The organism is Pseudomonas sp. RIT-PI-a (assembly GCF_001187875.1).
GTDB classification, from domain to species: Bacteria; Pseudomonadota; Gammaproteobacteria; order Pseudomonadales; family Pseudomonadaceae; genus Aquipseudomonas; species Aquipseudomonas coleopterorum.
On sequence record NZ_LGIR01000026.1, the window covers coordinates 1 to 45,987 of the forward strand.

28 protein-coding genes and 1 pseudogene are annotated in these 45,987 nt (G+C 62.9%); 15 read left to right on the forward strand and 14 right to left on the reverse strand.

Going from position 1 to position 45,987, the window contains the following annotated elements; translation table 11 throughout:
• From AC788_RS21770 to AC788_RS15290, 3 genes are all read left to right on the forward strand, one after another.
• A partial coding sequence (locus AC788_RS21770) for a hypothetical protein (RefSeq protein WP_161804303.1) occupies positions 1–1,846 on the forward strand: 1,846 nt, incomplete at its 5' end.
• Between the two features lie 378 nt (positions 1,847–2,224).
• Positions 2,225–3,415, forward strand: coding sequence for an ADP-ribosyltransferase (locus AC788_RS15285; RefSeq protein ID WP_049861440.1), 1,191 nt, complete (start codon positions 2,225–2,227; stop codon positions 3,413–3,415).
• An 8-nt stretch (positions 3,416–3,423) separates the two neighbouring features.
• Positions 3,424–3,789 carry a DUF6508 domain-containing protein gene (locus tag AC788_RS15290; RefSeq protein WP_049861441.1) on the forward strand — a complete coding sequence of 122 codons (366 nt, stop codon included), beginning with the start codon at positions 3,424–3,426 and terminating at the stop codon, positions 3,787–3,789.
• A 251-nt stretch (positions 3,790–4,040) separates the two neighbouring features.
• On the opposite strand, the gene AC788_RS15295 is transcribed toward AC788_RS15290, so the two are convergent.
• From AC788_RS15295 to glnE, 10 genes are all read right to left on the reverse strand, one after another.
• Positions 4,041–7,097, reverse strand: coding sequence for a dermonecrotic toxin domain-containing protein (locus AC788_RS15295; protein ID WP_049861442.1), 3,057 nt, complete (start codon positions 7,095–7,097; stop codon positions 4,041–4,043).
• A gap of 84 nt (positions 7,098–7,181) precedes the next feature.
• Positions 7,182–8,159, reverse strand: a complete 978-nt coding sequence (locus tag AC788_RS15300) for a PAAR domain-containing protein (protein ID WP_049861443.1) — start codon at positions 8,157–8,159, stop codon at positions 7,182–7,184.
• 152 nt (positions 8,160–8,311) lie between these two features.
• The gene (locus tag AC788_RS15305; protein ID WP_049861444.1) at positions 8,312–9,742 is read right to left on the reverse strand and encodes a lipopolysaccharide kinase InaA family protein; all 1,431 of its coding nucleotides are present in this window, start codon (positions 9,740–9,742) and stop codon (positions 8,312–8,314) included.
• Positions 9,743–9,902: 160 nt separating this feature from the next.
• Entirely contained in the window at positions 9,903–10,655 is a 753-nt protein-coding gene (locus AC788_RS15310) for a lipopolysaccharide kinase InaA family protein (RefSeq protein ID WP_049861445.1), read from the reverse strand.
• Positions 10,652–11,386, reverse strand: a complete 735-nt coding sequence (locus AC788_RS15315) for a lipopolysaccharide kinase InaA family protein (RefSeq protein WP_049861446.1) — start codon at positions 11,384–11,386, stop codon at positions 10,652–10,654. Before AC788_RS15315 ends, AC788_RS15310 begins: the two co-directional genes overlap by 4 nt.
• Positions 11,386–12,192: a lipopolysaccharide core heptose(I) kinase RfaP gene (rfaP, locus tag AC788_RS15320; RefSeq protein ID WP_049861447.1), complete on the reverse strand. Its 807-nt coding sequence runs from the start codon at positions 12,190–12,192 to the stop codon at positions 11,386–11,388. Before rfaP ends, AC788_RS15315 begins: the two co-directional genes overlap by 1 nt.
• Positions 12,189–13,310, reverse strand: a complete 1,122-nt coding sequence (locus AC788_RS15325) for a glycosyltransferase family 4 protein (RefSeq protein WP_049861448.1) — start codon at positions 13,308–13,310, stop codon at positions 12,189–12,191. The genes rfaP and AC788_RS15325 overlap by 4 nt, the downstream gene beginning before the upstream one ends.
• On the reverse strand, positions 13,310–14,374 hold the full coding sequence (gene waaC / locus AC788_RS15330; RefSeq protein ID WP_049861449.1) for a lipopolysaccharide heptosyltransferase I: 1,065 nt from the start codon (positions 14,372–14,374) through the stop codon (positions 13,310–13,312). Before waaC ends, AC788_RS15325 begins: the two co-directional genes overlap by 1 nt.
• Position 14,375: 1 nt before the next feature.
• Positions 14,376–15,425: a lipopolysaccharide heptosyltransferase II gene (gene waaF, locus AC788_RS15335; RefSeq protein WP_049861450.1), complete on the reverse strand. Its 1,050-nt coding sequence runs from the start codon at positions 15,423–15,425 to the stop codon at positions 14,376–14,378.
• A 224-nt stretch (positions 15,426–15,649) separates the two neighbouring features.
• Complete coding sequence (glnE, locus tag AC788_RS15340; protein WP_049861451.1) at positions 15,650–18,679, reverse strand: bifunctional [glutamate--ammonia ligase]-adenylyl-L-tyrosine phosphorylase/[glutamate--ammonia-ligase] adenylyltransferase; 3,030 nt, start codon at positions 18,677–18,679, stop codon at positions 15,650–15,652.
• A gap of 382 nt (positions 18,680–19,061) precedes the next feature.
• Between glnE and aceE the strand changes: the two genes are divergently transcribed.
• From aceE to msrA, 4 genes and pseudogenes are all read left to right on the forward strand, one after another.
• Positions 19,062–21,707 (forward strand): pyruvate dehydrogenase (acetyl-transferring), homodimeric type, encoded by a 2,646-nt coding sequence (gene aceE / locus AC788_RS15345; RefSeq protein ID WP_049861452.1) that lies wholly within the window; start codon positions 19,062–19,064, stop codon positions 21,705–21,707.
• A gap of 11 nt (positions 21,708–21,718) precedes the next feature.
• Positions 21,719–23,675, forward strand: a pseudogene (gene aceF / locus AC788_RS15350) (dihydrolipoyllysine-residue acetyltransferase).
• 294 nt (positions 23,676–23,969) lie between these two features.
• A complete protein-coding gene (locus tag AC788_RS15355) occupies positions 23,970–26,660 on the forward strand; it encodes a putative bifunctional diguanylate cyclase/phosphodiesterase (protein ID WP_049861453.1) in 2,691 nt (896 codons plus the stop codon).
• 68 nt (positions 26,661–26,728) lie between these two features.
• Positions 26,729–27,376 (forward strand): peptide-methionine (S)-S-oxide reductase MsrA, encoded by a 648-nt coding sequence (gene msrA / locus AC788_RS15360; RefSeq protein WP_049861454.1) that lies wholly within the window; start codon positions 26,729–26,731, stop codon positions 27,374–27,376.
• A gap of 3 nt (positions 27,377–27,379) precedes the next feature.
• Here msrA and AC788_RS15365 read toward each other — a convergent pair whose 3' ends face one another.
• Together AC788_RS15365 and putP are read right to left on the reverse strand one after the other, a co-directional pair.
• Positions 27,380–28,219: a 23S rRNA (adenine(2030)-N(6))-methyltransferase RlmJ gene (locus tag AC788_RS15365; protein WP_049861455.1), complete on the reverse strand. Its 840-nt coding sequence runs from the start codon at positions 28,217–28,219 to the stop codon at positions 27,380–27,382.
• A 236-nt stretch (positions 28,220–28,455) separates the two neighbouring features.
• Complete coding sequence (gene putP / locus AC788_RS15370) at positions 28,456–29,943, reverse strand: sodium/proline symporter PutP (RefSeq protein ID WP_049861456.1); 1,488 nt, start codon at positions 29,941–29,943, stop codon at positions 28,456–28,458.
• Between the two features lie 394 nt (positions 29,944–30,337).
• On the opposite strand from putP, the gene putA reads away from it, so the two are divergent.
• From putA to AC788_RS15400, 6 genes are all read left to right on the forward strand, one after another.
• The gene (gene putA / locus AC788_RS15375) at positions 30,338–34,291 is read left to right on the forward strand and encodes a trifunctional transcriptional regulator/proline dehydrogenase/L-glutamate gamma-semialdehyde dehydrogenase (RefSeq protein ID WP_049861457.1); all 3,954 of its coding nucleotides are present in this window, start codon (positions 30,338–30,340) and stop codon (positions 34,289–34,291) included.
• Positions 34,292–34,499: 208 nt separating this feature from the next.
• Entirely contained in the window at positions 34,500–36,242 is a 1,743-nt protein-coding gene (locus tag AC788_RS15380) for a potassium/proton antiporter (RefSeq protein WP_049861458.1), read from the forward strand.
• A gap of 38 nt (positions 36,243–36,280) precedes the next feature.
• On the forward strand, positions 36,281–39,661 hold the full coding sequence (gene mscK, locus AC788_RS15385; RefSeq protein WP_049861459.1) for a mechanosensitive channel MscK: 3,381 nt from the start codon (positions 36,281–36,283) through the stop codon (positions 39,659–39,661).
• Between the two features lie 26 nt (positions 39,662–39,687).
• On the forward strand, positions 39,688–41,133 hold the full coding sequence (selO, locus tag AC788_RS15390; protein ID WP_049861460.1) for a protein adenylyltransferase SelO: 1,446 nt from the start codon (positions 39,688–39,690) through the stop codon (positions 41,131–41,133).
• A gap of 169 nt (positions 41,134–41,302) precedes the next feature.
• Positions 41,303–41,566 (forward strand): type II toxin-antitoxin system HicA family toxin, encoded by a 264-nt coding sequence (locus AC788_RS15395; protein WP_049861461.1) that lies wholly within the window; start codon positions 41,303–41,305, stop codon positions 41,564–41,566.
• Positions 41,563–41,907 carry a type II toxin-antitoxin system HicB family antitoxin gene (locus AC788_RS15400; protein WP_049861462.1) on the forward strand — a complete coding sequence of 115 codons (345 nt, stop codon included), beginning with the start codon at positions 41,563–41,565 and terminating at the stop codon, positions 41,905–41,907. Before AC788_RS15395 ends, AC788_RS15400 begins: the two co-directional genes overlap by 4 nt.
• Here AC788_RS15400 and AC788_RS15405 read toward each other — a convergent pair whose 3' ends face one another.
• Complete coding sequence (locus tag AC788_RS15405; protein WP_049861463.1) at positions 41,908–42,630, reverse strand: aspartate/glutamate racemase family protein; 723 nt, start codon at positions 42,628–42,630, stop codon at positions 41,908–41,910.
• Between the two features lie 156 nt (positions 42,631–42,786).
• Here AC788_RS15405 and trxC point away from each other — a divergent pair, with 156 nt between their 5' ends.
• Positions 42,787–43,230 (forward strand): thioredoxin TrxC, encoded by a 444-nt coding sequence (gene trxC / locus AC788_RS15410; RefSeq protein ID WP_049861464.1) that lies wholly within the window; start codon positions 42,787–42,789, stop codon positions 43,228–43,230.
• Positions 43,231–43,701: 471 nt separating this feature from the next.
• On the opposite strand, the gene AC788_RS15415 is transcribed toward trxC, so the two are convergent.
• Positions 43,702–44,472 carry a ParA family protein gene (locus tag AC788_RS15415; protein ID WP_049861465.1) on the reverse strand — a complete coding sequence of 257 codons (771 nt, stop codon included), beginning with the start codon at positions 44,470–44,472 and terminating at the stop codon, positions 43,702–43,704.
• 187 nt (positions 44,473–44,659) lie between these two features.
• Between AC788_RS15415 and AC788_RS15420 the strand changes: the two genes are divergently transcribed.
• A partial coding sequence (locus AC788_RS15420; protein WP_082223688.1) for an MFS transporter occupies positions 44,660–45,987 on the forward strand: 1,328 nt, incomplete at its 3' end.

Consider the following 45,987-nt stretch of genomic DNA (forward strand, 5'->3'; position numbering starts at 1 on the left):
GACCGTGGTGGGCGTGCCGAACAACCTGCCCAAGCCGACCACCGAGCCGGTGTTTCAAGGCGGCGAGATCGACCCCGGCGCGGTCGGCCCGACCTTCAAGGTGGTGGTGGAACCCAACCCCGTCCTCGTACCCGGCGACAGGTTGACCATTTACTGGGAGGGCCGACCTGGTGCCAGTACGTCCATTACCAACCAGCCATTTCCAAGCTCGGGCAACCTGGAAGTCACGTTGGCCAGTGATCCTTACATCGCTGGCAATAGCAATGGCTACGTGGAGGTTTGGTACGAGGCCACCCGCAACAGCCAGCCGGTGGGCAGCTCGCAGCGGTTGCAGCTGCATGTCGGGGCGGCGGCGGAACGGCCTTGGCCGTTACCGAAAATAGTGGATGGGACCAACAGCGAGGTCAGTACCTGGCAACCGATCAAGCCCGGCACATCGTATGAAACCAACACCGCCACGGTGGTGGTGCGTGATGCCCGGATTCTGGAAAACGACACCGTTGCCGTGCTCTGGTTCTGGCCCGATGGTCAGAACGAGGCGTTGCCGTGGGTGCTAGCTACCGTGGGCGAGGGGCGAGTGTCGGTGCCTTCGACGGTGCTGGCACTCGGCCTTGGCCAGACGGTGCAGGTAGGGTATGTGATCTTCCGAGGCGCTGATCTGACGGTAGTAGGCACTTCGCAAATGCTGAGCCTGCGTCTGGAGAACTTCCGCCCCGGCACTTTGAAGCCACCACGAATCGAGCAGGCAGCAGGCAACCTGCTGGATCTTAATACCTTCACTGGTGATGGAATCGTAGCTGTGGACCCATGGCCCTTGATCGCCGCAGATCAGATGTTCTGGTTGCGGATCAATGGCCTACAAGATGATGGAAGCGAGTACGACGAGCGGTTGGTTGGGCCCTATACGGTGCAGCCTAGCGAGGTTGCTGTCGGGATACAACGAAGTGTCCCAGAAGCGATGTTATTGAGAACGGAGAATGGCGTTGAGCTTGTAGTGCGAATGAGCGTAGCCATGAATGGTAGCCAAATTGAGGAAGAAGCAATCATGTTTCCACATGCGAAGGTAGTGCTCAAACAACTTGAGCTAGGTTTGACTGCGCCCACCGTTGAACACCAAGCGGATGGGCGTTTGGATCCTGATCTGATTCCAGCTTCAGGGGTCAAGATCACCGCCGCTTATTCAGGAATGAAAACAGGCCAATGGGTAAGCGCGGTATGGGCTGCTGTAGGGGCTGCTCCGCTCATTCTTGGCCCCAGGGAAATTACACAGGTCGGCAGCGTGGATTTCACAGTTCCCAAACAGACAGCGCTAGAGAGTCTAGGCCTTTCCGTTGGAGCAGCTATTGTTGTTTCGCGTGTGAATAGTGGCTTGAAAGAGACATCGCCAATATTGCCATTCTTGGTCGGTTCAGGGGAGCCTTCGACACCGCCAGGTACGGGGGACTTTGAGAACGTAGAACTCGGCCCCGCCCCTTCACCTTTGGAGCTGCGTGACTTCATTATCACGCGCGATAATGGGGTAACGGGCATGATTAAAGGTGCCCCCTCCGGGGGAGGCTCTTCCATTCAAGGTAGATGCTATGCCGTTACAAACTCTGGCTCGGGTGCAGTGACATGTCTACTGAGATCACCAACCCGAAAAGGCTTTAGCTTTAGTTTCTTGAATTCAGTCGGCAATCAAATTACCGTTGAAGTTCTATATGAGTTGTCCACTGTCGATAAGTCCAACCTTGGCGGCACGATTACCGTTAGAGGCGACACGAACCTAGGTGCAGTACATGGGTTTAGGCTGAGGCCTATGAATGGCTACGAAGCCTATATTGACAATCTGAAGCTGCATGACTGACAGTTACTATACCATGTTGCTCCGATTGTTTAGGAAGTCCAAAGTAGATTCCTGTTTTTGGGCGGAAGAGCCATCGGCGATTTCAAAAAGGTAGGAATCTGTCGATCAGCTAATATTTTCGCCGCGAAGTAGTATTTTCTATCAAGAGCATTGCACCATTGATCTGCAGGCGAATGATTGCCGTTGATGCAGCTGTCCATTATGCCAAGTTGCTGTCAAGCGCTTAGACCAAGTCGTACGGACCTTGGCTAAAAATATACAGGATTAAACCCTGAATATTTTTAGCCCTCCACCGGTTACTTTGCTTTTACCCAAGTGGGCAGGAGTGGTTCGAGCGAAAATTTTTAGGCCTTTACATTTAGGAATTAGGCTCTAACCATGGAATTTCTAGACCACACCCCCGTCGACCACTTCGGCACCGACGCACGCCAAGTCACTCTCAACCGTGGCGACTTGCTGAGTTTGTATAACACCCCGGTGGACTACCTCATGGTGTCCAGTCGGCCGCGTGATTACGATCCGGCGCAAGGCGGCTGGATCGAGCAGTTGTACGGTGCGGGTATTGCGGTGGCCGATCTGGAGCGGTCGCCGGCGGTGGACTTTCGTCCGCACCTGCCCTGCTGGATTTCTACCGTTGCGCCGGCTGCGGCAGGCTGGCCATTCAAGCGGCTGCTGGTGTTCGAGCCTGAGGATGCTGCCAAAACGGCGGGGCGTGATGTCTGGATGGCGTTTCAGGCGCTGCGCCTGTTCACCGGCGGCGACGGTTGTGCACGGGTTGCCGCCACGGTGCTAAATACCGCTCCGGGGGAGGCCGACCATGACGTGATGCTGCGCATGATGTTCTTCGCCAGCGTCAGCCTGGCGGCCCGTGGGCCATGGCCGGACATTGCGCTGTGTGTGGACGCGGAGCATCAGGGCAGTGCCCAGGCCCTGTTCGCGCAACTCAAGGGTCAGTATCAATCGCCACCGACCCAGGGCATCGGCAACCCGGCGTCGCCTGTTCTGCCTAGCGGTCAGGCGTCGTTACCGCAGGATGACCCGCTGCGCTGGACGCCTGCCGAGGTCGGGCTGACTCAGCGTCAGTACGCGCTGGTACAGGCCTACACGGGCAATTTGTATTGGTACGTGAACAGAGCGCTGCGGGCTGGGTCGGTGACTGACCCGTTGTTCGTGCAGTATCACGCCAGTATCGAAGGATTGAGCACGGCGCTGGGGCAGTTGCGTAATGCTGCGGGGGTCCCGGTCAAACGCTATTTGAATATCTTCGAGGGTATCGAAGATATCTACGCCACGACCCTGACGGTGGTGGAAGCCGCGTATTCCAGCACGACCAAGAACATTGGTTCACCTATCGTTGGCGACTATAACCTCCTGCTCAAACACTGGTTGGGCAAGGACGTGAGCGGTATATCGGTCGTGCCCAACGAGCAGGAAGTGTTGTTTGACTTCGGCATGCACCATCTCATCAGTGCCATCGACGAGACGGTGGAGGATGGCCGTATTCGGCTGTATCTGACCACTGATGAAGTATTGCCCAACACCGCCCATACGCTCTTCAACCATTTGTGAGGCACGCCATGTTCGCACTTCCTCCACCCTCACCGACCAGCGTGGATAAACTTCTGCAGGCATGGCCGGACACCCTTGCGCTGAGTGTCCTGGATTCGGACAGCAAGGCTGTTTTCTACGCCATTGGCGGGTTTCTCGATGTGATTTACCGTTCGGGGTTCTTCGCACCCTTTGATTGGCAATACGTGTTTAGTGACGCCGAGCTGGATGATGTGTCGAAATTGGAGCACGCAGGTCCGGGGGAGCTTCGTGCGCTGCTGGTGGCTAATGTGCGCAAGGATAGGTTTTGCGCTGGGCATCTGTTGCAATTGTTGCGTGATGGATATTTAGAGAAGGCGTTCGGGCGCCTCTTGGAACTGCGCAAGTCGATGTGATTGGCCTGGCGTGGGGAATGGTGTGGGGCCTCTGACGCGGCTCGCGCCGCTGCTACAGGGATTGGGGTTCGGCTCGGAAGTTGGGGTGGATCGGATGTAGCGGCGCGCCGCGTCAGGGGGCGTGGTTCGGGGCGGAAGTTGGGGTGGATTGAGTGTGGTACCCGCAGCCGGGTGTAGCAGCGGTGCGAGCCGCGTCAGCGAGGGCTCGAGGGGCTGACGCGACTGGCGTCGTTGCTACGGGGGCTGCGCCGTCAACGGGTGGTTTTCCAGGAATGCAGGTTGCCGACATCCACTTCCACCTTGCTGGCAAACGGGAAGTAATGCTCCACGCAGGCGGTCAGCTGGCGCTCGTAAGCCTGCGAGCTGATGCCCAATGATTGTTTGAGGTCGGCGCGCAGCAGCAGGTCGTAGTAGTCCGGGCGGGTTTCGCGCAGGACGTCGTCGAGCAGTTGCGGGCCGGTCATTTCGAAGGTGTCTTTGATGTACCGCCAGAAGGCCATGGTTTCGCGGGTACTGGCGCCCTTGTTCCGAACAGGCCGGGGTTCGGCGTAGAAATCGGGGTTGGCCTTGAACCGCGCCTGCATGGCGCGGGTGACGGCCTTGAGCACCGGGTTGTTGGCGTGGCTGGCAAACACGTGGCTGTTGTAGCCACTGTAGGGCACGTCGGCCAGCACCACGGCGTCGTCGAGCAGTACATCCTCGGGGCCGGCGTGCAGTTGCAGGTCGGCATGGACGGTGGTGAACCTGTTGTCCACGTCCATGTACAGCCCACCGTGGGCATCGATCAACGGGTAGCGCAGCACGTCGCTGGCAGCGGCATAGTTCCTGGCCTGGCCGTTGCGGCAGGCGCGGTACTGAGGGCCGCTGTCGCCCGCCAGCAGGGTCTGGAGGAAGTCCTGATCGGCCAGAGGCGTGATCGCCACGTCAGGCTTGTCGGCAAAGATGCCCTTGAGCTGCGTCAGCAGTGTTTCGCTTTCCAGGTCCACATGCAGGACCGTGCGCCAGCCTTGCATCGCTGCGGCGTTGCCCACCACATTGTCCAACAGGGCCTGGCTGGGCAGCTCGTGGCCTACCCAGATGTAATGCACCACCCGCGGGATCGCCGACGCGCCGGCAGGCGGTATGGGCAGAGGTGGCAGAACGATGCTCTTGGTGACGCGGGCCGCCGGTGCATCCTTCGCAGCGGCCTGCCATTGCAGGCGGTCGCCGCTGCACCATTCGCCTTCGGCGCTCAGCCACAGGTAGTCGGTGTTGCCCAGGTGGTTGAGGCGCCAGGTCTGTTCGTCGGCGTCGTACAGGGCCAGCAACGAGCCTCGGCTGGGGATGCGGACCATGTAGCGATCGAGGATTTTCTCCACGCCGTCCAGTGGTACGGTCACGCGAATCTGCGTGGCCAACGGCGGTACGTGGACGTCCCTGGCGAGGTCGGTGCGCAGTACATCCCAGGCGGTCACCTGCTGGGTCTCGACCATCGACGCTGCGGCGATGCGTTCACCTGGATGCCAAACACCTTTGGCGTCCAGGGTCAGCGGGATACATTCCTCACCGGCATAGGGGTTGAGCGGATCGACCACCGCCCATTGCTTGAGCGCGACCCTGTAGCGCACGCGATACAGCACATTCTGTACCTGGGCATAGATCTGGTTGCCCTGACGCACGTAGAGCCCGGCCATGGGGCCGCGGGTCTGGACCTGCAGGTCGCGGCCGCGGACCACGGCCGGGCGCCATTCGAGCAAGCGATTGGCGACGGACCCATGGCTGGGCGAAGGCGAGTCGCTGGAGGTGGAGGTGGAGGTGCTGGAACGGTCCTCGTCGCTGCCCAGATAGAGCGGATCGAAATCGTCGCCACTGCTGCTGCCACCGCTGGACGTATCACCGGTGTCCTCGACCACGCCGCCCCAGACGCTTTCGCCATCGGTTTCCAGTTCCAGTTGCATGCCCGCTTCTTCATACTCGCCGATGGCCGAAAGGTCGCCCAGCAAGGGCAGCGTGAGAAACACGTTCAAGGCTTGCAGCACCGCACCGCGAATGGCCTCGGAACGCTCCCGTTCGTTCACCGCGTTGATGGCCTTGTCGGCGTACAGCCCCACCGCGCCCAGGCCGGCAGCGATGGACAAGGCTGCAATCGGCCAGCCCATCATGCTGAAAATGCTGTACAGCTTGAACGAGGCTTCCAGATAACCCAGCCACATGCCTTTGCTGAGCCGATTGTTGGAAATCAGCAGGTAACTGGCATCGTTCTCCATGTCGGTTTTCAGGCAATCGGTCAGGAAGGTGAAGGCATAGCCGTCCAGTGTTTTTTCCCGTGCGTTGAGCCGGGTCTTGCGCTGGTTCCAAGGCGTGTTGGCGATGTCGCGCAGATGGCCTTGCAGGGTATTCCATTGGCCGTGCTTGTCGTGTTCCGGCCGCACGAATTGCTCGCCGAAACGCTTACGGCCTTCTTCGGTCGTCAGGTAGCTTTGCACCCACTCGTACATCTGCTCGGCGTCGGCAAAGGCGACGAAGGCTGGGTCCTGCATGGCGCAGTAGATGATCTCGCGGCCCGACGCGGTACGAAAGCGCAACATGGTGTGGCTGACGATGCCTTCGATATCGAAACTGTGCACCGTCGTGCTGGATGACATCGCCACATCGCCCATGAGCTTTTCCGGCCGGAAAGGCGTGCTGGAATCGTTCACCACGGCGGCATACACCTCGATGAAATCCTCGATGCGCAACAGGCCTTTCTGGCAGTTGAGGGTGGCGTTGCACAGCATGCTGAGCTTGGACACCATGCAGTACAAAGCATAGTTGTTGATCCAGAAGCCACGCACCTTGGAGGCGTAGTAGGCGGCGAAGTCGATGCGCCAGAAATACGCGTGCACCTGGCGCGGGTCCAGGCGGATTTCGTTGTGTTCGTTAAAGGCGTGAGCCGACTGATCGACACGGTAGAAACCGCCCATCTGCGCCAGCAGGTCGCTGTTGCGTTGCTGGTCCAGGTCGAAGCGGCGCATCACCAGTTCGACCAGCGTCATCGATTGCTTGGGTGCGCCGTAGTGCTCCCAGCCGGTGTAAGTGCGCGAGCTGGAGTTGGCCGAGTCGAACCAGTGCCAATGCACCTGGTGAGGGTCCAGATCGAACAGCCCTGCCCTGACCAGCACCTGCCGGGCGATCTGCAGCGCGGCACGCTCGATGTCAGGGTACTGCTGCATCAAGTCAGTGATCCTGCTTTCCCAGAAGAGAATGTTGGAGACGATGGGATCAGGCAGAACGGTATTGTTGTCGGTAACGGTCGCTGGGGTGGTGGAGGTGGATTCCGGTTCGCTCATGGTCTTGCCTCACGGGTTCGGGAGGCCTAGCTTAAGCAGCCGCGCAAGCAGGTCTGCCTACATGGTTGGCACCCGCAGCGGGGACTAGGCTGAAGCATGAGCAGATGCGCCGGACTGTCGCAGACGTGAGCCGCAGCGATGCTCGCGCCTGCCGGCACCCCAACCGTGCTGGTCGGCGGCGAGAATCACGCTGAGCAGCGCCTTGCCCGTCACGACGCCTTCGGGATAGCGCTTGTAGAGCTCCACGCCGATATTGATCGCCAGGCGATCGGCGGGAGTGCGCCAGTGGCGCAAGGTGCGGCGCTGCTCCAGGGGGGTGTGCTCATCGATACCGTCGACCAGCTCGCCGGGACGAAGCCCCACTGCCATGCCCAGGTAGCCGTAGTGGATACCTGCCCAAAGACCGACGTGATAGAGGTAGCGGCCTTGCTTGTGCCAGGTGGAGCCTTGCAACTGCGCAACCTTGGCACGGTAATTCCACTCGCGGTTGTCGTCCATCTGCTCGACCCACAGGGCCACGGCTTCGTCCCTGCAAGCCTTGGCCACTACCTGAGGGTCGCGCGCCCACAAGCGTGCGTGCCAGGGCAGCGCCTTGTAGGTGCGCGTGTCCTGGGTGGCATCGTAGCGATTGAGCTGGCCGATCTTGGCGATGGTCGGGTGGCGGACGTTGCCGTTGATTTCGCTCGCCAGGTAGGTGGTGATCGACAGCAGCTGGTCTGGATGGCCACAGTTCAACGCCGTATCCGGCCGTGGCAAGACCGCCGGCCGGGCTTTGACCTTGCGTACGGACTCGTACTGGGCGCTGAACGACGACGGGATCAGCAGCGCATTGCACTGGCAACTGCTGGTGCTGTCGAGACTGCCGGCGACGCGCCGACCGTTACTCTTGAGTTGGTCGACGCCGCCGACGATGTGAAATTCGCCCGTGCTCTTGCCGCACGACACGCGGTCGCCTTCACGCGAGCGCGGGACACCGAGCAAGGTGACGCTGCGTTCACCACCGAGGACCGTGCCGCCGCACGAGGTCTTGTCCCCCAAACGGATGAAGTACCCTACTGTCATGTCTGAATCCCCTGCTCTGCCCATGGCCCGCGAGGGACCGCAAAACGACAAGAGTTTCCGGGAGTAATGGACGGACGTATGTAGGACCCATCCGACGCTGATGCGGGATGAATCCTAATTTCGTGGAACGGACGGCACCGCAGCGCTATGTCCTAGGGCAAACGTTGATCCAGCAGGGTGCGCACGGCACTGCCTTCGGGCCAGTTGCGCAGCAACCTTTCGCGGTCGCGTTGGTGGGCAGGGGCGAAGCTGCTGTCACTGCCGTGTTGCTGCACGGCGTCCAGGTCGATCAGGGCCCAGCGGCCGTTGTGCCAGAACAGGTTGTGACCCTTGAGGTCGCCATGGCTGATGCGCTCGCGGCTCAGGTCGGCGAACAGTTGGTCCAGGGCCAGCAGTTGGGCTTCGGGCAGGTCGCCTGTGTCGACATGGGGAGCGAAGGCTTCGATCAGGTCCGGGCCACTCAGGTGCTCGGTCACCAGGTAGGCCTCGCGGCGTAGCCACAGCACACGTTTTTCCAGCACGCCCAGGGGCTTGGGTGTGGCGATGCCGAGGAACAGCAGGCGGTTGCCCTCGACCCAGGAGTGCCAGGCACGGCTTGGGCGCCAGAAGCGCTTGCCCCAGTGCAGCAGGTTCTTGATGTTGTAGCGCTTGATCAGCAGGTCGCGGCCCTGGCTGTGAACACAGCCGACCGTGGCAGCGCCGCCAGTTTTGTAGATGTGGCCTTGTTCGAGCAGGGCGTCGGCACGCTCCAGCACGGGCAGCATGGCGGTTTCTTCTTCGCGGCGCACGGCACGCAGGCTGGAGGCGTTGTCCTGGACACTGAACAGGCTGCAGTCGCGACCGACTTTGCCCAGATAGTCCTTGAGGCGCCAGGCGCGGACCTTGTCGATCTGCTTCTGCAGCGCTTCCATGGGCAGGCCGTGCTCGCCATTGGCCAGCAGGTAGTACACCAGCAGCTCTTCGGTGAAGGGTTCCAGGTGCTTGGGTAACTGAGCGAAGAACACACCGAGGTTTTCCAGCACCTTTTGCCGCGACAGGGGCTTGCCGGGCTCTTCGACCTGGATACCGGCGCCGTCGATCAGGTACACCTGACCGTTGTGGCGCAGCAGGTTGTCCAGGTGCAGGTCTTGTTGCCACAGGCCTTTGCCATGCATCTGGCCGATGACGCCGAGGGCTTCGCTGAGCACGGCGCTTTGTCCGTCGGCCAGGGGTGGCAGGGTTTCCACGCGGGCCCATTCGTCGGCCAGGCTGTGGGCGTTTTCCAGGTACTCGAACAGCAGCCAGCCGCCCTCGCCTTCCTGCAGGCCGTCGGCGAGCAGTTGCGGGGTGCTCAGGCCCTGTTCGGCGAGCAGGCGCACGCCGGCCAGTTCGCGCTGGAAATGCCGGGCGGCCTTGCTGCCGACCAGGAGTTTGGCCAGCACGGTGCGGCCCCGCCAGACACCGGCACCCACGTAGCGCTGGCCGGGCAGAACGCGCAGCAGGGTCAGCAGTTGCAGCTCGGCAGGACCGGCGGCGTCGGCCAAGGTGATGCTCAATGGCAGGGCTGGGGTGCGGCCGGCTTGGGTCAGTTCAGACAGGCGCATCGGCGGGCCTCTTGTTGGATGTGGCGGGAGCTGCTGGATGGGTGGGGGGCAGGGCTGGCCTCTTCGCGGGCAGAGCCCGCTCCCACAAAGAGCACATGCCGTGCATTCTTCTGTGGGAGCGGGCTCTGCCCGCGAAGAGGCCAGTTGCAGCAACACACATCTACCGCCCTTCCTTGTGACTGCGACGGCGGCTCAAGCGTTGAAGCCAGGCGTCGACCAGAGGGCTGGCTTCAGGCTGGGCCAGATACGCGGCGAGCAACACACGAATATCCGCCGCCTGCCAGCGCGGCGCGCGGCGCAGCAGCGGTTCCAGGTCCTTGGCGCGGTCGCGCTGGCCGAACAGCAATGGCCGGGTTTTTTCCAGGTCGATCAACTGCGCCTGGTACCCGCTCGCCGTGGCGCGCAGGAAAATGTGCTTGGGGTAGAAACAGCCATGTACCTGTCCTGCCGAATGCAGGATGCGCCCCAGCTCGCCGACTGCCACCAGCACCGCGCGGCGCGTATCGGGGGCCAGGGTCGGCCATTGCTGCAATACCGCGTCAAGGTCGGACCAGCCGTCCAGTGCGCGGGTCATGAGCATGGCGCGGGTGTCGCCCTGCACCTGCCGTTGACCGTAGAACACCGCCTGCAACGCCGGAATTCCCTGCTTGCGATAGCGGCTGATGTTGCGAAACTCGCGGGCAAAGGTCGGCTCGCCAAACGGTCGGGCCAGGGTCCGGGTCAGGTAGTTGCTCTGGCGCTTGAGGTAGAAGCCGCGGCCTTCCAGATCCAGGCGGTACACGCTGCTCCAGCCGCCACGACCGGTGTTGGGTTCATCCACGGCGTCCAGTTGCAGGTTCCACAATGCGTCGAACGCGGCCAGCCCGTGGCGCTCGAGCAAGGCGCGCTCCTCGCTGGCGATGAAGTCGCTCATTCGCGGCCCTCGAAGAATTTGTCGATCTTGCGCACGCGCAGCTTGTCCGACGCATTGAGCCTTTCGCGGCGGCGGTACTGCAGGTAGAAGCGCAAACGCTGGGTGTTGGACAGCTCGCGCTTGCCCAGTTTGTCCAGGCAGGCGAGGTCCTTGATGATGCGATAGCGCAGCATGAAGCTGCGCCAGAACGCACCATTGGGACAGTCGATGAAGTAAAGCACGTCCTTGTCGTCGACCAGCAGGTTGCGCCACTTCAGATCGTTGTGAGTGAAGTGGTTGTCGTGCAGGGTCCGGGTATGTTGCGCCAGCTGGCGGCTGATGTGATCGACCCAGGCACGGTTGCGCAGGCGTGGATCACCGCTTTGCGCCAGGTGATGCAGATCCTGGGTGTTGGGCAGTTCGCGAGTGATCAGCGCGCCGCGGTCATAGCTGGCGCCATTGCGCTCCAAGCCCCAGGCCACCACCTCGGCGGTCGGGATGCCCCACTTGGCGAAGCGCTTGAGGTTCTGCCATTCGGCCTTCACCCGCGGCTTGCCCAGGTGCGCGCGCAGGCCTTTGCCTGCGCCCACGTAGCGCTTAACGTAATAGGTCACCCCGCCGCGCTGGACGCGAATGACCTCGGACAACGGGTCGCGGGTCAGACGCTCGCCGGTCAGGGCGAACACCGCTTCCAGGCTGCCGAAGTCGGTCTGCAGGTGTTCGTAGCCTGCCTCCAGATTCCAGCCGGCCATCAGAGCGCGTCCCCGTAGCGTTGCTTGCGGTCGTACAACTTGTTTGCCTTGCCGTCGAGCCAGCCGAGCAGCTGCGCTTCGTCCTTGAGCACGCGGCGTAGCGGCTGCTGGAAATAGTCACGCAGAAAACGCAGCTTGTCGCGGCGCGTCAGGCCGATGTCCAGCGCCGAGAAATACAGCGCGGCCAGGTCCTTGTTGCGCCAGCGGCGGGTGATGCGCGGCCGCACCTGTGCGCGGTGCAGATCGATCACCGACAGCTTGAAATCCGTGGCCGTGACCGGCTTGTCGGTGTGCAGCAGAAAGTGGCAGATGTAGCAGTCGCGGTGATTCACCCCGGCGCGGTGCATCATGCCGACCAGGCGTGCCACCTCGGCGATCAGGGCGCGCTTGAGCGCAGGCTCGGGTGGCTGCTTGACCCAGTTCAGGCTCAGCACTTCCAGGTCGATGGTCGGCGCCAGCTCCTGGGTGATGATGAACGAATGCTGATCGGCGGGGTTACTGCCGCGCTCGCCGTAGGCCACCGCCGTCATGCTCGGCACGCCAGCTTGACGCAGGCGCTGAATCGCTTTCCATTCCTGGCCGGCGCCGAGCACCGGGAGCTTGGCGGTGAGCAGGTTCTTGGCGATCTCCGCCCAGCCGATGCCGCGGTGGATCTTGACGAAATAGCCCTTGCCATCGACTTCGGTGCGCAGCGTACGACGCGCTTCGAGCTCGCGGAACACTTCGCCTTGCAGCGCTTCGACGGCCACGAACGGATCGCATCCGGCCCACAGCGTCTTGAACGGCTCCTCGAGCACCAGTTTCATGGTCGCGCCTCCAGAATAACGTCGGCGGCGTGCTCGGGCATGCTGTAGATGTCGGCGCTGTCGGCGAATGCCAGGCCATTAGCCGACCAGGCGGCTCGCGCGTCATCGTCTTCGAGCATGCGCTGCAGGTAGCGATTGAGCTCTTCCTGCTCGAAGGGTTCGCTGAGCACCAGCCCGGCGTCGGCCTCGGCAATGTAATGGGCATAGCCACACACCGCCGACACCAGCACCGGCAGGCCAGCCACGGCGGCTTCGAGCAGTACGGTGCCGGTGTTCTCGTTGTAGGCCGGGTGGATCAGCACGTCGGCGCCGAGCAGGAAACGCGGGATGTCGCTGCGGCCCTTGAGGAACTGCACCCGGTCGCCCAGGCCGAGCGCTGCGCTCTGCACCTGGAACAGCTTGGGGTCGTCCTGGCCGATGACCATCAGCCGCACGCGCTTGCGCAACGCCGCCGGCAAGGCCGCCATGGCCTTGAGGCTACGATCCACGCCCTTGGTCTTGAACCCCGAGCCGATCTGCACCAGCAACAGCTCGTCGTCTTCGAGCATGAATTCACCGCGGAACTCGGCGCGGATCAAGGCCGCATCCGGCGGCGCACGGCGGTCCTGGGCAATGCCCGGCGGCAGCAGGTGGAAGCGCGCCAGCGGGGTGTCGTAATGCCTGATGAACAGCGGTTGCTGGACTTCGGAAATCATCAGGATTTCGGTCCTGGCGTCGCGCCCGAACACTGCGCGTTCGTAGTCGGCGAAATGCTTGTAGCGACCCCAGTAGCGGTACAGCGAATGGCGCAGGTTCTGCGCCTTGTCTTCATAGCAGCCATCGGCGGCGTAATAGACATCCAGGCCGGGCATCTTGTTGAAACCGATCAGGCGGTCGACCGGACGCTTGGCCAGGTCGGCCTGCATCCAGCTCAGCAGTTTCTCGTTGCGCCGATGGTTGAAGAACGCCTTGACCGGCGCGACCTGCACCTCGAAGCCTTCGGGCACCTCGCCCTCCCAGATCAGCGTGTAGACGCGGATGCTGTGGCCACGGCGCTGGCATTCCAGGGCAATGCGCATGAAGTCGCGCTGCAGGCCACCGAAGGGAAAATATTTGTAAAGCACGAATGCCAGTTGCATCAACGAAGATCCTCGGCCAGTAACACGGCGCTCAATCGGCTTGCCACGCGCTCGGGATTGAGCCGGGTGAAACACAGCGGCCACTCGCGTTTGAGATCGAACCGACGCTGGTCATCCGGCGTCGGCTGGTAGGTACATTTTTTCTGCATGCAGGGTGCGCACGACGGGTAATCGCTGGCCAGGTGGACCTGGCTGCGGCCGTAGGCGCCGGTCAGGCCGACGTTGGTCGGCCCGAACAGGGAGATGGTCGGCACGTCCAGGGCGGCGGCCAGATGACCAAGGCCGGTGTCGACCGCCACGCAGGCACGGGCCTCGGCCAGGGTCTGCGCCATCCCGGCCAGATTCAACCTGGGCAGCACGACGCAGTTCTTCAGGCCGGCGGCAATGCGTTGCGCGCGCGCCTGTTCGGCTTCGTTGCCCCACGGCAAGCGCACCTGGATGTGAGCATGGCCAAGGCGTTCGGCCAGCTCGCGCCAGTAGATTTCCGGCCAGTGCTTGGTGTCCCAGGTGGTGCCGTGCAGGAACACCACGAACGCCGGGCCTGGGATCAGATCACGCCATTGCAGACGGTTGAGGCCATAATCGCCAGTGCCTTCGGGCAGGTCGTAGCCCAACGCCAGGGCGAACAGCTGGCGCACGCGTTCGACCGCATGCTGGCCGCGCGCGACCGCCAGACGCCGATGATAGAACCGACTGGCCAGGCCTTCGCGCGCCGAGCCCTTGTCGAGGCCGGCCACCGGGGCCTTGACCAGGCGTGTGAGCCAGGCGCTCTTGAGCAACCCCTGGGCATCGATCACCAGGTCGTAGCGGTTGGCGCGCAGGCGCTGACGCAGTTGCTTGAACTCGCCACTCTTGTAGGCCTGCCAGAGGTTCTTGCGCCAGCGACGGATGGCCACCGGAATGACCGTGTCCACGGCCGGATGCCATTTCGGAATCTCGGCGAAGCCCTCCTCCACCACCCAGTCGAAACGGATGCCCGGCACGGCTCGGGCCGCATCGGTCAGGGCCGGAAGGGTATGAATGACGTCGCCCATGGACGAGGTCTTGATCAGCAGTACCCGCAATTCATTCCGCCTTGACTGTCAGTTCGACCGTGGCCGGCCCTTCCACCTGCTGCAACGCATCGGCAACCCGCTGGGGTTCCAGCAGGCGCAGGCAATTGTAGTGGCCGAAGCGGCAGGTGCGGTCGAAACACGGGCTGCAGTCCAGGCCCAGGCGTACCACTTCGACCTTTTCCGCCAAGGGTGGCGTGAAGCCGGGCGAGGTCGAGCCGTACACCGCCACCAGCGGTCGGTTGAGCGCGGCGGCCACGTGCATCAGGCCCGAATCGTTGGAAACCACGGCGTCGGCGCAGGACATCAGGTCGATGGCTTCGGCCAGGGCGGTCTCGCCGGACAGGTTATAGGCTTCCTCGCGCAGGCCCGGAATCAGCCGCTCGCGAATGGCCTCGCCTACCGGGAAATCCTTCTTGGAACCGAACAGCCAGACCTGCCAGCCTTCGCGGATCTTGATCTCGGCCACTTCGGCGTAGTGTTCGGAAGGCCAGCGCTTGGCCTCGCCGAACTCGGCGCCGGGGCACAGGGCCAGTACCGGACGGTCCAGGGCCAGGCCGAACTTGGCCAGCGCGGCGTCGCGGCTGGCCGGGTCGATGCGCAGCTCGGGACGTGGATACGGCTGCGGCAGCAGAGCGCCGGGCTCGAAGGCCAGGGCCATGAAGCGTTCGATCATCAACGGGTAGCGTTGCTTGTCCAGCGTGCGCACGTCGTTGAGCAGGCCATAGCGAAACTCGCCACGCCAGCCGGTGCGTTTGGGGATGCCGGCGAAGAACGGCACCAGCGCCGATTTCAGCGAGTTGGGCAGCAGGATGGCCTGGTCGTACTGACCCTTGAGGCTTTTGCCGATGCGTCGGCGCGTGGCCAGTTCGAGCGCGCCGTGGCCGAGCGGAAAGCTCAAGGCCGCGCGCACTTGCGGCATGCGCTCCAGGATCGGGCGGCTCCATTCGGGTGCCAGCACGTCGATCAGGCAATCGGGGTGCCGTTGCTTGAGGCTCTGGAACAGGGTCTGTGCCATTACCATGTCACCGACCCAGCTAGGCCCAATGATCAGAATTCTCATAGTTTTCCAGAACAGTCAGTCGGGTGGTGCTGGTTTGCAGGTTCCAGTGGGGTGTCAGTGAGGGCCCTTTCGCGGGCAGAGCCCGCTCCCACAGTGACCCCATGTGGGAGTACCGTAGGAGCGGTCATTGGCCGCGAATCAGGCGCCGCGTGGTGCCGGAAGAACCGCGTGGCCTTTTCGCGGCCGCTGACCGCTCCTACAGGGGCACCATGGGAGTGCTGCTATCAGCTCAACCCCAGCTCACCCCAGATCCGCATCACCTCACGCCGTTCATCGGTGAACTGGTCGCCCGGGATCACCCCGGCCTGCTTCTGCAGGGCCTGGCGATGGGCGGCCGAGCGGTAGGCCTTATAGGCTTCGCGCAGCAATCCGGCATCGGCGGCGGGCAACAATCCGGCCTCTTCCAGGCCTTCGAGAATGCGAATGTTGTCGGTATAACGCAGCAGGTCCGGGTGTTTGCCCGACCACGCCAGAGCCGCGTATTGCACCATAAATTCGATATCGACGATACCACCGGCGTCCTGCTTGACGTCAAAGCGCTGGCCAGCTTCGAAGGCATTGGCGCCTCGCCCTGCCGCGGTCTGACGCGTGCCGAGGTTATCGCGCATCTTCGCACGCATGTCGCTGACCTCGGCACGCAAGGTGTCCAGGTCGCGTGGCTTGGCCAGCACGGCGCCGCGCACCTGCTCGAACGCTGCACCGGTCTGGCGACAGCCCACCAGCACCCGGGCGCGCACCAGGGCCTGGTGCTCCCAGGTCCAGGCCTCGGTCTGCTGATAGCGCGAGAACGCCGCCACCGAACTGACCAGCAGCCCCGCCGCGCCAGAGGGGCGCAGGCGCATGTCGACCTCGTACAACTGGCCGGAGTTGGTCTGCGCGGTCAGCAGGTGGATGATGCGCTGTCCCAGGCGGGTGAAGAACTGGGCGCTGTCGATCGGTTTGGCGCCATCGGTTTCCAGGCTCGGGTCGCCGTCGTGGATGAACACCAGGTCCAGGTCCGAGCCGTGCCCCAGCTCGATACCACCGACCTTGCCATAGCCGACGATGACGAACGCCGGATCGCAGTCGCTGCCATCGGGCCGTTTGGGTACTCCGTGGCGGGCCACGGTCTGACGCCAGGCCAGCGCCAGCACCTGCTCCAGAATCGCCTCGGCCAGCCAGGTCAGGTAATCGCTGACCTTCATCAACGGCAACCCACCGGCAATTTCCGAGGCCGCCACGCGCAGGTTGTGCGCCAGCTTGAAATGACGCAGCGCTTCCATCTGCTGTTCCAGGTCGTCCTCGGGGATGCGCGTGAGCCGTTCACGCAGCTCGGCCGCCAGCTCCGGTGCCAATGGCGGGTTGAACAGGCGCGCCTCGTTGAGCAATTCGTCGAGCAGCAAGGGGAAGCGGGCGATCTGCTCGGCGATCCATGGGCTGGCGGCGCACAGAGTCAGCAGGCGACGCAGCGCATCGGGGTTTTCCGTGAGCAGCACCAGGTACGCCGAACGCCGTGCCACGGCTTCCACCAGCGGCAAGACCCGCTCCAGGATCAGGTCCGGGTCGGCGTGTTCCACCGCCTGGGCCAGCAGCCGCGGGATGAAGGCATCCAGACGTTCGCGGCTCAGGCGCTGCATGGCGCGCAGTTGCGGGCTGGCGCGCAGGTCTTCGAGGCGCTTGAGGGCCTGGCGCGCGTCGCTGAAACCAGCTTCCTGCAGTTGTCGGCAGGCCGAATCGGCGTCGTGGGTTTCTTCCCACAACGGCAGCCATTCGCCGCCGATGACCAGAGCATCGCTGGCCTCGGCGTCTTCATCCGGGTCAGCGATCACCTGCGCGAAATGCCAGGCGGTGCGGCTGCGCCAGTGCATCAGGCGCTCATGGAAGGCTGACCAGTCGGCAAAGCCCATCATGAAGGCAACGCGCGCACGGTCCAGCTCGTCATCGGGCAGCATCTGTGTCTGCCGATCGGCGATGGCCTGGATGGCGTGCTCGGTGTAACGCAGGAATTCATAGCCCTCGCGCAACTCATCGACCACCGCAGCCGGCAGGTAGCCCTGCCCCTCCAGGGTCGCCAGCACCTTGAGCAAGGGTCGCTGCTGCAGGCTCAGGTCACGCCCGCCGTGGATCAGTTGGAACGCCTGGGCGATGAACTCGATTTCGCGGATGCCACCGGAGCCCAGCTTGATGTTGTCGGCCATGCCCTTGCGCCGTACTTCCTGCTGGATCAACTGCTTCATGGTGCGCAACGCGTCAATGGCCGAGAAGTCCAGATACCGGCGGTAGACGAACGGTCGTAAAAGGTCGAGCAACTGCGCACCGGCCTGCTGGTCACCGGCCACCACGCGCGCCTTGATCATGGCGTAGCGTTCCCAGTCGCGCCCCTGGTCCTGGTAATACTGTTCCAGCGCGTTGAAGCTGAGCACCAGAGCGCCGGACGAGCCATAGGGGCGCAGGCGCATGTCGACGCGGAAGACGAAACCGTCGACGGTGATCGGGTCCAGGGCCTTGATCAGGCGCTGGCCGAGCCGGATGAAGAACTCCTGATTGTCGAGCGGACGCTTGACCCCTTGGGTTTCGCCGCCTTCGGGGTAACCGAAGATCAGGTCGATGTCGGACGACAGGTTCAGCTCCACCGCGCCCAGCTTGCCCATGCCCAGCACGACCATGTGCTGTTGCTCGCCGCTGCGCCGGCCCATGGGCGTACCGAACTGCTGGCAGTGGCGCGGGTACAGCCATTGGTAGGCCTGGTCGATGCAGGCGTCGGCCATGTCCGACAGGTCGCGGCAGGTCTGTACCAGGTCGGCCAGGCGGTTGAGGTCGCGCCAGATGATGCGCACCTGTTGCCGCGCACGCTGGCGGCGCAGGGTGCGCGCCAGTTCGTCTTCACTGTTTGCCTGGGCCAGGGCCTGGGCGATCTGTTCGCGCAGTTCACCAGGCTTGAAGGGCCGGTCCAGATCGCCGCTGGCGATGAGGTCGAGCAGCATGGCGGGGTTCTGGATGGCTTGCTGCAGGACGAAGTCGCTGGCTGTGGTGACGCGGTCCCATTGTTGCCAGCGGTCGGTGGGCCAGTCCAAAGGTGTGGTGACGGGGAGGGCCTCTTCGCGGGCAGAGCCCGCTCCCACATGAATCCCAGTAGTGCCATGGAGAGTGTGGGAGCGGGCTCTGCCCGCGAAGAGACCCTCAGCCGCCACCACAGCCGCCTGGAACGACTCGCGATTGCGCGACACCAAAGGCATGAGAACGGCCGGAATTTCGACCAGCAAAGGCAGGTTCATGGTCTATCCTTGTGCAGCGTGAAGAGCCCAGTAAAGGTCTGTATAGACAGGTTCATCTGTCCCTGAACTGTCGAACAAAGGTGATAAATAGCTAAATCCCGACTGAACTTGGCAGAATTATCTCCAGCACAGCCTGCAGTCGAATACATTCGATCACAGGTTGCGATGCAAGCCACAACCGGACAGGGGGCCAAAAGCCTGTATCCTGTGTTTCCCCCGCTGCCCTCCACCCGCAAGGGCATGAAAAGGGCAGGGATTTGTAGTAAAACTACAGCGCGCCGGAAAAGCTGCCGGTAATCCAAGAATTCAATATCGTCTGCCCACAAGGCCAGTCGCAAACTCAGGCTTCGATTCTGGAAGCCTTTCCGCCCTGGAGCAAGCCATGCAAGACCTCGATCCCGTCGAAACCCAGGAATGGCTGGATGCCCTGGAGTCGGTCCTCGACAAAGAAGGCGAAGACCGCGCTCACTACCTGATGACCCGCATGGGTGAGTTGGCCACCCGCAGTGGCTCACAACTTCCTTACGCCATCACCACGCCGTACCGCAACACCATCCCCGTCACCCACGAAGCACGCATGCCTGGCGACCTGTTCATGGAACGCCGCATTCGCTCGTTGGTGCGTTGGAACGCACTGGCGATGGTGGTCCGGACCAACCTGCGCGACCCGGATCTGGGCGGCCACATCTCCAGCTTCGCCTCCAGCGCGACCCTGTACGACATCGGCTTCAACTACTTCTTCCAGGCGCCGACCGACGAACACGGCGGCGACCTCATCTACTTCCAGGGCCACGCCTCGCCTGGTGTCTACGCACGCGCCTTCATGGAAGGCCGCATCAGCGAAGACCAGATGAACAACTTCCGCCAGGAAGTGGACGGCAAAGGCCTGTCCTCGTACCCGCACCCTTGGCTGATGCCTGATTTCTGGCAGTTCCCGACCGTTTCCATGGGTCTGGGTCCGATCCAGGCGATCTACCAGGCACGCTTCATGAAGTACATGGAAGCGCGCGGCTACATCCCGGCCGGCAAGCAGAAGATCTGGTGCTTCATGGGCGACGGCGAGTGCGACGAGCCCGAATCCCTGGGCGCGATCTCCCTGGCAGGCCGCGAGAAGCTGGACAACCTGATATTCGTCATCAACTGCAACCTGCAGCGCCTCGACGGCCCGGTTCGCGGCAACGGCAAGATCATCCAGGAACTCGAAGGCGTGTTCCGCGGCGGTGGCTGGAACGTCAACAAAGTGGTGTGGGGCCGTTTCTGGGACCCATTGCTGGCCAAGGACGTCGACGGCATCCTGCAGCGTCGCATGGACGAAGTCATCGACGGCGAGTACCAGAACTACAAGGCCAAGGACGGCGCGTTCGTCCGTGAGCACTTCTTCAATACCCCGGAACTCAAGGCCATGGTCGCCGACCTGTCCGACGACGAGATCTGGAAGCTCAACCGTGGTGGCCACGACCCGTACAAGGTCTATGCGGCCTACCATCAGGCGGTGAACCACAAGGAACAGCCGACCGTCATCCTGGCCAAGACCATCAAGGGCTACGGCACCGGTGCAGGCGAAGCCAAGAATACCGCGCACAACACCAAGAAGGTCGACGTCGACAGCCTGCGCAAATTCCGCGACCGCTTCGACATCCCGGTCAAGGACCAGGACCTGGAAAGCCTGCCGTTCTACAAGCCTGAAGAAGGCAGCGCCGAAGCGCGCTACCTGAGCGAGCGCCGTGCTGCCCTAGGCGGTTTCGTGCCGCAGCGCCGGGCCAAGAGCTTCAGCGTTCCGACCCCGCCACTGGAAACCCTCAAGGCGATCCTGGACGGTTCGGGCGACCGTGAAATCTCCACCACCATGGCCTTCGTGCGGATCCTGTCGCAGCTGGTCAAGGACAAGGAAATCGGTCAGCGCATCGTCCCGATCATCCCGGACGAAGCACGTACCTTCGGTATGGAAGGCATGTTCCGCCAGCTGGGCATCTACTCTTCCGTCGGCCAGCTGTACGATCCCGTCGACAAAGACCAGGTGATGTTCTACCGCGAGGACAAGAAGGGCCAGATCCTCGAGGAAGGCATCAACGAAGCCGGCGCCATGTCGTCGTTCATCGCTGCTGGTACCTCGTACAGCAACCACAACCAGCCGATGCTGCCGTTCTACATCTTCTACTCGATGTTCGGTTTCCAGCGTATCGGCGACCTGGCCTGGGCCGCCGGCGACAGCCGTACCCGTGGCTTCCTGATCGGCGGCACCGCCGGCCGGACCACCTTGAACGGCGAAGGCCTGCAGCACGAAGACGGCCACAGCCATCTGCTTGCCGCGACCATCCCGAACTGCCGCACCTATGACCCTACCTACGGCTACGAGCTGGCGGTGATCATTCAGGACGGCATGAAGAAGATGACCGAAGAGCAACAGGACATCTTCTACTACATCACCGTGATGAACGAAGCCTACACCCAGCCTGCCATTCCGGCCGGCGCCGAGGAAGGCATCATCAAGGGCATGTACCTGCTCGAGGAAGACACCAAGGAAGCGGCGCACCACGTCCAGTTGCTGGGTTCGGGCACCATCCTGCGTGAAGTCCGCGAAGCGGCGAAGATCCTGCGCGAAGAGTTCAACGTCGCAGCCGACGTATGGAGCGTCACCAGCTTCAACGAACTGCGCCGCGACGGCCTGGCCGTGGAACGCTCGAACCGCCTGCACCCTGGGCAGAAGCCGCAGACCACCTACGTCGAAGAATGCCTGAGCGGCCGTAAAGGTCCGGTCATCGCGTCGACCGACTACATGAAACTGTTCGCCGAGCAGATTCGTCAGTGGGTTCCTTCCAAGGAATTCAAAGTCCTGGGTACCGATGGCTTCGGTCGCAGCGACAGCCGCAAGAAGCTGCGTCACTTCTTCGAAGTGGACCGCAACTTCGTCGTGCTGGCTGCCCTGGAAGCCTTGGCAGATCGCGGCGATATCGAAGCCAAGGTGGTGGCCGAGGCCATCGTCAAGTTCGGTATCGACCCTGACAAACGCAACCCACTGAACTGCTGAGGAGATTTTTTGTGAGCGAACTCATTCGCGTACCTGACATCGGCAGCGGTGAAGGTGAAGTCATTGAATTGCTGGTCAAGGTCGGCGACCGCATCGAGGCCGAGCAGAGCCTGCTGACCCTCGAGTCGGACAAGGCCAGCATGGAAGTGCCGGCGCCCAAGGCGGGCGTCGTGAAAAGTATCAAGGTCAAGCTGGGCGACCGCCTGAAAGAAGGCGACGAACTGCTGGAGCTGGACGTCGAGGGTGCTGAAGAAGCGCCCCAGGCTTCCGAGCCTGCCGCCGAGCCAAAGATCGAAGAAAAAGCCGAAGCCAAACCGGCCGAGGCGCCCGCTTCGGCCCCGGCTGCCGCTTCGAGCCAGAATATCCACGTGCCGGACATCGGTTCGTCGGGCAAGGCGCAGATCATCGAGATTTCGGTGAAGGTGGGTGACACCGTCACCGCCGATCAGTCCTTGATCACTCTGGAATCGGACAAGGCGAGCATGGAGATCCCTTCGCCTGCCGCAGGCGTGGTGGAGAGCATCAGCGTCAACCTGAACGACGAAGTCGGCACCGGTGACCTGATCCTCAAGCTGACTGTCGAAGGCGCAGCCCCCGCTGCTGCCCCGGCCGCCGCTGCTCCCGCGCCTGCCGCGGCGGCGCCTGCACCGGCTGAAAAGCCGGCCGCAGCGTCTGCCGGCGACAGCGTGCAGGACATCCATGTGCCGGACATCGGTTCGGCTGGCAAAGCCAAGATCATCGAAGTACTGGTCAAGGCCGGCGACACGGTCGAGGCCGATCAATCGCTGATCACTCTGGAATCGGACAAGGCGAGCATGGAGATTCCTTCTCCGGCTGCCGGCGTGGTCGAAAGCATCAGCGTCAAGCTGGAAGACGAAGTCGGCACCGGCGATCTGATCCTCAAGCTGAAAGTGGCTGGCGCTGCCCCCGCGGCGCCTGCCCGGCGGCCGCCCCTGCCCCCGCGCCCGCCGAACCGACCCCCGCGCCCCCCCCGCCCCTGCTGCGGCCGCGGAAAAGCCTGCTGCCGCCCCGGCCAAGCCCGCCGGCGCCAAGGTTCAGGCCGGCCCGGCCGTTCGCCAGTTGGCGCGCGAGTTCGGCGTCGAATTGAGCGCGGTGAGCCCGACAGGCCCACACGGCCGCATCCTCAAGGAAGACGTGCAGGTCTACGTCAAGGCGATGATGCAGAAGGCCAAGGAAGCACCGGCCGCTGCGGCCGGCGCTACCGGTGGTGCGGGCATTCCGCCGATTCCAGTCGTCGACTTCAGCCGCTTCGGTGAAACCGAAGAAGTGCCGATGACCCGCCTGATGCAGGCCGGTGCCACCAACCTGCACCGCAGCTGGCTGAACGTGCCGCACGTGACCCAGTTCGACCAGGCCGATATCACCGAGCTGGAAGCGTTCCGCGTGGCGCAGAAAGCCGTGGCGGAAAAGGCCGGCGTCAAGCTGACCGTGCTGCCGTTGCTGCTCAAGGCCTGCGCGCACCTGCTCAAGGAACTGCCGGACTTCAATGCTTCGCTGGCCCCTAGCGGCAAGGCGATCATCCGCAAGAAGTACGTCAACGTCGGCTTCGCGGTCGATACGCCGGATGGCCTGCTGGTACCGGTGATCAAGAACGTCGACCAGAAGAGCCTGCTGCAACTGGCAGCTGAAGCCGCGGCCCTGGCTGAAAAAGCCCGGACCAAGAAGCTCTCGGCCGACGACATGCAAGGCGCCTGCTTCACCATTTCCAGCCTCGGGCACATTGGCGGCACCGGCTTCACGCCGATCGTCAACGCGCCGGAAGTGGCGATCCTGGGTGTTTCCAAGGCCACCATCCAGCCTGTTTGGGATGGCAAGGCGTTCCAGCCCAAGCTGATGCTGCCGCTGTCGCTGTCCTACGATCACCGCGTGATCAACGGCGCCGCCGCTGCCCGCTTCACCAAGCGTCTGGGCGAGCTGCTGACCGACATCCGTACCATGCTGCTGTAAGGCTGGCCGGATAAGAAAAACCCACCTCGCGGTGGGTTTTTTTTGCCCCGAATTTGACCCCGAAGTTCATTATTCGCACGCAACCCATACGGTAGATGCCTTCATCACCCGGTATTTTCGGATCCAATTCCAGAATTTTGTGCGCCTGCCGACAACATGGAAGCACCGAGCCACTGTATCGCTTGTAAGCCCGAGCGCCATGATGCAACCTTGCCCCACGCGCGAGCCTGTAGGGACCCCAGCCTGTAGGGATTGTTGTCTCTGCGCGACCAGTACTCTTGAAGCGAGTGTTCAATGAAAAGCCAGCCCGATGCCGCCAACCGCATGGTGGCCGAGGTAGTGACGCAGCTGCCGGTGCCCTCGCGCCTGGGCATGCTGCGTTTCGAGCGGCTGAACGAGGCCAGTTGGGCCCTGCTTTTCCTGGATCCGAACTGCGAACGCGTCTTTGGCCTGCCGGCGGCGGAGCTGTGCTCGCTGACCGGCTCGCCGTATGCGTGCCTGATGGAGCCGGCGGCCCGTCATCGTCTGCACGATGCCATTCAGGCGCAATTGGTCGACAGCACCCATTACGTCGTGCGCTATACCCTGCACAGCAACCAAGGCAGCTTGCACCTGATGGAGTTGGGCGAGGCGTTTCGCCAACGCAATCGACAGCTGTTGCGCGGCTACCTGGTGGTCGTCGACGACGCCGTCGATAGCGTGCTCGACAGCGCTGTGGAGCCGACCGGCGTGAGCAGTCCACTGCAAATGGCGCTTGAACTGAACCAGCTGGCGCAACGCGAACAACTGCAGCACCTGGAGCGCGCCAGCGCCCAGCAGGCCTTGATCCTGAGCCTGGCCCAGCAGCGCTACGGCACTCACAAGCCTTTGCTCGAAGCTGCGGAGCTGATCACGCGCAACGCCTGTGACATCTATGCCGTGGATTGCGCCAGCCTGTGGAATTTGCAGGGTCAGCAATTGCTGCCCATCACTGCTTATTATCGCGAGCGCCAGGCCCATGGCTGCCCGCAGGCGGTAGACCTGAGCGACTACCCGGACTATCTGACGGCGCTGCACACCAGTCGCGCTATCGACGCCAGCGATGTAGCCACCGATCGGCGCACGTGCCAGCTGGCGCCGTTGCTGGCGCTGCGCGACGTTCGCTCCGTGCTCGATGCCAGTATCCGCATCGACGGCCAAGTGGTCGGTGTCCTGTGCCTGGAGCAGAGTGGCGGCGGACGTGCCTGGCGCGCCGACGAGATTGCCTTTGCCGGCGAGCTCGCCGACCACTTCGCCCAGGTGATCAACAACCATGACCGCCGTGCGGCCACCAGTGCCTTGAACCTGTTTCAACGTGCGGTGGAGCAAAGTGCCAATGCCTTTCTGCTGGTCAATTGCGATGGCGTGGTGGAGTACGTCAACCCCAGCTTCACCGCGATCACCCAGTACAGCACCGAGGAAGTCCACGGCAAGCGCCTGGCGGATCTACCCGCTCTGGAGAACCTCAGCGAACTGCTGTTCGACGCGCCATCGAGCCTGGCCAACGGCAACAGCTGGCAAGGCGAATTCAAGAGCCGGCGCAAGAACCTGGAGCCCTATTGGGGCCAGTTGTCGATCTCCAAGGTCTACGGCGATGACCGTGAGCTGACCCACTACATCGGCATCTATGAGGACATCACCCAAAGCAAGCTGGCCCAGCAGCGCATCGAGCGCCTGGCTTATACCGACAACCTGACCAATCTGGGCAACCGCCCGGCGTTCATCCGCAGCCTGGACGAAAGCTTCGCTCACGACAGCGACCGGCCGATCAGCCTGATGCTGGTGGACATCGATAATTTCAAGCGGATCAACGACAGCCTCGGCCACCAGACCGGCGACAAGCTGTTGGTCAGCCTGTCGCGTCGCCTGCGCAACAGCCTGAGCCCGGCCGGCAGCCTGGCACGCTTTGCCAGCAACGAGTTCGCCGTGCTGCTGCACGACACCGACCTGGAGGCCGGCCAGCGTATCGCCCAACAGGTGCTGCTGACCCTCGACAAGCCGATGTTCGTGGACAACCAGTTGATCAACGTCACCGGCTCCGTGGGCCTGGCCTGTGCGCCGCTACACGGGCGTGACCCGCAGACCCTGATGAAAAACGCCGGCCTTGCCCTGCACAAGGCCAAGGCCAACGGCAAGCATCAAGTGCAGGTGTTCACCGAGGCGCTGAACGCCGAGGCCAGCTACAAGCTGTTCGTGGAGAACAACCTGCGGCGCGCCTTGACCCAGAATGAACTGGATGTGTTCTACCAGCCCAAACTGTGCCTGCGCTCGGGTCGCCTGCTGGGCATGGAGGCGCTGCTGCGTTGGAACCACCCGGAAAAAGGCATGATCCGGCCCGATCAGTTCATCAGCGTGGCCGAAGAGACCGGCTTGATCATCCCCATCGGCAAGTGGATCGCCCGGCAGGCCTGCCGCATGAGCAAAGCCATGACCGCCGCTGGCCTCGGTCGCCTGCAGGTGGCGATCAACCTGTCGCCCAAGCAGTTTTCCGACCCCGACCTGGTCGCTTCCATCGCCAATATTCTGCAAGAAGAAGCGCTGGACGCCTCGTTGCTGGAGCTGGAGCTGACCGAAGGCTTGCTGCTGGAAGCCACCGTGGACACCCATCAGCAACTCGACCAGCTCAAGCGCCTGGGCCTCACCTTGGCCATGGACGACTTCGGCACCGGCTATTCTTCGCTCAGCTACCTGAAGAAATTCCCCATCGATGTGATCAAGATCGATCGCAGCTTCATCCACGAGATCCCGGACAACCAGGACGACATGGAGATCACATCGGCCGTGATCGCCATGGCGCACAACCTCAAGCTCAAGGTGGTGGCCGAGGGCATCGAGACCGCCGAGCAACTGGCATTCCTGCGCCGTCAGCGCTGCGATGTGGGCCAGGGCTATCTATTCGACAAGCCGATTCCCGGCGCCGAGCTGATCGAACGGCTCAAACGCTACCCCCGCGGGCCGGCGGTCTGACGTTCTCGGCGAATTCGGGCAAACTGCAGGTCTGAAGGTTTGCCCGCACACGAGAGAGGAACAGCACGATGGTCCTGCGTTCGGAAATTCTGGTGAAGAAACAAGACTTGCCCACCGCTCAACAGGCCCTGCCCGGCCGGGACACCGCGATCAGCGTACCGGAGGCGCACTTCGTCAACGGCAAGCCGCTGCAGGGTCCCTTTCCCGAGGGGCTTGAAACAGCAATTTTCGGCCTCGGATGTTTCTGGGGCGCGGAACGTCGCCTGTGGCAGCAGCCTGGCGTGTACACCACGGCGGCCGGTTACGCCGGCGGCATGACGCCCAACCCGACCTACGAGGAAACCTGCTCGGGACTGACCGGGCACAGTGAAGTGGTGCTGGTGGTGTTCGACCCGCAGGTGACGTCCTACGAAGCGTTGCTGAAGGTGTTCTGGGAGTCGCACAACCCGACCCAGGGCATGCGCCAGGGCAACGACATCGGGACTCAGTACCGCTCGGTGATCTACTGCACAACCCCGCAGCAACTGGCCGCTGCCGAGGCGACCCGCGACGCTTTCCAGGCCGAGCTGACCGCAGCCGGACACGCCGAGATCACCACACAGATCGAACCGGCGCCGACCTTCTACTACGCCGAGGCGTATCACCAGCAGTACCTGGCCAAGAACCCGCAAGGCTATTGCGGGCTGGGCGGAACCGGGGTGTGCCTCACACCCTGAGGGTCATTCGGCGATCAGCCAGTCCATCTTCCAGCCGCCCTGGCTCTGGCCGAGCAGATTGGCCAACCAGGGCATCAGCGTGTTGAGCTCTTCTTCCAGCCCCCACGGTGGGTTGGAAATGACCAGGCCCGAGCCGTTCAGGCTCTGTGGCGTGTCCAGCGGGTGCACCAGCAGCTCCACGCGCAGAAGCTTTGGCGCGCCGCTGCTGGTGAGCTCCTGGTAGAAACGCTTGAGGGCGCGCGAATCGTCCTTGATCGGGTACCAGATGGCAGCCACGGTCTGGCGCATGCGGCCGATGGTTTCTTTCATGGCCTTGGCGCAGCGCTGCAACTCGTCCAGTTGTTCGAACGGCGGATCGATCAGCATCACCGCGCGTTTTTCGGCCACGGGCAGCAAGGCTCGCGGCACGTGCCAGCCCTCGCCCAGGTGCACCGCCACCCGCGGGTCCTTCTTCATGTTGTCCTTGAGCAACTGGCCATCGTCCGGATGCTTTTCGTTGAGCAGCACGCGGTCCTGCTGGCGCATCAGCCGCCGCGCCAGCTCGGGCGACCCTGGGTAGTAACGCAGCTCGCCTTCGGCGTTGAGGCGGTTGATCACCTTGACGTAGTCGTCGGTCAGCGCGGGGCGGTCGGTGGCCTGCCACAGGCGGGCGATGCCTTCGAGCCATTCACCGGTGCGGGTCGCCTGGTCGCCGCTCAGGTCGTACAGGCCGAGGCCGGCATGGGTGTCGATATAGGCGAACGGCTGTTCCTTGCGCGACATCAGCGCAATCAACCGGGTGAGGACGATATGTTTGAACACGTCGGCGTGATTGCCGGCGTGGAAGGCATGACGATAGTTCATGGGGACTCCTGCAGATGGGCAGGAGTCTAGCATTTCAGATAGGATTTTTGCGGAGGCTGGACGGGCCCTTTCGCGGGCAGAGGGCTCAGCCGCCCGCCCCGCTCCCACAGGACGGCAGAGAACATGTGGGAGCGGGCTCTGCCCGCGAAGAAGGCAGCGCGCACCACCTGATGTACGCGGTGTGTCTTTCGCGGCCGATGACCGCTCCTACGGAGGAGACGGTAGCCAGCAATGCATCACTTGCCTTGGTGGAAAGCCGCCTCGGCGCGTTCGAAGCGGCTGATCATGGCCGGTGACGGACCACGGCCCAGCTTGCTGACGATCACGATGGACAGGCTGGCAAACGCGAAGCCCGGAATGATCTCGTACAACCCCAGCAGCTCGAAGTGTTTCCAGAGGATCACCGTCGCCGCGCCCACCAGAATGCCGGCCAGGGCGCCGTTGCGGGTCATGCCTTTCCAGACCACCGAAATCAGCACCACCGGCCCGAATGCCGCGCCGAATCCTGCCCAGGCGTAGCTGACCAGACCCAGCACGCGATTCTCGGGATTGGACGCCAGCCAGATCGCGACCAGCGCCACCAGCAACACCATTATGCGACCGACCCAGACCAACTCGCGCTGAGACGCGCCCTTGCGCAGGAACGCTTTGTAGAAGTCCTCGGTCAGGGCGCTGGAGCACACCAGCAACTGGCAGCTGAGGGTGCTCATCACTGCCGCCAGGATGGCCGACAGCAACACGCCGGCAATCCACGGGTTGAAGAGGATCTTGGCCAGTTCGATGAACACCCGCTCGTGGTTTTCATTCACTGCACCTGCCAGCCCGGGGTTGGCCGAGAAATAGGCGATGCCGAAAAAGCCCACGGCCACGGTGCCGCCCAGGCAAAGGATCATCCAGGTCATGGAAATGCGCCGGGCCTTGGCGATGGATTTCACCGAGTCGGCGGCCATGAAGCGCGCGAGGATGTGCGGTTGGCCAAAGTAGCCAAGGCCCCAGCCCAGCAGCGAAACGACGCCGATGAAAGTGGTGCCGCGCAGCATGTCGAAATTGGCCGGGTTCTGCGCCTCGATGGCCAGGAACGCCGTGTCGACACCGCCGGTGGCCAGCACCACGACGATGGGCGTGAGGATCAAGGCGAAGATCATCAGCGTGGCCTGCACGGTGTCGGTCCAGCTGACCGCCAGGAAGCCGCCGACGAAGGTGTAGGCGATGGTCGCCGCGGCGCCAGCCCACAAGGCCGATTCATAGGACATGCCGAAGGTGCTTTCGAACAACCGCGCGCCGGCGACGATGCCGGATGCGCAATAGATGGTGAAGAACACCAGGATCACGACCGCGGAGATGATCCGCAACAGGCCGCTGGTGTCTTCGAAGCGCCCGGCAAAATAGTCCGGCAAGGTCAGCGCGTCGCCGTTATGTTCGGTCTGCACGCGCAGCCGGCCCGCGACGAACAACCAGTTCAGGTAGGCGCCGATGATCAGGCCGATGGCGATCCAGACCTCCGAAAGACCCGACAGGTAGATCGCGCCCGGCAGGCCCATGAGCAGCCAGCCGCTCATGTCCGAGGCACCGGCCGACAATGCGGTGACCACGCTGCCAAGGCTGCGTCCGCCGAGAATGTAGTCGGAAAGGTTGTTGGTGGAGCGGTAGGCGAACAGGCCGATCAGGACCATGGCAGCGATGTAGATCACGAAGGTGATCAGCGTGGGATTGCTGACACTCATGGGGTGTCTCCTTGCTTTGTTTTTATGAGCCTGCGAGCGCGCTTCGGCGTTCATGACGCAGGTCGGCAGATTGCAAAACGTGCGGGTTGACCTGGAGGGGGCCGAACTTTAGGCCGGCATTACGGGCAGGCGCAACCCTTTTGGCAAGCAAGTTGCACCTTTGGAAACATCTGGATAAACACGACGCATCTGCTTCCTTTCGGAGCATTTGCCTGTTTACGGGTACACACCCGCACCGGATTTGTGCAGATTCAACCCATGCAAAAAGGTTTTCCGTCGAGCGGTGCAACTTTCATCCAGATCAAGGTTGCACCTAGTTGCACCCCGCAAAGCGCACGGCTAATCTTGCCGCCGGCTTTATTGCCACGCACCGTGGCCCTGATGAGGACAAGAAATGGCAACCACCACCCTGGGCGTCAAGCTGGACGACCCGACCCGCGAACGCCTCAAGGCTTGCGCGCAGTCCATCGACCGTACGCCGCACTGGTTGATCAAGCAGGCGATCTTCAACTATCTGGAGAAGCTTGAAGGGGGCGCAACGCTGACCGAGCTGTCCGGGGCCGGGGTGAGTGGCAATGACGACGCGGGCGATATTCTGCCGGACCACGCGCACCAGTGCTTCCTCGAATTCGCCGAAAGCATCCTGCCGCAGTCGGTACTGCGCGCCGCGATCACTGGCGCCTATCGTCGTCCCGAGCCAGAGGTGGTGCCGATGCTGCTGGAGCAGGCACGCCTGCCGGCCGACATGGCCGATGCCACCAACAAGCTGGCGGCGCGCATCGCCGAGAAGCTGCGCAACCAGAAAAGCGCGGGCGGTCGTGCCGGGATCGTTCAGGGCCTGCTGCAGGAATTTTCGCTCAGCTCCCAGGAAGGCGTGGCCTTGATGTGCCTGGCCGAAGCACTGCTGCGCATCCCCGACAAGGGCACCCGCGATGCGTTGATCCGCGACAAGATCAGCACCGGCAACTGGCACCCGCACCTGGGCAACAGCCCATCGTTGTTCGTCAACGCTGCGACCTGGGGCCTGCTGCTGACCGGCAAGCTGGTGTCCACGCACAACGAATCGGGCCTGTCGTCTTCGCTCAGCCGCATCATCGGCAAGAGCGGCGAGCCGATGATCCGCAAGGGCGTCGACATGGCCATGCGCCTGATGGGCGAGCAGTTCGTCACCGGCGAAACCATCGGCGAAGCCCTGGCCAACGCCAGCAAATTCGAGAGCAAGGGTTTCCGCTACTCCTACGACATGCTGGGCGAGGCGGCGCTGACCGAGCACGATGCGCAGAAATACCTGGCCTCCTACGAGCAGGCGATCCACTCGATCGGCAAAGCCTCCCACGGCCGCGGTATCTATGAAGGCCCCGGCATCTCGATCAAGCTGTCGGCGCTGCATCCGCGCTACAGCCGGGCCCAGTACGAGCGCGTGATGGAAGAGCTGTACCCGCGCCTGCTGTCGCTGACCCTGCTGGCCAAGCAATACGACATCGGCCTGAACATCGACGCCGAGGAGGCAGATCGCCTGGAGCTGTCGCTGGACCTGCTCGAACGCCTGTGCTTCGAGCCGCAGCTGACCGGCTGGAACGGTATCGGCTTCGTCATCCAGGCCTACCAGAAGCGCTGCCCGTATGTGATCGACTACGTCATCGACCTGGCTCGTCGCAGCCGTCATCGCCTGATGATCCGCCTGGTGAAAGGCGCCTACTGGGACAGCGAAATCAAGCGCGCCCAGGTCGAGGGCCTGGAAGGCTACCCGGTGTACACCCGCAAGGTGTACACCGACGTGTCCTATGTGGCCTGCGCACGCAAGCTGCTGTCGGTGCCGGAAGTCATCTACCCGCAGTTCGCGACCCACAACGCCCATACGCTGGCGGCCATCTACCACATTGCCGGCCAGAACTATTACCCCGGCCAGTACGAATTCCAGTGCCTGCACGGCATGGGCGAACCGCTGTACGAGCAGGTCGTGGGCAAGGTTGCCGATGGCAAGCTGAACCGTCCATGCCGCGTGTATGCACCGGTCGGCACCCATGAAACGCTACTGGCCTACCTGGTCCGGCGCTTGCTGGAGAACGGCGCCAACACCTCGTTCGTCAACCGTATCGCCGATCAGTCCATCTCCATTCAGGAACTGGTCGCCGACCCGGTGGCCACCATCGAGCGGATGGCGACCCAGGAAGGCCAGTTCGGCTTGCCGCACCCGCGCATCCCTCTGCCGCGCGATCTGTACGGCAGCGACCGGGCCAACTCGGCCGGCATCGACATGGCCAACGAACATCGCCTCGCATCGCTGTCGTCCGCCCTGCTGGCCACGGCTCACAACGACTGGAAAGCCCTGCCGCTGCTGGGCTGCGAGGCTAGCAACGAACCGGCCCAGCCAGTGCTGAACCCGTCCGATCTGCGCGACGTGGTCGGCCATGTTCAGGAGGCCACGGTCACCGACGTCGACAACGCCATTCAGTGTGCGCTGATCAACGGCCCGATCTGGCAGGCCACCCCGCCAGCCGAGCGCGCCGCCGTACTGGAGCGCGCCGCGGACCTGATGGAAGCCGAGATTCAGCCGTTGATGGGCCTGCTGGCCCGCGAGGCCGGCAAGACCTTCGCCAACGCCATCGCCGAAGTGCGCGAGGCCGTGGACTTCCTGCGCTACTACGCGGTGCAGGCACGCAATGATTTCAACAACGACGCCCATCGCCCGCTGGGGCCTGTGGTGTGCATCAGCCCGTGGAACTTCCCGCTGGCGATCTTCACCGGTCAGGTGGCTGCGGCGCTGGCCGCGGGCAACCCGGTGCTGGCCAAGCCTGCGGAGCAAACTCCGTTGGTGGCCGCTCAGGCCGTGCGCCTGCTGCTCGACGCCGGCATTCCTGAGGGCGTGCTGCAACTGCTGCCGGGCCGCGGTGAAACCGTCGGCGCACGGCTGGTGGGCGATGAGCGGGTCAAAGGCGTGATGTTCACCGGCTCCACCGAGGTGGCGCGGCTGCTGCAGCGCAACATCGCCGGACGTCTGGATGCGCAAGGGCGTCCGATTCCATTGATCGCCGAAACCGGTGGCCAGAACGCGATGATCGTCGATTCCTCGGCGCTCACCGAACAGGTGGTGATCGATGTGGTGTCCTCGGCATTCGACTCCGCCGGCCAGCGTTGCTCGGCCCTGCGCGTGCTCTGCCTGCAGGAAGATTCCGCCGACCGTGTGATCGAAATGCTCAAGGGCGCCATGGCCGAAGCACGCCTGGGCAACCCCGAGCGCCTGAGCGTGGACATCGGCCCGGTGATCGACGCCGAAGCCAAGACCGGCATCGAGAAGCACATCCAGGGCATGCGCGACAAAGGCCGTGACGTCTACCAGATGGCCATTGCCGACAGCGCCGAGATCAAGCGCGGCACCTTCGTCATGCCAACCCTGATCGAACTGGAAAGCTTCGACGAGCTGCAACGCGAGATCTTCGGTCCCGTGCTGCACGTGGTGCGCTACAAGCGTCGCGATCTGGATCAGTTGATCGCTCAGATCAACGCTTCCGGCTATGGCCTGACCCTGGGCGTGCACACGCGCATCGACGAGACCATCGCCAAGGTGATCGACAACGTCCATGCCGGCAACGTCTACGTCAACCGCAACATCGTGGGCGCCGTGGTGGGTGTGCAGCCGTTCGGCGGCGAGGGCCTGTCGGGCACAGGTCCCAAGGCCGGTGGCCCGCTGTACCTGTACCGCCTGCTGTCGACCCGACCCAACGATGCCATCGCCCAGTCGTTCCAGCGCAGCGACGCCGGGCTCGCCCCCGACGTGCGCCTGCGCGATGCCATGGGCAAGCCATTGCAGGCGCTGCAAGCCTGGGCTGCGAGCACTCAGCAGGCCGAGTTGGCACAACTGTGCGGCGAATTTGCCATTCAGTCGCAGAGCGGCGTGACCCGTCTGCTCGATGGCCCGACCGGTGAACGCAACAGCTACACCATCCTGCCGCGCGAGCACGTGCTGTGCCTGGCCGAGGTGGAAGCCGACCTGCTGGTGCAACTGGCGGCGGTGATGGCCGTGGGCTCCAGCGCAGTGCTGCCGGACAATGCCTTGAGCAAGGCCGTGCGCGCCCGTCTGCCCAAGGAAGTCCAGGCACGGGTCAAGCTGGTACCGGAGTGGAACAAGGACGAGGTGCTGTTCGACGCAGTGCTGCATCACGGTGATTCCGATCAGCTGCGTGCGGTCTGCGAGCAAGTCGCCAAACGCGGTGGTGCCATCGTCGGCGTGCACGGCCTGTCCCAGGGTGAAACCGGGATCTGCCTGGAGCGTCTGGTGATCGAGCGGGCACTGAGCGTGAACACCGCTGCGGCCGGCGGCAACGCCAGCTTGATGAGCATCGGCTGATGGTGACCGATTGAAGCTGATCGGTTCGACACAACGGGCGCCTCAGGGCGCCCGTTGTGTTTGTGGGCCGCGGACCCTGCGCGCTTGCCTGCGACGTATGGGCGGCGCCGGGCAAATCCTTTGACATACATGCGTTTACACGGGTTAGAATCCGTTGGCACGAGGCCTGCATGTTGCCGGTTCTGCCACTGCTTACGGAGTACTGCCCTTGGACGCCACCTTCATCAACAGCCTGTTCTTGATCGGCGCGTTGCTGGTGGGTGCAAGTATTCTGGTCAGCTCGCTGTCCTCTCGGCTGGGCATTCCCATTCTGGTGATCATCCTCGCCGTCGGCATGGCCGCCGGTGTGGATGGTGGCGGCATTATCTTCAACAACTACCCGACGGCCTACCTGGTCGGCAACCTGGCGCTGGCAGTGATTTTGCTCGACGGCGGCTTGCGCACGCGGGTTTCGAGTTTTCGCGTGGCGTTGTGGCCGGCGCTGTCGCTGGCCACGGTCGGGGTGCTGATCACCACTGCGCTGACCGGCGCGGTCGCGGCCTGGCTGTTCGACCTGAGCATGATCCAGGGGCTGTTGATCGGCGCCATTGTCGGCTCCACCGACGCCGCGGCGGTATTCTCGCTGCTGGGTGGCAAGGGCCTGAACGAGCGGGTGACCGCAACGCTCGAAATCGAATCGGGCAGTAACGACCCGATGGCGGTGTTTCTCACCGTGACCCTGATCGACATGATCGCCAGCGGCCAGACCGGTCTGCATTGGGGCCTGCTCGGCCACCTGCTGCGCGAGTTCGGCATCGGCGGCGTGATTGGTCTGGGCGGCGGCTGGGTCATGCTGCAACTGGTCAACCGCATCAACCTGGCCACCGGCCTGTACCCGATCCTGGTAGTGGCCGGCGGCTTGCTGGTGTTCGCCTTGACCAACGCCCTGCACGGCAGCGGCTTCCTCGCCGTGTACCTGTGCGGCCTGGTCATGGGCAACAAACCGATCCGTAGCCGCCACGGCATTCTGCACATGCTCGACGGCATGGCCTGGCTGGCGCAGATCGGCATGTTCCTGGTGCTGGGCCTGCTGGTCACGCCCCACGACCTGCTGCCCATCGCCCTGCCCGCCCTCGCCTTGGCGCTGTGGATGATCCTGATCGCACGGCCGCTGTCGGTGATGGTCGGCCTGCTGCCGTTCAAGGCCTTCCACGGCCGCGAAAAGGCGTTCATTTCCTGGGTGGGCCTGCGCGGCGCGGTGCCGATCATTCTGGCGGTGTTCCCATTGATGGCCGGGCTGCCGGATGCGCAACTGTTCTTCAATCTGGCCTTCTTCATCGTGCTGGTGTCGCTGCTGGTGCAAGGCACCAGCCTGCCGTGGGTGGCCAAGCTGCTCAAGGTCACCGTGCCGCCGGACCCGGCGCCGATCTCCCGCTCGGCCCTCGAAGTGCACATCACCAGCGAGTGGGAGTTGTTCGTCTATCGCCTGGGCGCGGAAAAATGGTGCATCGGCGCCGCCCTGCGCGAGTTGAAGATGCCAGAAGGCACGCGCATCGCCGCGTTGTTTCGCGGCCAGCAACTGCTCCACCCGTCGGGCAGTACGGTCCTGGAAGTGGACGACTTGCTGTGCGTGATCGGCCATGAGCACAACCTGCCCGCTCTGGGCAAACTGTTCAGCCGCGCACCACAACGCGGTCTGGACCTGCGTTTCTTCGGCGACTTCGTGCTCGAAGGCGACGCCGAACTGGGCGCCGTCTCGGCGCTCTACGGCCTCAAGCTCGACGGTCTGGATCCGCAGATGCCGCTCAGCCGCTTCATCATGCAGCGGGTCGGCGGCGCGCCGATCGTCGGCGACCACGTGGAGTGGAACGGCACGCTGTGGACGGTCGCGGTCATGGACGGGAACCGGATCATGAAAGTGGGCGTCAAATTCCCCGAAGGAAGTCGTCCAGGGCCTGGGCTCTTCCTCTAAACTGCCCATCTCTCTTCGAGCTGTACGACTTTTAACCTATGCGCAATTTTCTTTCCGCAGCCCTGCTGGGGCTGTGCATGGCTGTCGCCAGCGTTCAGGCTGCCGACCCGCTGAACCGTGAAACGGTGCAACAGAACCTCGACAAGATCGCCGAACGCAAGCTGCCAGAAGCCGACCAGAAGGCTCTGCAGCAAGTGTTCGAGCAGACCCTGGGCCTGATCGGCAACCAGGAAGACAACGAGCGCAAGCTGGCTGATCTCAAGCAGCAACTGGCCGATGCCCCCAAGCAGACCCTTGAGGCGCAGCGCGAACTGAGCCGCCTCAAAAGCACGCCGGTCCTCCCGGTGACTCAGCGCTATGCGACCTTGAGTGTGCCGCAGCTGGAGCAGATCTTCAGCGAGCGCACCACCGAACAAGGTGAGCTGCAGAAGGCGCTGTCCGACGCCAACAGCCTGATCATCACCGCGCAGACCCGCCCGGAACGCGCGCAGACCGAGATCAGTGCCAGCCAGAACCGTATCCAGCAGATCAACGGCATCCTCAAGCTGGGCAAGAACGACGGCAAGGCGCTGACGCCCGATACCCGCAACCAACTGGTGGCCGAACAGGCCTCCATCGGCGCCTTGATCAACCTGCGCCGCCAGGAACTGGCCGGTAACAGCACCCTGCAGGACCTGGGCAACGCTCGTCACGACCTGGTGCTGGAGAAAACCACTCGGCTGGATCAGGAAATCCAGGACCTGCAGACGCTGATCAATCAGAAGCGTCTGGCGCAGTCTCAGGAAACGGTCACCAAGCAATCGCTGGAAGCACAGAAAGCCGGCGGCAGCAGCGTGCTGGCCACTGAAAGTGCGACCAACGTCAAACTGTCCGACTATCTGCTGCGCAGCACCGACCGCCTCAACGAACTGACCCAGCAGAACCTCAAGACCCGCCAGCAGCTCGACAGCGTGACCCAGAGCGACCAGGCCCTGGATGAGCAGATCAGCGTGCTCAAGGGTAGCCTGCTGCTGTCCAAGATTCTCTACAAGCAGAAGCAGGCCTTGCCCCACCTGAAGGTCGACCGCGACCTGGCCGACGAAATCGCTGACATCCGTTTGTACCAGTTCGAGGTCAACCAACAGCGAGAAGCCATCAGCAATCCGGCAGCGTATGTGGATAACTTGCTGGCCAATCAGGCGCAGGACCAGAACACGCCGCAGTTGCGCAAAAGCTTGCTGGAGCTGGCGGTCACCCGCAGCGATCTGCTCGAACGGCTGAACCGAGAACTGAGCGCGCTGCTCAACGAATCGATCACCCTGCAGCTCAACCAGAAACAGTTGCTCAGCACCGCCCAAAGCCTGCGTGCCACGCTGGACGAGCAGATGTTCTGGATCCCCAGCAACAAGCCGCTGGATGACGAGTGGTTCAAGGCGGTGCCGCGGCGCCTGGAAAACCAGGTCACCACCCTGCCCTGGGCGTCCAGCGTGAGCGAACTGACCGACGGCCTAGTGCAGCGACCCTTGCTGTTCCTGCCGCTGCTGTTGGTGATCGGCCTGCTGCAATGGAAGCGCGCGTTTCTCTACCAGAAACTCAATGCGGTGCATCAGGACATAGGCCACTTCAAGCGCGACCGCCAGTGGCATACGCCTGCCGCTATCCTGATCAACATTCTGCTGGCCATGCCTATGGCCCTGGGCCTGGCCCTGTGCGGCTATGCCCTGTTGATCGATGCCCGCGGGCAGAATGCCGGATTGGGCGCGGCCATGTTGCAGATCGCCCAGGCGTGGCTGGTGTTCTATACGGCGTACCGAATCCTCGCCCCCGGCGGCGTGGCCGAGCTGCATTTCCGCTGGGAGCGGGCGCAGGTGGCCTTTCTGCAAGGCTGGGTGCGCCGCCTGGGCTTCGTCGTGCTGGCACTGGTTTCGGTGGTGGCGGTGGCCGAACTGCAACCCTCGGCGCTGGCCGATGACGTGCTCGGCATCGCCGTGGTGCTCACCTGTTATGCATTGATGGCCTGGTTGCTGGGACGGTTGCTGATCAGCAGCCCGACGCACAAGAGCGCTTCACTGTTTCGCCGCGCCATCGGCCTGCTGTTCACCGCGTTGCCGATCGCGCTGTTCGTGGCGGTCTGCTTCGGCTACTACTACACCGCGCTCAAGCTCACCGACCGGCTGATCGACACCCTGTACCTGCTGATGATCTGGCTGGTCATCGAAGCCGCGTTCGTGCGAGGGCTGAGCGTCGCCGCCCGGCGACTGGCCTACCAACGGGCGCTGGCCAAGCGACAGCTGGCCAAGGACAGCGGCGAAGGCGAACCGGTGGCCGAAGAGCCGACCCTGGACATCGAACAGGTCAACCAGCAATCCCTGCGCCTGGTGCGCCTGGCCTTGCTGGCCGGTTTCATCGGCGCGCTGTATTGGGTCTGGAGCGACCTGATCAGCGTCTTCGCCTACCTGGACAACATCACCCTGTACGAATACACCAGCGGCACCGGCGCCGCCATGAGCATGGTGCCGATCAGCCTGAGCGACTTCATCGGTGCGGCCATGATCATCGGCATCACCATCGTGCTGGCCGGCAACCTGCCGGGGCTGCTGGAAGTGTTGGTACTGTCCAAGCTGAACCTGGCCCAAGGCAGCGCCTACGCCACCACTACCCTGCTGTCCTACGTGATTGCCGGTGTCGGTTTCGTGTCCACGCTGTCGACCCTGGGGGTGAGCTGGGACAAGCTGCAATGGCTGGTCGCGGCCTTGTCGCTGGGTATCGGTTTCGGCATGCAGGAGATTTTCGCCAACTTCATCTCCGGCATCATGATTCTCTTCGAGCGCCCGGTGCGCATCGGTGACACCATCACCATCGGCAACCTGTCGGGCACGGTGAGCAAGATCCGTATCCGCGCGACCACGATCACCGATTTCGACCGCAAGGACATCATCGTCCCCAACAAGACCTTCATCACCGGACAACTGATCAACTGGTCGCTGACCGACACCATCACCCGGGTGACCTTGAAGCTGGGCGTGGACTACGGCTCGGACCTGGACCTGGTGCGGACCCTGCTGCTCAAGGCGGCACGGGACAATCCACGGGTGCTCAAGGAACCGGAGCCCCTGGTGTATTTCCTCAACTTCGGCGAGAGCACCCTGGACCACGAGCTGCGCATGCACGTGCGTGACCTGGGCGACCGCAACCCGGTGCTGGACGAGATCAATCGGTTCATCAACAAGGAATTCAAACGCCAGAACATCAATATTTCGTTCCGGCAGATGGAGATCTACCTGAAGAACACCACCGGCAAAGAGTACAAGCTGGTGCCCGCCGAGCCAGGCGAGAGCACCGGCACCCTGCAGCCGGCCGCCACGCCTGCACAGGCGGAGCCGCCGAGCACGCCTCGGGTCGTCGACGCACCCCAGCCGCCCCCCTCGAAACTTGACTGAGCGCACTACGCCCACGGAGAACGCACATGAAAGGCCTCGACGAACTGATTTTCGACAACCGCTTCGCCCGCTTGGGCGACGTCTTTTCCACTCACGTTCTGCCGGAGCCCATCGACAACCCACGGCTGGTGGTGGCCAGCGATGCAGCCATGAGCCTGCTGGACCTGGACCCTGCGTGTGCCCAGACGCCGCTGTTCGCCGAGCTGTTCAGCGGCCACAAACTGTGGAGCGAAACCGAGCCGCGGGCGATGATCTATTCGGGTCATCAGTTCGGCGGCTACACCCCTCAGTTGGGCGACGGCCGCGGCGTACTGCTCGGCGAGGTATACAACGACGCTGGCGAACACTGGGACCTGCCCCTCAAGGGCGCCGGACCCACGCCCTACTCGCGCCGAGGCGATGGCCGCGCGGTGCTGCGCTCCTCGATCCGCGAATTCCTGGCGTCCGAAGCCTTGCACGCCCTGAGCATTCCCAGCAGCCGCGCCCTGTGCGTGATCGCGTCGGACACGCCGGTATGGCGTGAAAAGCAGGAACGCGCCGCCATGCTCCTGCGCCTTGCGCCGAGCCACGTGCGTTTCGGTCATTTCGAATACTTCTACTACACCCGCCAGCCCGAATTGCAGAAACAGTTGGTCGACCATGTGCTGGCGGCGCATTTTCCCGGCTGCGCGACCCAGCCTGAGCCCTACCTGGACATGTTCCGCGAGATCGTCGAGCGCAACGCCGAGCTGATCGCGCAATGGCAGGCCTACGGCTTCTGTCACGGGGTGATGAACACCGACAACATGTCGATTCTGGGCATTACCTTCGACTTCGGACCGTTCGCCTTTCTGGATGACTTCGACGCGAACTTCATCTGCAACCACTCCGACCACGAAGGCCGCTACAGCTTCAGCAACCAAGTGCCGGTGGCACACTGGAACCTGAGCGCCCTGGCTCAGTCGTTGACACCCTTGATCGAAGTGCCGGCGCTGCAGGAAGCATTGGGGTTGTTCCTGCCACTGTACGAGGCTGCCTATCTGGACATCATGCGGCGGCGACTGGGCTTCACCCTGGCCGAAGACGGCGACAAGGTGCTGCTCGAACGTCTGCTGGGGCTGATGCAGAACAGCGGCGTGGATTACAACCTGTTCTTCCGGCGCCTGGGCGAAGTCGGCGCGCTGGCCGTGCTGCGCGATGACTTCGTCGATATCCAGGGCTTCGATGCCTGGGCGGCCGATTATCAGGCGCGCATGGATCGTGATGTGGTCGACGGTCGTACCGAGCGCATGAATCAGGTCAATCCTTTGTACATCCTGCGCAATTACCTGGCGCAGAAAGCCATCGATGCCGCCGAAGACGGCGACTATTCCGAGGTGCGGCGACTGCACCAAGTGCTCTCGAACCCGTTCGAAGCGCAACCGGGCATGGAGCGCTACGCGGAACGCCCACCGGAGTGGGGCAAGCATCTGGAGATCAGTTGTTCGTCGTGAGGGGTGGCTGACTCTCTATTATCAACGGCATGCATCGGACACCGCCTACATCGCTTTCAAGCCTGTCCGACTGCCGTTTCGTTGCAACCAGCACATCATCGTGTGCCCCTAAATCTCTATCTGGAACGGTACCTATTTCTGGTACCATTTTAGAGTACGGAGCGTTACGATGAACCCTTCAAAGCTCAAACACATTGACGTGCTTGAGGCGATCTACGCTCGCCCTGTGTCAGGAACAATCCGCTGGTCACGCATCGAGCGATTGTTCATCGAATTGGGAGGCAAGGTGCAAGAGCGGGAAGGCTCACGAGTGGCGGTAGTTCTTTTCGGGACCGTGCGGGTGTTCCATCGCCCTCATCCGTCCCCGGAAACCGATAAGGCCGCAGTGGCAAGCATCCGCAATTGGCTGGCAGTCAACGGAATCGAACCATGAACAACATCATGATCATCGACGGCCATCGGGCCGTCATCCAGTACGACCCGGAAGTCGGGACTTTTCGCGGGGAGTTCATCAATCTGAATGGCGGTGCGGACTTTCACGCCGACAGCGTCAGCGCATTGAAGACCGAAGGCGCCGAGTCGTTGCGAGTATTTCTGCAAGTGTGCGCAGAGGAAGGGATCGAGCCAGTCAAATGCTACTCGGGGAAATTTCAGCTCCGGCTGCCTGAAACGCTGCATGCCCAGGTCACTGAAGCGGCGGCTGCGCTGGGCGTCAGCATCAATCAGTTCGTGCAGCGCAGCCTTGAGCATGAGCTCAAGGCGGTGAAGCTGTAATCACGTTTTTGCCCAGTCAGACTCGCCACTGCGGCTCAATAACCAGCGTAGGCCGCTCTGCACATGGACCTGAGTGCTATCGATCAGCGGCAACGGCGCCTCGACGCCCTGCAGAAGAAGGCCGATCTCGGTGCAGCCCAGAATGGCTGCCTGCGCGCCTTGGCTGTGAAGACTTTCAAGGCAGGCCAGGTAGTACGCCTGCGATACCGAGGTGAACTGTCCTTGGCACAACTCGGAAAAAATGATCCGGTCGATCTCTGCCATTTGCGTCTCTTCAGGCAGTACCACCTCGATACCATAGCGCTCGGCCAGCCGCAGACGATAAAATTCCTGTTGCATGGTGAAGCGTGTGCCGAGCAAGGCCACTCGCTGGAAACCGCCGGCTTGCAGGGCATCACCTACTGCATCGCCGATGTGCAGTAAGGGGATCTCGACCGCTTGCTCGATGGCATCGGCAACCTTGTGCATGGTGTTGGTAGCCAGCACTATCGCGCCCGCCCCCGCTCGCTCCAATCCGCGCGCCGCGTCGGACAGCTGGACACCCGCAGCCTGCCAGTCCCCGGCCTTCTGCAGGGCGGCAATGCTGGCGAAGTCGACTGAGTGCAGCAGCAAAGGAGCCGAGTGAAGTCCGCCCTTTGCGTCTCTGTAGCCTTCGTTTATCAGTCGATAGTAGGAGGCGGATGATTCCCAGCTCATCCCACCCAGAATGCCGAGCAGCGCCATGGCCTGTTCCTGATTGCAATTTGGGTTTGACTCTACTGGGCAGCGGTCAAACGCTACAGATACAGTCGGCGGGCAATCGGCACGTACAGCGCCGGTTGATATCCAACTATGCCGCCTCCACATACCTGTGGTGCATTCATACAACCGGAGCGCGGCATGAGCGACTCACTGGTAATCCCCTGCCCGCATTGCAACGGGCTCAACCGCATTCCTGCTTCGCGCCTCAAAGACCAGCCCAAGTGCGGGCGGTGCAAGGCGGCGGTGTTGCTCGATACACCCTTCGAGCTGACTCAAGGCGACTATGCCAGCCAGATCAAAGGCGATTTGCCGTTGCTGGTGGACGTCTGGGCCGACTGGTGCGGGCCGTGCAAGTCCTTCGCACCGGTATTCGAACAGGCGGCGGCACAACTGCAGGGCCGCTGCCGACTCGCCAAGCTGGACAGCCAGGCCAACCCGCAGCTGTCCACGCAACTTGGGATCCGCTCGATACCGAGCTTGATCCTGTTCAAGAATGGTCGGGAAGTCGCGCGGCAGAGCGGTGCAATGCCGCTGCCACAGTTAGTGGGCTGGCTACGCGCCCACGGGATTGTTGATCGGTAGGAACCTGAAGAATTGCATAGCGGCCCTGACGCGGCTTGCGCCGCTGCTACGGGGGGTCGGGGTGTTCCTGTAGGAGCGGCGCGAGCCGCGTCGGCGGTGCATGCGGTGCACCTGGACGCCCGGGTGGAGGCTGGGGGCGGCGTGCGCCGCTGCTACCGGGATCGCGGTGTTTGTGAAGCAGGGGCGCGAGCCGCGTCGGCGGTGCATGCGATGCAACTGGAGGACCGCGGTGAGGCCGGACGCGGCTTGCGCCGCTGCTACAGGGGATCGCAGTGTTTCTGTTGCCGCGGCGCGAGCCGCGTCGGCGGTGCACGCGGGGTATCTGGGGGGCCGCGTTGAGGCCGGACGCGGCTTGCGCCGCTGCTACAGGGGATCGCGGTGTTTCTGTAGCAGCGGCGCGAGCCGCGTCGGCGGTGCATGCGGTGTACCTGGAAGACCGCGTCGGGGCCGGACGCGGCTTGCGGTGCGGGTTCAGGCTTGTTCGAGCAGGTTGTGCAGCTCAACGAATTGCTGGGTCAGCTTGTGCCGCGGGTCCAGATGGATCAGCGGGATGTTCAGTTCATGGGACTCGCGCATCTTCACCGAGCTGTTGAGATACACCGGCAGCACGGGCAATCCCTCCGCGATGAGTTCGTCGAGCATCTGCTGAGGCAGGCTGGCGCGAGGCTGGAACTGGTTGACCACGATACCTTCGACTTCAAGGCCCTCGTTATGGTCTTCCTTCAACTCGGCGATTTCATCGAGCAAACCATAGAGCGCATGCCGGGAAAAGCTGTCGCAATCGAAGGGAATCAACACACGGTCCGCCGCGATCAAGGCTGATACCGCATAGAAATTCAGCGCCGGTGGTGTGTCGATATAGATCCGATCGTACTCTTCGCTGAGCTCGTCGAGCAGTTTGCGCAGCTTGTTGATCTTGTGCTTGGCTTCCAGCTTGGGCTGCAGGTCTGCCAGCTCTGCAGAAGCCGTGATGACATGCAGGTTATCGTAAGGCGTCTCGTGAATGTCCACCTTGCCTTTCTTGCTGGCTGGTCCGGACGACAGGATCTGTTTGAAGAAATCCGCGATGCCCATCGGAATATCGTTACCGGTCAACCCGGTAAGATATTGGGTGGAGTTGGCCTGGGCATCGAGGTCGATCAATAACGTACGAAAGCCCTCGTTGGCACTCACGGCCGCCAGGTTGCAGGCAATGCTGGATTTGCCTACCCCGCCTTTCTGATTGAACACCACGCGCCGCATCGATACGCCTCCATGACAGGCAAAGCCTTGAGTGTAGTGACCAGAATATTACAGTTGCTAGCGCGCCGGGATGTTCATTCTCGGATTTTTCCTACAATCTGCTGCAACCAGCGCGCGAGGTGTTGGCAGAAATCATTAGCCAGCTATATAGTTTTCCAACCCCTGCCGCCCCAACTCCGAGGTCACCGTGAAGACTGCTGTCGCGCCTCCTGCGCAAGCTGTTGATACCCCTCATCAAAACGCCAATTCCTTCAACGAACAGTACATCGAAAAAGGCACCCCGCAGTTCCTGCGAACGGTCCTGGCCTTGTTCAGCGGCGGCTTCGCCACCTTTGCCCTGCTCTACTGCGTACAACCCATGATGCCGATCCTGTCACAGGAGTTCGGCATCAATGCCGCCCAGAGCAGCCTGGTACTGTCGGTGGCGACCGGGATGCTGGCCATCGGCTTGTTGATCACCGGGCCGATCTCCGACAGCATCGGGCGCAAGCCTGTCATGGTCGCGGCGCTGTTCTGCGCTGCGGCGTGTACCATCGGCAGCGCGTTGATGCCGAGCTGGGACGGTGTCCTGCTGCTGCGCGCCCTCACCGGGCTCAGCCTCAGCGGACTGGCGGCGGTGGCCATGACCTACCTCAGCGAAGAAATTCACCCTCAGCACATCGGCCTGGCTATGGGCTTGTACATTGGCGGCAACGCCATCGGTGGCATGAGCGGACGCCTGATCACCGGGGTGCTGATCGACTTCGTCAGCTGGCACACCGCCCTGCTGGTGGTCGGCGGCCTGGCCCTGGTCGCAGCAGCGGTGTTCGTTAAAATCCTGCCCGAATCGCGCAACTTCCGCCCACGCAGAATGAACCCGCGCGGCTTGATCGAAGGCTTCACCATGCACTTCAAGGACGCCGGCCTGCCGTGGCTGTTCCTCGAAGCGTTTCTGTTGATGGGCAGCTTCGTCACCCTGTTCAACTACATCGGCTATCGCCTGCTGGCCGAGCCATACAGCCTGAGCCAGGCCTTGGTGGGATTGCTCTCGGTGGTGTACCTGGCTGGCATCTACAGCTCGGCACAGGTTGGTTCCCTGGCTGACAAGCATGGGCGGCGCAAGGTGTTCTGGATGAGCATCGTGCTGATGTTCGCAGGTCTGCTGGTGACCCTGTTCAACCCGGTGCCGGTGATTCTGCTGGGGATGCTGATTTTCACCTTCGGCTTCTTCGGCGCGCATTCGGTGGCCAGCAGCTGGATCGGTCGCCGAGCGTTGAGGGCCAAGGGGCAGGCGTCTTCGTTGTATCTGTTCAGTTATTACGCAGGATCGAGCGTCGCCGGGACGGCGGGGGGCATGGCCTGGCATTACGGCGGCTGGACGGGGGTGGGCGGGGTTTTCGCGGGGGCGTTTACGGCGGGGTTTGGGGGGGCCGGGAGGGTGGCGTGGGTGGCGGGCGTGGGGGGGTCTGCGCGCGTGAGCAAGGTCGCGCAGGCATCGCGGTCGAGGCGGCGGGTGGTCGGCTGTGGGGGGGGGTG

Excerpts from the sequence above, each read along its gene's own strand:
- AC788_RS15285 (WP_049861440.1), top strand. The coding sequence starts at position 2,225 with ATGGAATTTCTAGACCACACCCCCGTCGACCACTTCGGCACCGACGCA.
- AC788_RS15290 (WP_049861441.1), top strand. The coding sequence starts at position 3,424 with ATGTTCGCACTTCCTCCACCCTCACCGACCAGCGTGGATAAACTTCTG.
- AC788_RS15295 (WP_049861442.1), bottom strand. The coding sequence starts at position 7,097 with ATGAGCGAACCGGAATCCACCTCCACCACCCCAGCGACCGTTACCGAC.
- AC788_RS15300 (WP_049861443.1), bottom strand. The coding sequence starts at position 8,159 with ATGACAGTAGGGTACTTCATCCGTTTGGGGGACAAGACCTCGTGCGGC.
- AC788_RS15305 (WP_049861444.1), bottom strand. The coding sequence starts at position 9,742 with ATGCGCCTGTCTGAACTGACCCAAGCCGGCCGCACCCCAGCCCTGCCA.
- AC788_RS15310 (WP_049861445.1), bottom strand. The coding sequence starts at position 10,655 with ATGAGCGACTTCATCGCCAGCGAGGAGCGCGCCTTGCTCGAGCGCCAC.
- AC788_RS15315 (WP_049861446.1), bottom strand. The coding sequence starts at position 11,386 with ATGGCCGGCTGGAATCTGGAGGCAGGCTACGAACACCTGCAGACCGAC.
- rfaP (WP_049861447.1), bottom strand. The coding sequence starts at position 12,192 with ATGAAACTGGTGCTCGAGGAGCCGTTCAAGACGCTGTGGGCCGGATGC.
- AC788_RS15325 (WP_049861448.1), bottom strand. The coding sequence starts at position 13,310 with ATGCAACTGGCATTCGTGCTTTACAAATATTTTCCCTTCGGTGGCCTG.
- waaF (WP_049861450.1), bottom strand. The coding sequence starts at position 15,425 with ATGAGAATTCTGATCATTGGGCCTAGCTGGGTCGGTGACATGGTAATG.
- glnE (WP_049861451.1), bottom strand. The coding sequence starts at position 18,679 with ATGAACCTGCCTTTGCTGGTCGAAATTCCGGCCGTTCTCATGCCTTTG.
- aceE (WP_049861452.1), top strand. The coding sequence starts at position 19,062 with ATGCAAGACCTCGATCCCGTCGAAACCCAGGAATGGCTGGATGCCCTG.
- AC788_RS15355 (WP_049861453.1), top strand. The coding sequence starts at position 23,970 with ATGAAAAGCCAGCCCGATGCCGCCAACCGCATGGTGGCCGAGGTAGTG.
- msrA (WP_049861454.1), top strand. The coding sequence starts at position 26,729 with ATGGTCCTGCGTTCGGAAATTCTGGTGAAGAAACAAGACTTGCCCACC.
- AC788_RS15365 (WP_049861455.1), bottom strand. The coding sequence starts at position 28,219 with ATGAACTATCGTCATGCCTTCCACGCCGGCAATCACGCCGACGTGTTC.
- putP (WP_049861456.1), bottom strand. The coding sequence starts at position 29,943 with ATGAGTGTCAGCAATCCCACGCTGATCACCTTCGTGATCTACATCGCT.
- putA (WP_049861457.1), top strand. The coding sequence starts at position 30,338 with ATGGCAACCACCACCCTGGGCGTCAAGCTGGACGACCCGACCCGCGAA.
- mscK (WP_049861459.1), top strand. The coding sequence starts at position 36,281 with ATGCGCAATTTTCTTTCCGCAGCCCTGCTGGGGCTGTGCATGGCTGTC.
- selO (WP_049861460.1), top strand. The coding sequence starts at position 39,688 with ATGAAAGGCCTCGACGAACTGATTTTCGACAACCGCTTCGCCCGCTTG.
- AC788_RS15395 (WP_049861461.1), top strand. The coding sequence starts at position 41,303 with ATGAACCCTTCAAAGCTCAAACACATTGACGTGCTTGAGGCGATCTAC.
- AC788_RS15400 (WP_049861462.1), top strand. The coding sequence starts at position 41,563 with ATGAACAACATCATGATCATCGACGGCCATCGGGCCGTCATCCAGTAC.
- AC788_RS15405 (WP_049861463.1), bottom strand. The coding sequence starts at position 42,630 with ATGGCGCTGCTCGGCATTCTGGGTGGGATGAGCTGGGAATCATCCGCC.
- trxC (WP_049861464.1), top strand. The coding sequence starts at position 42,787 with ATGAGCGACTCACTGGTAATCCCCTGCCCGCATTGCAACGGGCTCAAC.
- AC788_RS15415 (WP_049861465.1), bottom strand. The coding sequence starts at position 44,472 with ATGCGGCGCGTGGTGTTCAATCAGAAAGGCGGGGTAGGCAAATCCAGC.